This is a genomic window from Comamonas sp. 14P8.1.4 (assembly GCF_057799285.1).
In genome coordinates, this window is sequence record NZ_JBYOKN010000011.1 from 1 (window position 1) to 56,958 (window position 56,958).

Below are 56,958 nucleotides of genomic sequence, written 5' to 3' on the forward strand. Positions count from 1 at the left end.
GGTCGCTGTCCGCTGCACACCTGAAACCCGTCATTGGGCTGTCCCTCGCGTCAATGCTCGGATGGCCGGTATGGGACGGTGACCGTTAGGCCGCGTTGCGGCTACGAGCAGCCGCAACCGCTGCAAAGCAGAAGTAGCTCGGCGAAAGCAGTTGGAGCCCAGCCACCGCCCATCCGCACGAAGACACCCAACACACCGCACACTCTGACGGAGACCCGGCTGCGCACCAGCTTCGCCGCTGTCCCATAAAATTGACGCAGTTGCCACCTGCGCAGGTCTGCCGTGCACTGGGGATGGGGCGCTTTCTCCATCCTGCAGACAGGGTGCCTGCGGTGGCGGGTTTCCATTGCCAGTGGTCTGCCGTTTCTGCTGCACCGGGTGTGCTGGAGCGCACGTTCGGCGCCCCCTCGTGTGTTCACACACCGCGCGCGCAGACGGCCTGTACACCCTGGAAGGGCGGGCAAGCCACCCGCATCCATCGATATCTAGATTGACACCGTGTCCGATATTCTCAATATTTCCTGCTACAAGTTCACGCCCCTGCCGGATGCTGATGCGCTGCGCGTCACCTTGGCGGAGCGTGCCAATGCGCTGGCCCTCAAGGGCACGGTGCTGCTGGCCGAAGAAGGCATCAACTTCTTTTTAGCCGGCCCCGCTGCCGCTGTGCATGCTTTTGTCGATGCCTTGCGTGAAGACCCCCGCTTTGCCGATCTGGCGCCCAAGGAAAGCTGGTCCGACACCGTGCCGTTTCGCAAGATGCTGGTCAAGGTCAAGCGCGAAATCATTCGCATGGACCACCCCACGATTCGCCCTGCGGCAGGGCGTGCGCCGTCGGTGGCGCCCGCTACCTTGCGCCGTTGGCTGGAGCAAGGCCACGACGATGACGGCCGCGAAGTGATCACGCTGGACACCCGCAACGACTACGAAGTGGATGAGGGCACCTTCCGCAATACCGTGGATTGGCGCTTGACAAAGTTCACCGAATTTCCTCCTGCCCTGCGTGCCCACAAGGGCAGCTTGGCCGACAAGACGGTGGTGAGCTTTTGCACCGGCGGCATCCGCTGCGAAAAAGCCGCCATCCTGATGCGCGATGAGGGGCTGGAACATGTCTACCAGCTGGAAGGCGGCATCCTCAAGTACTTTGAAGAAACCGATGGCGCTTTCTACGACGGTGGTTGCTTTGTGTTTGACGAGCGACGCGCTGTGGGGGCCGACCTGGCCATCACGCCGCTGCAGGCCGATGGCGGTGACACGCCGGAGCAAGCGGTCTGAATGCTGAGTGGCAAGGTGCGGTTGCAGTATCCAATTGGCATCTAGCCCTTATGCAGCCTACGCAGGCAGCTAGCAAAATAAAAAAGGCTTCCAGTTGGAAGCCTTTTTTGATGCTGCAGGAGAAATCACTCCCCCAGATAGGCTGCACGCACTTTGGGGTCGTGCAGCAGGGCGTGGCCGGGGCCTTGCAGCGTCAGCTCGCCGGACTCCAGCACATAGCCGCGCTGGCTCACTTCCAGCGCCAGGCGGGCGTTTTGCTCAATCAGCAAGATGGTGACGCCTTGCCGGGAGATGTCTTCGATCACCTCGAAGATTTTGTCCACCATGATGGGTGCCAGGCCCATGGTGGGCTCATCGAGCAGCAGCAGCTTGGGTTTGGAGAGGATGGCACGGCCCATGGCCAGCATTTGCTGCTCGCCGCCCGAGAGCGTGCCCGCGGTTTGCTTGCGCCGCTCGGCCAGGCGCGGAAAGCGCTGGTAGACCTGTTCCTCTTCTTGCGCAAGAGTGGCCCTGTCGCTGCGGCTGTAGGCGCCCATGTGCAGGTTTTCTTCAATGGTCAGCTGCGGGAAGATGCCGCGCCCTTCGGGCACCATCACCAGGCCTTGGCGCACCATGGCATGTACGGGCTGGCCTGCCAGATTCTGGCCCTGGTAGTGAATGCTGCCGGCCGCCAGCGGCACCAGACCGCAGATGGCACGCAGCGTGGTGCTTTTGCCAGCACCGTTGGCACCGATCAGGGCCACCAGTTCACCGGGGTTGACGTGCAGGTCCAGCTGGCGCACGGCACGGATGCCGCCATAGGCAACATCCACACCACGCAGATCGAGCAGGGGGGTAGAAGCGTTCGCGGCTTCAGTCATGGCGAGGCTCCTCCGGGTTGGGGGTGGCAAGTTCAGGGTGCAGGTGCGGGTCTTGGGCGGCGCCTTTGCCCAGATAGGCTTCGATGACGCGCGGATCGCGCTGCACTTCGTGCGGCAGGCCATAGGACAGCACCTGGCCGTATTCCAGCACCAGCACGCGGTCACACATGTTCATGACCAGCTTCATGTCGTGCTCGATCAGCAGCACGGTGATGCCGTCGTTGCGGATTTTCTCGATCAGTGCGCGCAGCACCACGGTCTCGGACGGGTTCATGCCTGCGGCAGGTTCGTCCAGGGCCAGCAGCGCGGGGCCGGTGGCCAGAGCGCGGGCAATTTCCAGGCGGCGCTGGTCGCCGTAAGACAGCGAAGACGCGACTTCATTGGCAACGTGGCCAATGCCGACGTAGTCCAGCAACTCCAGCGCCCGCGCTTCGGTGCGGGCTTCTTCCTCGCGTGTGGCCTTGTTGCGCACCACGGCGCCCCACAGCCCGGCCTTGGTGCGCAGGTGCTGGCCGATCATCACGTTTTCTAGCGCGGTGAGCGAGGCAAACAAGCGAATGTTCTGGAAGGTGCGTGCCAGGCCTTGTTCGGCGATCTGGTGCGGTTTGAGCCGAGTCAGCTCCACCCCCTGGAAGTTGCAGCTGCCCGACTCCGGGATGTACAGCGCGGTCATCACGTTGAACAGCGTGGTTTTGCCGGCGCCGTTGGGGCCAATCAGGCCAAAGATCTCGCCTTTGCGGATTTCAAAGTTCACGTCTTTGAGGGCCTGCAGGCCGCCAAAGCGCTTGCTCAGGCCTTGTGCAACCAGCAAGGGCTCGCGGACTGGCGTGGGGGATGTGGTGGGCGGCACGGCGTTCATGCTTGCGTCTCCTTGCCACGGTTGAGTTCACGTTTGCGCACGCTGGATGGCCACAGCCCTTCGGGGCGGAAGATCATCACGGCCACCAGCGCCACACCAAACAGCAGCATGCGGATAGCGTCTGGATCGACCAGCACATCCCCAAACAGGGTTTGCTGAATGGGCACCACCACGTTGCGCAGCACTTCCGGGAAGATGGATAGCAGCAGCGCACCCGCCACCACGCCGGGCACATGGCCCATGCCGCCCAGCACCACCATGCACAAGATGGCAATGGACTCGCTCAGGCCAAAGCTCTCGGGGCTGACAAAGCCCTGCATGGAGGCAAACAGGCAACCGGCCACACCGCCAAAGCTGGCACCCATGCCAAAGGCCATGAGCTTGATGTTGCGGGTGTTGATGCCCATGGCCTTGGCGGCCACTTCGTCTTCGCGCACGGCTTCCCAGGCACGGCCTACGCGCGAGTTCTGCAGGCGGATACAGATGAAGATGATGAGGATGACCAGCGCCATCAACAGGTAGTAGTACTTTTCTGGCCCGGTGATGCGAAAGCCCAGAATGTTTTCGGGGCGGCCCAGCGCCCAGTCACCAATCTTGAAGGTGTCGATGCGGTTGATGCCTTGCGGGCCGTTGGTGATGTTCACCGGCGCATCCAGGTTGTTCATGAAGATGCGGATGATTTCGCCAAAGCCCAGCGTCACGATGGCCAGGTAGTCACCGCGCAGCTTCAGCACCGGAAAGCCCAGTGCTATGCCCGCCATAGCAGCCAGCGCAACACCAATGGGTAGTACCACCCAAAAAGGCAGATGCAGATCAAAGTGCGGTGAGGCCAGCAATGCCCAGGCATAGGCCCCGACGGCATAGAAGGCGATGTAGCCCAGGTCGAGCAGACCGGCAAAGCCCACCACGATGTTCAGGCCTAGCGCCAGCATCACATACAGCAGGGCAAAGTTGAGAATGCGGATCCAGCCCTGGCCGGTGGTGGCGTTGAGCAGGAAAGGCAGCGCCAGCAGCACGGCACCGATGGCAAATGCACCCAGCCACACTTTGGCGGGCGTGCGGACTTTGGAGGGGGTGAGTGTCTGGCTCATGCGCGGTCTCCCGAACGTTCGCCCAGCAGGCCGGAGGGGCGGAAGATCAGCACAACCACCAGCACGATGAAGCTGAACACATCTTGGTAGTGGCTGCCGAAGACGCCGTTGGTCAGGCTGCCCACGTAGCCGGAGCCCAGTGCCTCGATCAGGCCCAGCAGCAGGCCGCCGAGCATGGCGCCGCCGAGGTTGCCAATGCCGCCCAGCACCGCAGCGGTAAAGGCCTTGAGGCCCAGCATGAAGCCCATGGTGTACTGGGCCACGCCGTAGTAGCTGGTGATCATCACGCCCGCTATCGCGGCCAGGGCCGAACCAATCAGGAAGGCTGCAGAGATGACGGTGTTGATGTTCACCCCCATCAGACCGGCCACTTCGCGGTTCTGGGCGGTGGCGCGCATGGCCATGCCCAGGCGGGTTTTGTGCACCAGCAGCAGCAGGGCCACCATGATCAGGGCGGAGCCCAGCATGATGGCAATTTGCAGCATGCTCAGGCGCGCGTCACCCAGCTGGAACACGGTGGGTTCGATGATGTGCGGGAAATTCAGGTAGTTGCGGCCCCAGACCATCATCGCCACGTTCTGGATGATGATAGACACGCCAATGGCCGTAATCAGTGCGGCCAGGCGCGGGGCGCGGCGCAGCGGGCGGTAAGCAATGCGCTCGGCCGTCCAGCCCAGCGCCATGCACACGGGAATGGACACGAGCAGGGCAGCCCCAAGCGCGACGAAAACGGACACATCACCGTAGTGACCGACCAGGGCCAGCACGATGCTGGTGGCCGTCATGGCACCTACCATGACCACATCGCCGTGGGCGAAGTTGATCAGGCCGATGATGCCGTAGACCATGGTGTAGCCCAGTGCTACCAGCGCATACACGCTGCCAGCGGTCAGGCCGTTGATGATTTGTTGCAGAAAAATATCCATGACGGGCGCACCTGGCGGTGTGGGCAGTCGGAGAAAAATGGACCTGTGAAGGAACAAGTCCGAGAGAGGGCGGTGGCGTGCAGCCACCGCACACGGCCGCTGGGAGCAGCCGTCACGCCCGCAGAGCGTTCAGCGGGCGTGACTGGGGCATGGCCTTACTTGCCAGAGTCCACAATGGTTTTCACTTCTTCCCACTTGCCGCCCTTGACGTTGTAGATCGTCACGGCCACTTCGCTCAGGTCGCCCTTGCTGTCATAGGCAATGTTGGCGCTGGTGGCGCCGCTGCGCTTCAGAGCGGCCAGCTTGGACAGGTACTTGTCGGCCTTGGCCGAGCCCGCTTGTTCCATGGCGGTGATCATGTTCCATGCGCCGTCATAGGCGTAGGGGGCGTAGACGCCGGGTTCAGCCTTGAAGCGGGCCTTGTAGGCAGCGGCAAACTTTTCGCCCTGGGCCATGGTCTTCAGGGGCACGCCTGCCAAGGAGGCATAGGTGCCGTTGGCGGCGTCGCCTGCCAGCTTCAGGAAGGTGTCGCTGCGGGTCATTTCACCGGAAACCAGTGGCTGGGTGATGCCCAGTGTCTGCATCTGACGGCGCATGGGGCCGGATTGCGCATCCAGGCCGCCGAAGAAGATGGCATCAGCGCCCTTGGCCTTGATGCTGGTCAGGATGGCGGTGAAGTCGCTGGCCTTGTCGGTGGTGTATTCGCGGGCCACCACAGTGCCGCCCGCACGCTTGACGGCGGCGATCACCTGGTCAGCCAGGCCTTGGCCGTAGGCGGTACGGTCGTCAATGACGGCGACTTTCTTGGCCTTCAAATCTTTCACGATGAAGACGCCCACGGCAGCACCTTGCTGGGTGTCGCTGGTCATCATGCGGAAGGTGTTGTCATAGCCTTGCTGGGTGTACTCGGGCGAGGTGGCCATGGCAATTTGTGGAATGCCAGCATCGTTGTACACGCGGGATGCAGGAATGGTGGTGCCGGAGTTGAAGTGACCCAGCATGCCGTTGACCTTGGCGTCCACAATCTGTTGTGCCACTTGCACGCCAGTACGGGGGTCAGCCTGGTCGTCCTTGGACACCAGCACAAACTTGGCCTTGTCACCGTCGAGCTTGATGCCCTTGGCATTGGCCTCTTCCAGCGCCATGGTCAAACCGTTGCGCATGTCTTCGCCGTAGTGGGCCTGGGGGCCGGTCAGCGGGGCGGCAAAGCCCAGGCGTACAGTGGTTTCAGCGTGGGCGGCGCTCATCAGGCCGCCGAAGGCGCAGGCCAGTGCCAGGGTGCTGGTCACGGTCTTGAAGGATGGAGTGGTAGGCATGTGACGTTGCTCCTTAGTGGTGAAGAAAAAAGGACTGTAGAAAGGCTGGCTTCAGAAGGGAATGGGACTAACCCACCATCATCAGACTGGCATTGCCGCCTGCGGCGGTGGTGTTGGTGCTGATGCTGATTTCACGCAATAAACGTTCCTGGCGGTAGCTTTCGCCGCTGTGAATTTCATCGCTGGTCAGCCCTTGCACCAGCAGCAGTGGGCCGGGGCGGGCACTGAGCTGCTGCTGCAGCTGCAGCAGGGCATCGGTATCGCTCTCGGCCAGCGCCGCTTGCAAGGGCAGTTGTGCCAGTTCGGCATCGCTGGCCCATTGCAAAGCAGTGCCCGGGGCATCGGGGTTGTGCTGCTGCCACTGTGCTGCCAGCGCCCGCACGCGCGGGCTGTCTTGCAGCAGCAAGGTGTTGCCGGTGGCGTGGCAGGCCTGCCATTGGGCCTGCAGGCCAGCCACGGACTGGGGCAAGCCCCAGACCAGGCCGCGGGGTTGCAGGCCGTACTGGTCGGTTTCGCCGGTGGGACTGTCCAGTGCCACTTGCGCGCCAGCGGCAATGTCCAGTGTGTGGGTGCCACGTGCGGTGATGACGGGCACTTGCTGCAGCGCAGGCGCTTGGGCCAGCAGGCGGAACAGGTAAAGCGGGCCACCAGCCTTGGGGCCGGTGCCCGACAGGCCCTCGCCGCCAAAAGGCTGCACGCCCACCACCGCACCGACGATGTTGCGGTTCACATAAATATTGCCGGCATGAATGCGCTCGCACACATGGGCCACGGTTTCATCCAGGCGGGTGTGCACGCCAAAGGTCAGACCAAAGCCCAGCTGGTTGATGGCTTGCAGCAAGGCATCCATGTCTTTGCGCGCATAGCGCAGCACATGCAGCACGGGGCCAAAGACTTCGCGGCTCAGGTCTTGGACGCGGTTGACTTCAATCAGGGTGGGGGCCACAAAGTGGCCGTGGCGGCATTCAGCAGGCAGATCCAGGCGCGTGACGGCGTGGCCCTGGCTGCGCATGCTGTCGATATAGCTTTCGATATCGGCCTTGGCCTGGGCGTCAATGACGGGGCCGACATCGGTGGCCAGCTGGTCGGGTTTGCCCACGCGCAGCTCTTGCATGGCGCCGCGCAGCATATGCAGCACATGGTCAGCGCTGTCTTCTTGCAGGCACAGCAGGCGCAAGGCCGAGCAGCGCTGGCCAGCGGAGTCGTAGGCTGACATCAACACATCGCCCACCACTTGCTCGGACAGGGCCGAGGAGTCCACCACCATGGCGTTGATACCACCGGTTTCGGCGATCAGCGGCACGGGCTTGCCGTGTTGCCCCAGGCGTTGCGACAGGCGGCGGTGAATGTGCTGGGCTACCGGGTGCGAACCCGTGAACACCACGGCATCGGTGGCTGGGTGGGCGACCAGGGCTTCGCCCACGGTTTCACCATCGCCAGGCAGCATTTGCAGCGCGTGCTCGGGAATGCCTGCCTGGTGCAGCAGGGCCACTGCTTGGGCGGCGATCAGGTTGGTTTGTTCCGCTGGTTTGGCAATCACCACATTGCCCGCCGCCAAGGCGGCTGCAATCTGGCCGCAGAAGATGGCCAACGGAAAGTTCCAGGGGCTGATGCAGACCACCACGCCCAGTGGGCGGTGGCTGTCGTTGTTCAGGTGCTGGGTGGCTTGCTGGGCGTAGTAGCGCAGGAAGTCGATGGCTTCGCGCACTTCGGAGATGGCGTTGGGCAATGTCTTGCCGGCTTCGCGGCACAGCAGACCCATCAACGGTTGCAGCTGTGCCTGCAGCAAATCGGCGGCGCGTTGCAGGGCTTCGGCACGGGCGTTGACCGGGGTGGCTTGCCAGATGGGCGCTGCATGCTGCGCTTGTGCCAGGGCTTGTGCGACTTCGGCAGGGCCTGCCATGCGCACCTCGCCCAGCACATCGTGGGCGTGGGACGGGTTGTGCACGGCCTGCGCAACCAAGTGGCTGGCGTGCGCGGGCTGGGCGGTGACAAGGGCTACGCTGCTGAGCAGGGCCGCGGACAGCGAGGCCAGGCGTTGCTCATTGCTCAAATCCAGGCCGGCCGAATTGCCCCGTTCCTGCGCGGCGTACAGCGCGGCCGGGGTGGGAATGCGGTCATGCGGGCGACCCAGCGGGTGCAGGGCCTGGGCGGCGAGCACGGGATCGGCCACCAGTTGGGCAATATCGATGCTTTCATCGCCAATCTGGTGCACAAAAGAGCTGTTGGCGCCGTTTTCCAACAGACGGCGCACCAGGTAGGCCAGCAGGGTTTCATGGGTGCCCACCGGTGCATAAATGCGGCAGGGGCGCGCCAGCTTGCCGTGTGCGGCATCGCCCACCACCTCTTCGTACAGCCCTTCGCCCATGCCATGCAGGCACTGGAATTCATACTGGCCTCGGTAGTAGTTGTTGCCCGCCATGTGGTAGATGCTGGCCAGCGTGTGGGCGTTGTGCGTGGCAAATTGGGGGAAGATGGCTTGCGGTGCATCCAGCAGCTTGCGCGCGCAGGCCAAGTAGGACACATCGGTGTGTAGCTTGCGCGTGTAGACGGGATAGTCTTCCAGCCCATCGACTTGGGCGCGCTTGATTTCGCTGTCCCAGTAAGCGCCTTTGACCAGGCGCACCATCAGTCGGTGCTTGCTGCGCTGGGCCAGATCGATGATCCAGTCCAGCACAAAGAAGGCGCGGCGCTGGTAGGCCTGCACCACAAAGCCGATGCCGTTCCAGCCGGCCAGGGTGGAGGCAAAGCACAGTTGTTCGAGCAGATCGAGCGAAATTTCCAGGCGGTCGGCCTCTTCGGCATCGATGTTCAGGCCAATGTCGTATTGGCGGGCCAGCTCGGCCAGTTTGAGCAGGCGCGGGTACAGCTCGGTCATCACGCGCTCGCGCTGGGCGCGGCTGTAGCGCGGGTGCAGGGCCGATAGCTTGATGGAAATGCCCGGCCCTTCATAAATGCCGCGCCCTTGCGAGGCCTGGCCTATGGCGTGGATGGCCTGCTCGTACGACTGCAGGTAGCGCAGTGCATCGGCTTCGGTGGTCGCGGCCTCGCCCAGCATATCGTAGGAGTAGCGAAAGCCTTTGTCTTCGAGCTTGCGGCTGTTGGCCAGCGCAGCGCCAATCGTCTGGCCGGTCACGAACTGCTCGCCCATCATTCGCATGGCGGTGTTCACGCCCTGGCGGATCAGCGGCTCACCGCCCTTGGCGATGATGCGGGTGAGGGCAGAGCCGAGCTTTTGCTCGCTGTGCACGCTGACCAGCTTGCCCGTGATCATCAGGCCCCAAGTGGCGGCATTGACAAACAGCGAGGGTGAATCGGTGTGCGATTTCCAGTCGCCCTTGCTGACCTTGTCGCGGATCAGTGCATCGCGCGTGGCGCGGTCTGGAATGCGCAGCAGCGCTTCGGCCAGGCACATCAGGGCCACGCCTTCCTGGCTGGACAGCGAATATTCCTGCACCAGCGCTTCCACGCCCGATGTCTTTTTGTGGCGTTTGTCGCGCAGGGCTTGCACCAAGCGTGTGGCCAGGGCTTGCACACCTTGTGGCTGGGGACTGCTGGCATGTGCAATCAGCAGTGGCAGGCATTCGGTTTCCGGGCGGCGGTAGGCGGCGGTGATGGCCGCGCGCAGCACGCTTTGCGACTGCACATCTTGCGCCAAGGCGTAAAACGGGGCGTAGGGTGCAGCGGCATCACCCAGCGCTTCGGGTTCACCCGTGTCGCCGGCATGGGTTGTACCCAGGTACTGCAGCTCGGGCAGCGGTTTGCCTTGTTCGATGGCTTCCAGATAGCTGTGCAGCGCCTGCTTGTGCAGCCAGTGGGGCGTGCAGCCCAGTTGCTGCGCTGCAGCTTTGAGCCTGTCACGCATCAACTCATCTACCTTGATGCCGATCGTTGTGGTCACCATACCCGCCGAGCTCCCTGAAGAAGAACCTGTGCACATTGCAGAAGTGGGGCGATTCTAAAAAGGTGCAACCTCGATAGGTATTGGGGTTTACCTGCTGCAATTCAGGTGCAACCCATTGAGGGGGTGGCGGTTAACTTTTTGGCCGTAAGCGGCATTGGTTCGCGTGCAACTTCAAAAATAGAAGCGCTTACCGCTTGTTGTTTCTGGTTTTTCGGTGGTTTTGATGCAGATGTGTAGTCAAACGGCGCGCAAGCTGCTCTTGTTTTTGCATTTCTTGGCGCAGGTACAGGTAAGAAAAAAGGCTTCCCGAAGGAAGCCTTTGTGGTGCAGGTGTGGTGCAGCAGGGCTGCGGCCCCGCCTTACACGCGCTTGCGGTATTCGCCAGTGCGGGTGTCGATTTCGATCTTGTCTTCTTGCGACACGAACAAAGGCACAGCCACTTCGAAGCCGGTAGCGATCTTGGCAGGCTTGAGCACCTTGCCCGATGTGTCGCCCTTGACAGCAGGTTCTGTCCAGGTGATTTCGCGCACGATGGTGGTGGGCAGTTCGCAGGAGATAGCCTTGCCGTCGTAGAACACCACTTCAGCGACCATGCCGTCTTCCAGGTAGTTCAGCGCGTCAGCCATGTTTTCGGCTTCGACTTCGTACTGGTTGAATTCGGTGTCCATCCACACGTACATGGGGTCGGCGAAGTAGGAGTAGGTGCACTCCTTCTTGTCCAGGATCACGTTGTCGATCTTGTCGTCGGCCTTGAACACGTTTTCTGTGCCGAAGTTGCCAATCAGGCTCTTGAGCTTCATGCGCACGGTGGCAGCGCCACGGCCGCCACGGGCGTATTCGGTCTTCAGGACGATCATGGGGTCCTTACCGAACATGATCACGTTGCCGGCGCGGATTTCTTGAGCGATTTTCATAGCTTGCTTAGCTGGTTGGGTAAAGCCGCTCAACACGGCAGGCAAGCATGTCGCTATGGGTAAGCGGTGGGCCTGCCGCATGTTCCGCGGCGGGAGCCGCTCAGGTCACACCCGCGCGCTGCGCGCAGGGCCTTCAAAGCGGCAAAGGTGGGATTTTAGCTTTTTTCAGCCACAAACGGTTGTAGCTGTGCGATCAGATCGCTGTGATGGCATAAATTTTCCCGTGCCTGCAGGGCGCAAGCGTGCCATTCCTGCAGCAGGGCTGGGGTTATGGCGGGCAGCGTCTGGGGGGCGGTCATGCCGTTCCAGGCGTGGTGAAAAGCACGCAAACTGGCGGGTGCTTGCAGCCAGTCCAGAAAGGCGTTGAGCTTGGTGTGGTGGGCGTTGTCGTGCTGCGGATAGATATGCCAGACCAGCGGCTGGCCCGCCCACAGTGCGCGCACCAGCGAGTCTTCGCCGCGCACCAAATTCACATCGCAGCCCCAGAGCATTTCATCAAACGCCTGTTGCGTGCGTGGCGGCAGATAAACCGGGTGGAGTGCCGCGGCCGTGTCCAGCGCCTGCACGGCGGCCGTGGCACGCCCTGGGGTGACCAGCAGGCGTGGGTGCCAGCCTGGTGTGGGTGTGTTGAGCTGCTGCAGCAAGGTGGGCAGCGCCGCAGGCTCATAACAAAACAGGGAGATGGCGCATTCACCGGGTTGAATGCCTTGTGCCTGGCGCCAGGCGTCGCGGTCGAAGGTGGCCTGGCGCTGGGGCAGCGATTGCTCACGCAGCAAACCACCGGTGCGCGCGGTAAAGCCGGGGTAGAAAAACCAGCGTGTCATGCCTGCAGCGGGGCCGCTCATGATGCGCGACGGCAGGCGGTGGCAGCGCTCCACATAGTCTTCGGCCGACAGGTATTCCAGGTTAACCAGCACGGGCAAGGGCTGGCCCGCTTGCTGGCGCTGGGTGTGGTGCTGGGCTAGTGCCTGCAGATAGGTGGAAGGCGCTTCACAACCAAAGGCTTCAATCACCACGTCCGGGTGGGGTGCGTAGGCAGCATCGTAGGGAACTACGCAGACGCCGGGCGCGCCTTGCGGGGCCATCCATTGCAGGGCGCTGGCGTCATCGATGTGCAGTGTCACCCGCAAGCCGCGCGCACCCAGTTCTGCAGCTAGGCGCCAGCACACCCCGATATCGCCAAAGTTGTCGATCACTTGGCAAAAAATATCCCAGCGTGGTGCGTGGTGGGGTGTGGAAGCGGTATCAAACATGGCTTTGGTGCCTGTCCAAGCAGGGCGGGCAAAGGGTGCGGGAGAGAGGCAAGGGGCAGGCGGGCGATGGTAGCGCAGTGCGGCGCGGGCTGCCTGCGGTGCGTGATTGTGAAAGCAAGAGTGAAATTGGCTGCTAGCCCTTATTAATTCAGCGCAGGCAGCTATTTGTTTTGAAAAGTTGCGGGCCTTGCTAGGCGGGGCATGTGCAAAACGCCACAATGCAGCCATGTCGTTTGAAGCGCACTCTCCAGAAATCTTGGCCCAGGTGGCGGCACTGCCTTCGCTGCCCGGTGTTTACCGCTACTTTGATGCGGCAGACCAACTGCTGTACGTGGGCAAGGCACGCAACCTCAAGCGCCGCGTGAGCAGCTATTTCCAGAAAGACCATGGCGGCACGCGCATCGGCCATATGGTGGGGAAAATCGCCAAGCTGGAGACCACGGTGGTGCGCTCCGAGGCGGAGGCACTGCTGCTGGAAAACAACCTCATCAAGACCCAGCACCCTAAGTACAACATTCTGTTCAGGGACGATAAGAGCTATCCCTACCTCAAGCTCACAGGCACGGCAGCGCACGATGGCGATATCCGCAGTCCTGCCAGCCAGTGCTTTGCGCGTGTGGCGTACTACCGCGGCAGCACCGACAAAAAACACCGCTACTTTGGCCCCTATCCCAGCGCATGGGCGGTCAAGGAAAGCATTCAGCTGCTGCAGAAAGTGTTCAGGCTGCGCACCTGCGAAGACACGGTGTTTGCCAACCGCTCGCGCCCGTGCCTGCTGTTTCAGATCAAGCGCTGCTCGGCCCCTTGTGTGGATCACATCAGCCCGCAGGACTACGCCGCCGATGTGCGCAATGCCGAGGCCATGTTGCGCGGCGAGACGCAGGCGCTGCTGTTGCAGATGGAGCAGCGCATGATGGCCCACGCGGACAAGATGGAGTACGAGAAAGCCGCAGAAATCCGCAATCAGATGAGTGCGCTGAGCACGGTGCTGCACCAGCAGGCGATTGAGACCACGGATGACAAGGATGTCGACATACTGGCCGTGAAGGTGCAAGGTGGGCGTGCCTGTGTGAATCTGGCCATGGTGCGTGGTGGGCGGCATCTGGGGGATCGGGCTTACTTTCCCTCGCAGCTCGATGACGCCATGGGTGTGTACCAGAGCGATGAAGAGGTGGCCGCGCAGTCCGTGGAAGAGCGGTTGCTGGAGGCCTTTTTGGCGCAGCACTACATCGACGTGCCGATACCGCCCATTCTGGTGGTGAGTGAGGGCGTGGATGTGGCGCTGATGCAGGCGCTGTCGGCGCAGGCGGGCTGTAAGGTGACGGCCGTGCAGCAGCCGCGTGAGCAGCGGCGTATCTGGCTGGAAATGGCGGTTCAGAACGCGGCCATTCAGCTGGCGCGCTTGCTGGCGGAAGAAGGCTCGCAACAGGCGCGCACGCGTGCGCTGGCGGAGGCGCTGGATCTACCACAGGATCGCCTGGATGAGTTGTCGATCGAGTGCTTTGACATCTCGCACACGGCGGGCGAAAGCACGCAGGCATCGTGCGTGGTGTTTCACCACCACAAAATGCAAAACAGCGAATACCGGCGCTTCAACATCACGGGCATTACCCCGGGCGACGATTACGCGGCGATGCGCCAGGTACTGACCCGCCGCTACAAACCCGTGGCCGATGCCTTACAAGCTGCGGGCGGTGCGGAGCTGGATGCCGGTGCGCCGCGCCTGCCAGATTTGGTGCTGGTAGATGGCGGTAAAGGGCAGGTGAGCATGGCGCGTGAAGTGTTTGTGCAGCTACAGCTTGATGTCTCGCGCATCGTCGGCGTGGAAAAAGGCGAGGGGCGCAAGGTCGGGCTTGAAGAGCTGGTGTTTGCCGACGGCCGCCCCAAGGTCTATTTGGGGCACGACTCGGCGGCTTTGATGCTGGTGGCGCAGATTCGCGATGAAGCCCATCGTTTTGCCATCACCGGCATGCGGGCGCAGCGCGCCAAGGTGCGCACGGGGCAAAGTAGTCTGGAAGATATCCCCGGTGTGGGGCCCAAGCGGCGTGCCCGTTTGCTGCAGCGCTTTGGTGGCGTGCGTGGTGTGGGCAATGCCAGCGTTGAAGATTTGATGACGGTGGAGGGTATTTCCGCCAGTCTGGCCGACGATATTTACCGTGCGTTGCATTGATGCGTGGCGACAGCGGATGACCGCTGCGCGCACGCTTGCTTCCAAAGTGCGCCAGCCGTGACACAATCGCCACCATGTTCTTCACCATTCCCACCCTGATGACCTGGACGCGCATTATTGCGATCCCGCTGATCGTCGGAGTGTTCTATGCGCCATTTGCGCCAGAAGCCCGCAATTTGATTGCGGCGTTGATGTTCATCGTGTTTGCTGCTACCGACTGGCTGGATGGCTTTCTGGCACGGCGCTTGAACCAGACTTCCTCGTTCGGCGCGTTCCTGGATCCGGTGGCCGACAAGTTCTTGGTGTGCGCTTCCTTGCTGGTGCTGGTGCACCTGCAGCGTGCGGATGTGTTTGTGGCGCTGATCATCATTGGTCGCGAAATCGCGATTTCTGCGCTGCGCGAATGGATGGCCCAGATTGGAGCCAGCAAGAGCGTGGCGGTGCACATGATTGGCAAGGTCAAAACGACGGTGCAGATGGTGGCCATCCCGTTCTTGCTGTTTGATGGTTTGCTCTTTGGTGTGATCGACACTCACCTTTGGGGGCAAATCCTGATTTGGGCTGCCGCGGTACTGACTGTCTGGTCCATGGTGTATTACCTGCAAAAGGCGATCCCGGAGATTCGCAGCCGCGTCAAGCACTAGCACCCGTGCCACATTGGCTGCACGTGGTGTACATTCAGCGCTGAGGGAACACCCTCAGCGCTTTTTTATTGCTCGAATGCGCAGAGCCGTGTAAAAAAGTGATCGTTCGCTCAGGTGTGATGGCGCGGGCATTCGGCAATGCGATGAGTTAGCTCATGCAAAAGCGCGAAAAAAACGTGTTTTTAACCAAAACGCCTGAGAAACCTGACTAGAATCTCGCTAACGCTGACAGGCACCATCTGGTGTCGATTCTTTTTCTTGAAGAATCAGTCACAAAAGCGCTCCAACAACCATTTCCCGAGAGGCATCTTGTGAATAAGACTGAACTGATTGAGCACATTGCTAACAACGCCGATATCTCCAAGGCTGCCGCAGCGCGCGCACTGGAGTCGACTATCGATGCAGTGAAGAAGACCTTGAAAAAGGGCGGTACAGTTTCCCTGGTAGGTTTTGGTACTTTTGCCGTTGGTAAGCGCGCTGCTCGTACAGGTCGCAACCCACGTACGGGCGACACCATCAAGATCAAAGCGGCCAAGGTGCCTAAGTTCCGTCCAGGCAAGGCCCTGAAGGACGCTTTGAACTAATCCAAGTTTTACAGTGGGGTGCTTAGCTCAGTTGGTAGAGCGGCGCCCTTACAAGGCGTAGGTCAGCGGTTCGACCCCGTTAGCACCCACCACTTCCCACTGTCAAAAAAGCATATAGAGCAATCTAGATGCTTTTTTTATTGCACAGCGGGTGCTTAGCTCAGTTGGTAGAGCGGCGCCCTTACAAGGCGTAGGTCAGCGGTTCGACCCCGTTAGCACCCACCATTCGTTGTGCGGCATTTCCTCCATCTGGATGCCAATTTTTTAGATTGCAGTGGGTGCTTAGCTCAGTTGGTAGAGCGGCGCCCTTACAAGGCGTAGGTCAGCGGTTCGACCCCGTTAGCACCCACCACTTCAATCACACATCAAGCACCTTGCGCGTATGCCCAGGTGCTTTTTTGTTGTCTGTGTGTGGTCAGCATGCTGGCAAGTGTTGTCATGCAGGCATCTGTGGATGTGCTATGGGGCTGAACAGGTAGAATCTTTGGGTTTCCTTATTCGGTTCCTGCGCTGCGCACGTATGGCGGCAGTGCAATTTTCATTGAAAAAGGCGAGCGAGCGGCTTCGCCTTTTTTTATGCATCCTCAGAAAGATTGACTATGCTCGAATCAATCCGCAAGCATTCCAAGTTCGTCATGATCTTGTTGTTCTTGCTGATCATTCCCTCATTCATTTTTGTCGGTATCGACCAGAGCTACTTTTCGGGTTCGAGCCCGACAGTCGCGCGGGTGGCCGGGCAAGACATTACCCAGAATGATTGGGACAACGCACACCGCCACGAAAGCGATCGACTGCGTGCAGAAAACCCCAACATGGATGCCAAGTTGCTGGATACGCCGCAAGCGCGCTATGCCAGCTTGGAGCGCATGGTGCGTGACCGTGTGTTCCAGGTCGCAGCACAAAAAATGCATCTGGTCACCAGCGATGCAGCCTTGGCACGCACGCTGCAGAAAATCCCCGCCATTGCCAGCCTGCGCAAGCCGGACGGCAGCTTGGATGCTGACGGCTACCGTGCTTTGCTGGCAGCTCAGGGCATGACGCCTGAAGGGTATGAAGCCTCGCTGCGCCGCGATATGTCCCTGGGCCAGGTCGTGGGTAATGTGATGAATACGGCGGTGGCTACACCTGCGGTGGCCAATGCTGCGATGGATGCTTTCTTGCAGCGCCGTGAAATTCAGGTCGCGCAGTTCATGGCCAAGGATTTCACCGCACAGGTGCCTGTCAAGGATGACGCGCTGAAGGCGTATTACCAAGCCAATGTGGCCAAGTTCCAGCAAGCGGAGCAGGCCAAGGTGGAATACGTGCTGCTGGATCTGAAGTCTGTGCGCGATGGCATTGAACTCAATGAAGCCGATCTGCAAACCTACTACAAGGAAAACGCAGCGCGTTTGGCCGGTGGTCAGGAAGAGCGCCGTGCGAGCCATATTCTGATCAATGCCCCCAAGAGCATGCCCGCCGCTGAGCGCGAAGCAGCCAAGGTCAAGGCGCAAGCGATTGACGAACAGGTCAAAGCCAACCCTGCCAGCTTTGCTGCGGTGGCCAAGGAGCAGTCGCAGGACACAGGCTCTGCAGCTTCCGGCGGTGACCTCGGTTTTTTTGCGCGCGGTGCCATGGTGCCTGAGTTTGAGCAGGCAGCATTTGCCATGCACAAGGGGGACATCAGCGGGGTGGTGGAGTCGGAGTTTGGTTTCCACATCATTCAGTTGAATGACGTGAAAATGCCCGAGATCCCTAGCTTTGCCTCGGTACGCGAAAAGATCGTGAACGACCTTAAGGACCAGCAGGCGCAGCGCAAGTTTGCCGAAGTGGCGGAGCTGTTTGCCAATACGGTCTATGAGCAGGCAGAAAGCTTGCAGCCCGTGGTGGATAAGCTGGGCCTGAAGCTGCAGACCGCTGAGGGCATCAACCGTGAGCCCAAGGCCGGTGTGGAAGGCGTTTTTGCGCATGAGAAATTCGTGGAAGCCTTGTTTGCGGCGGACAGCATTGAGAACAAGCGCAACACCGATGCGATCGACATTGGCTCCAACCAAATGGTGGCGGGTCGTGTGGTGAGCTACCAGCCGGCCAAGCAACTGGCTTTCGAAGAAGTGACCGAGCGCGTCAAGATTTTGTATGTGGCCCAGCAGGCAGCTGTGCTGGCACGCGAAGCGGGTGAAGCCAAGCTGCAGGCGTGGAAGGCTGATGCGTCGAAGGCGCAAGGCCTGCTGCCTGCAGTGGTGGTGGCACGTGACAATCCTGTGGGCATGCCCCGCCAGGTGCTGGATGCTGCCTTGCAAGCGAAAACCGATGCTTTGCCCGCTTGGGAGGGGGTGAACCTGGGTGACGATGGCTATGCCATCGTCAAGGTTAACAAAGTGCTGCCTCAAACTGAACGAGGTGAGGATTTTGCCCGCCAGGCCTCGCTGCAGTATGTACAATTGATGAGCACTGCAGAAGGCGCTGCCTATTACGAATTGCTCAAGAAGAAGTTCGACGTTCAATTCAAGGTGGTACGTCCCTGAAGTGAAGAATTCATAGCTGATTTTCTTGGAAGGCCAATAATTCAGCTATAATTCAAATCTCTGCTGGTGGCTGTAGCTCAGTTGGTAGAGTCCCGGATTGTGATTCCGGTTGTCGTGGGTTCGAGCCCCATCAGCCACCCCAAAATTTAGTTTTAAGTCATACTTAAAACAGCCAGTTACGGCGGTCATAGCTCAGTTGGTAGAGCCCCGGATTGTGATTCCGGTTGTCGTGGGTTCGAGCCCCATTGATCGCCCCATATAAAAGCCCACCTTGCTTGCAAGGTGGGCTTTTTTTGTGGTTTTGTCGTTGTGGCATGTGCCGCGCCCATGCATTGCCATGAATGGCTGACAGCACACAGCGGGTGCCGGTTTGATCAAACCCCAGGGCTGTGCCTATGATGCAGCCATGCGCTCCCAAGCAAGCTCTTTATCCCTGCGCATCTGGCAGGCGGCACGCGATACGGCGGTGGCGTGGGCGCGCATTTTTTACTTGGGTGCTATGGTGGGGGTGCTGCTGCTTTCACCCTCAACCTACTATGGCGCATCGCTGCGCCCGATCTTGCAGCGCATGTACCGCGATACGGCGCCCATCTTGCTGGGCTTTACCGTGCTGGCGGCGCTGATTTGCCTGGTGATCACGCGCATTATGGTGGTGACGGCGGTCAGCTACGGGCTGTCGCGCTACGCCCTGGAGATGGTCATCCGCGTGCTGGTGCTGGAGCTGATTCCGTTGACTGCCAGCTTGTTTGTGGCCATGCGCTGCACGATTCCTTACGGGACAGAGCTGGCCGTGCTGCGCTATTCCCAGGAGTGGCAGGCCCACAAACCCCATGGTGCGCGCTGGATGCGGCAAGAGGTGCTGCCGCGTGTGGTCTCTGGTCTGTATGCCAGTGTGACGCTGGCCGCACTGTCGTGCATGGTGGCGTTGGTGATGGCGTATGTGGGGGTCTATGGTTTTACGCTGGCGGGCTTGCAGGGCTACACCCGCATGTTTGGCCATGTGTTCAATCCTTCGGTGACCTTGCTGTTTGTGCTCAAGACCTTGTTGTCGAGCTTGGCGGTGGCCATTATTCCCGTCTCCAACGGCTTGTATGCCAAGCCGCTGCAGTCGGTGGCACGGCCCGGTGATGAACTCAATGGCCTGGTGCGCATGTTTGCCGTGCTGCTGCTCATTGAGCTGGCTTCCCTGATGGGTAACTATTACTGAATAAGAAGGGCGCGTACACCTTGGCAGACTCCCACAAGCAATCTTCATCGAGTCCTGCGGATACCGCGTTGCAGGCTGGGCTGCGCCCTGTGGCGCATCTGGAGCGCAAGGCCGCAGCACTGCTGCTGCTGACCATGGCCTTGATCGTGGGCGCTGCCGTGTACCTGCTGTACGCCCGCGGGGCTTTTGAGCCGACGCAGACCTTGGTGCTGACCTCGGACGACTCCGAAGGCGTCACCGTAGGGATGGATATGACGTTCTCGGGCTTTCCGATTGGTCGGGTGAGCAAGCTGGAGCTGGCCCCTGACGGCAATGTACGCATTCTGGTGGCCGTACCCAGCAAGGATGCGCACTGGCTGCGCGAATCCAGTGTGTTCACGCTGGTCAAAGGCATTGTCGGGGGCACCACCATCAAGGCCTATAGCGGCATGCTGCAAGACCCCCCGCTGCCGGATGGGGCTGAGCGCCCGGTGTTGCGCGGGGATGCCACGGCAGAGATTCCGCAGATTGTTGCCATGGCCAAAGACTTGCTGAACAACCTCAGCCAGATGACGGCGCAGGATTCGGCACTGGGCAAGTCCATGGACCAGATTCGCCAGCTTGGTGAAAAGCTCAATGGCGAAAGTGGCGCCATGGAAGTGCTGCTGGGCACGCCCGAGAATGCGCGCAAGACGGTGGAGATGCTGGACCGTGCCAACCAATTGTTGGCGCGCATGGACCGTGTGGTGCAACGTGCGGACCAGCAGGTGTTTGATGCCAATGGTGTGATGCCGCAAGTACGTGCCACGGTGCAAACGCTCAACCAGTTACTGCAAGACACGCGCGGCAGCCTGAAAAAGCTCGATGCCGTGCTGGTGAACGCTGAATCCATCAGCAGCAATGTGAACGACGCCAGCGCCGATATCGGGCAGCTGCGCAACGAGGTTGAGAGCAATTTGCGCAAGATCGAAGACATGCTGACGGATTTGCAGCGCAAATGGCCGTTTGCCAAAGAAGCCGAGGTGAAACTGCCATGACCGCTGTGCGCTTTCCATCCCTTGTACTGGTCTTGACTGGGGCACTGTTGACGGCCTGCAGCAGCCAGCTCCCCCCGCCCGGCTGGCAGCTGGAGGCGCATTCGGCCTCGCAGCGGGCCGTCAAAGCGTACTTGCAGGGCCGCGCCCGGGTGGCAGAGACCGAGTGGAGCAAGGCGCTGGACGAAGTGGCCGCCACTGGTCAGCCGCAAGCCATGGCGCGCATGGCTCTGCTGCAATGTGCGGCGCAAACGGCGGCACTGGAGTTGACCGAGTGCCCACGCTACCAGCGCTATGCCGCCGGTGCGGCAGCGGCTGAACAGGCTTATGCGCGCTATTTGCAGGCGGCGCATACGGCGGCCGATGTGTCTCTGTTGCCGCCTGCGCAGCAGGCCGTGGCCACGCAACTGCTGGCCGGGCAGGCGGTGGCTACGGTTGGTGATGCGACCGACCCGGTGTCGCCGTTGACGGCGGCTGGCGTGGCTTTGCGTGCGGGTGCCATCACCCGCGCGGGCGTGGAGCAGGCTGCACAGCGGGCCTCTGAGCAAGGCTGGCGCAGAGCGGCGATGGCCTGGCTGCTGGTGGCACAGCGCCTGGCGCAGGAAGCGGGGGATACCGCGCAAGTGCAAGCGCTGGGGCTGCGTTTGCAGGTGTTGCAAGAAAGCGCTGCGGCCAATACTTCGAAAAAGTGAGCTGCTAGCGCTGATTTATCCAGGGTTTTAAAGAGGTTTTTATTGAAGATGGTTGCTGGATAAGCGCTACTAGCTATGAAAAGTAGGTGATGCCCATAAAAAAAGCCCCAGTGACGGGGCTTTTTTTACTGGGGCAGTGCTGCGCTTAGAAGCGGTGGCGGATACCCACGGCCACGCTGGTGCCGGATTCGCTGGTTGCTTCTTTCAGCTTGTCGTACATCACCGCCGAGTACACATCGGTGCGCTTGGACAAGTAGTGGTCGTAGCCCACGGTGAAAGTGGTGCGCTTGGGATCCACGGCCGCGCCTTCGTCAGACTTGGTGTGGGCCACGGCGGCCTTCAGCGTACCCGCCTTGGTGACTGGAACGTCCACGCCCAGAGAGAAGGTTTTGTTCTCTTGGGTTTTCACGAAAGCAGTTTCTTTTTCGCTTTGGCCGTAGGTGGCATACAGCTTGGCTGCACCGAAGTCGTAGCTGCCGCCCAGCATCCAGTTGTCATTGGATTTGCCAGCGTTGTAGACGGGGCTGGGGTTGTTCAGCATGTCTGCGGTTTCGTAGACAGCGGTCAGTGCCAGAGGGCCACCGAAATACAGCACATTCACGCCCACGTTGTTGGCGCTGCTCTTGTCTGCTTGTTCACCGAACTGGTAGTGCACATTGGCAGTCAGGCCACCGAAGGACGGTGTGGTGTAAGTGATCTGGTTGCTCCAGCCGGTGTCAGAAACGTTGTTGCCCAGCGCGTGCAGCACCAGTGGGGATACGGTGAACGAATCGCCAAAGGGGTTGAACAAGATGGTGGGCAGGAAGTTGGGGGCCATGGAGCGGCCGAACTTCACGGTACCGAAGCCACCGGACAGCGACACATTGGCATCACGGGCGAAGAATGCATCACCTGGGAAACGGCCAGCAGCGCCGTTATCTGCGGTAAAGAACGCACCCAGTGCAAAGCCAGCCTTCAGACCATTGCCCAGGTCTTCGGTGCCGTTCATGCCCCACCAAGAGGTGGTCATACCGCCAGAGCCAACTTCGCTGGTGCGCTTGTCACCGGCCATCTTCATCGAGCCGGCATACATGTCCACCAGGCCGGACAGTTGCACATTGCTTTGTGCCTGAGCAGCACCCATACATGCCAAAGCGGCACCAAAAGCGATCAGAGTTTTTTTCACGGGGAGGTCCCTTAAAGGTCAGTTAATCAAGTTGCGCAAGCGTGCATGCCCACTCCAGGTGCATGCATGCGGCCTGGGTGCTGCTTTTGTATACAAAGCATAAGTTGTGCCAAGTTGTATCGGCATTGTGGGAACTACGCGGTGTTGCGCCGTCGCACAGCGTTTAGGACGTCGCTTGCATGCAGGCCAGCAAATGTGCGGCTGCCGCTTCTGGCGCGTTGACCAGGGCGCGCACCACGGCGATGGAGCCCACGCCGGTGGCCAGAATTTGCGGGAATTGCTCGGCTGCAATGCCGCCAATCGCGACCAACGGGTATTGCTGCATCAGGCGCACATAGGCTTGCAGGCGGGCCAGGCCTTGCGGCGCAGTGGCCATGCGCTTGAGCGTGGTGGGGAACACGGCGCCTAGCGCGATATAGCTGGGTTGCACGGCGTGGGCGCGCACCATTTCGGCGTAGCCGTGGGTGCTGACGCCCAGGCGCAGGCCGCTGGCGTGGATGGCATCCAGCTGCGCGCCTTCCAACGCATCCAAATCTTCCTGGCCCACGTGGATGCCGTAGGCGCCCGCATCGATGGCGGCTTGCCAGTGGTCGTTGATAAACAGACGAGCCTGGGTGTCTTGCACGGCTTTCACAGCCGCTTGCACTTCGGCGCGGACTGCGGCGGCATCATCACTTTTAAAGCGCAGCTGCACCGTGGGCACGCCGGCGCGGGCCATGCGGCCGACGCATTCGGCTGTGGGTAGCACGCCATACAGACCCAGCTGGCGCGGGCAGGACGGGAAGGCTTTGGTGGGATCGGCACCGGCCAGACCGAAGTCCTGCGGGGCATCCGGCCAGTGCGTCACATCGAACTGGTTGCTGCGCTCGGTCTGGCGCTGCCAGGCTTGGGCCAGGCATTCGGCATCCACGGCAATAAAGCCCAGGCGGCTGCAGGCTTGCAGCGCAGCCAGGTAGGCGGGCTCGGGGCGCAAGGCGGGCGGCACGGGCTGGGGCACCAGCTCGACCGAATTCGCATCGTGGTGCAGCTGGGCGCCAAACGCAGCGCTGTGGTGGTGGACGATGGCGTCGGCCAGGGCTTGGATCTCTGCAGCTTGCACGGCGTGTTCCTTGGTGCGTGGAGTGGCGTGGGCGTGATCGCTTACGCGTTGTGCCAGAAGGGCGTGCCCAGCACGGGGGTGCTGGGCTGGGCGGCGGTTTGTTCGGCCATGGCGCCGGCCAGGTAGCCATCGCGGCCAGCCTGGGTCGCGTCGGCAAAGGCACCGGCCATGCGCACGGGGTCTTCGGACAGGGCCACGGCGGTGTTCAGCAGCACGCCATCAAAGCCCCATTCCATGACCTGGCAGGCGTGGCTGGGGCGGCCCAGTCCCGCATCAACGATGAGCGGCACGTTCAGGCGCTCGCGCAGCGTCTGCATGGCGTAGGGGTTGGCGGGGCCACGGCCCGTGCCAATGGGCGCAGCCCAGGGCATGACGGCTTGGCAGCCCACATCCACCAAACGCTGGCACAGCACCAAGTCTTCGGTGCAGTAGGGCAGTACCTGGAAGCCGTCTTTGATCAGGATGGACGCAGCTTCCACCAGGTTGAGCGTGTCGGGCTGCAGCGTGTAGTCGTCGCCAATCAGCTCCAGCTTGATCCACGGCGTATCAAACACTTCACGCGCCATCTGGGCGGTGGTGACGGCTTCCTGGATGGTCATGCAGCCGGCGGTGTTGGGCAGCACGGGTACGTTCAGCTTGCGCAGCAACTCCCAGAAACTGGCGCCGGTTTCGGCCACTTCGGCGGCATTGCTGCCCTGGCGGCGCAGCGAGGCAGTCACCATTGCCGGCTTAGCGCGGGCCACGGCGGCCTCCAGCACGGCGGGCGAGGGGTAGCGCGAGGTGCCCAGCAGCAGGCGGCTTTGGAAGGTTTGGCCGTACAGCACCAGGCTGTCGGTGGAAGCGGTGGATGGGTTCATAACGCTGATTTTGTGAGCTACTAGCGCATGTGCAGCAAGCGCTAGAGGCTGATTTGATGGTAAATGCGGTGTGCTGGGCTTAGCCACCGGTGACCGGGGCAATCACTTCCATGCGGTCGCCTTCGGCCAGGGTGTGGGCGGCATAGCGCGACTTGGGCACGAATTCGGTGTTGACGGCCACCGCAAACGGGGGCTTGGCTTGCCAGTGCGCCACAGCGTCTGCCACGGTGGCGGAGGCAGGCAGTTCCACAGGGTGTTGGTTGATGGTGATGTTCATGGGCACAGGCCGGGGCCAAGGGCCCCAGGCAGTCAAAAATTAAGCGTCGGCGGTGGTGTGCACGGCCACGTCAAACGTGGCAGCCAGCTCGGTGCTGCCCGTGCGCAGGATCTGCAGTGTCACATCCAGCATGGCGGGCGAGATCATGTAGCCGTGGCGGTACAGGCCATTGACCTGCAGCGTGCGGTCATTGAGCCAGCGCACCGCGGGTAGATTGTCGGGCAAGGTGGGGCGGCACTGGGTGGCAATTTCCAGAATGCGTGCTTCGGCAAAGCCCGAATGCACGGTGTAGAGGGCGCTGAGCAACTCCATCACCGAGCGCAGGCTGGCCGGGCCCATGTCGTCGGACTCGATCTCGGTGGCGCCAATCACAAACAGGTGGTTCTCTTTGGGGGCGATGTACAGCGGGTAGCGTGGGTGCACCAGGCGGGTGGGGCGCTGCAGCGTCACTTCGGGGGCGTGTACCCGCACCACCTCACCGCGAATGCCGCGAAGGTCTTTCCATTCGCTGCGTGCGCCCAGACCGCGGCAGTCAATCACCAGATCGGGTTGGCCTACCGTGCCGGGGGTGAAGTCGGTGGTCTCGCGTGGGGTGTGCCAGTGGAATTGCACGCCCAGGCGGCTTAAGGTTTTCTCCAGTGCGGCCAGCAGTTGGCGGTTGTCCAGCTGGCCTTCGTTGGGCAGATAGACGGCTTGGTTAAAGCGCCCTTGCAAAGCGGGTTCTACCTGCGCGAGCTGTTCGGCACTGACAGCTTCCAGTGCGGGCAAGCTGGGGTTGATGCGGCGGTTTTTCTCAAACAGCCCGCACAGGCGGTTGGCATCGGCGGCATCCTGGCGGTGCCAGACCACCAAGGTGCCGTTTTGCTGGAAGAACACGTGATCGTCCAGGTGGGCAATCAGCTCGGGCCAACGGGTCAGGCCGTACTGGCCCATGCGCACCACGCCGGGCTCGGTGATCGCCGATTCGGCCAAGGGCGCCAGCATGGCGGCCGCCACGCGAGCGGCGGCGCCGTCGGCTTCGGGGCCTTTGGCTTCAAACACTTCCACGCGGTGGCCGTCGCGGGCCAGCTCCAGGGCCAATAAGCGGCCCATCAGGCCGGCGCCCAAAATGGCGATGTGGGAAGGTGCGGTCAGAGCGATCATGGTGCGTATTTCGTCCGAGGGAAGGTGTCGCCGAAGGACAAAACGGGCGTTGCAGCTGTTGGGGTGCTGCCGCTCTGGTGAAACTCCCCACGCCAGCATGATCTGGATCGGGTCTCGGGGCGCACAGTGTGCCTGGCCCCAGGGTTTTTCTCAGCCGCGCACCGTCCAAGCTATGGGCATGAAAGGTGGGACACCCCTGTTTCGTCCGCAAGCCGCAATTACAGCATAGCGGGGGCAACTGCACTGCCAGCATGTGAACAAGCCTTGGCTTGGGTCATAATTTTTCGCATGACTACGCAACAACTGCCGCACGGCAGTGCTCCCTCTTCACAGCCGCGCTATGCGCGGGTGCTCTCCATTGCCGGCTCGGACAGCGGCGGTGGCGCAGGCATTCAGGCAGACCTGAAAACCTTCAGCGCCCTTGGCTGCTACGGCATGACGGCGATCACCGCCATTACGGCGCAAAACACCCTGGGGGTGCGTGGCATCCACGGCGTGCCGGCCGAAATGCTGCAGGCACAGATCGATGCGGTGGTGCAGGACATCGGCGTGGATGCCCTGAAGATCGGCATGCTGCATGCGCCCGAGGTGGTGCAGGTGGTGGCCGATGCCATTCGCCGCTATGGCATCACCCAGGTGGTGCTGGATCCGGTGATGGTAGCTACCAGCGGTGACAAGCTGATTCAAGACGCCACGGTCGATGCACTGGTGCAGGAGCTGTTTCCGCTGGCCACCTTGGTGACGCCCAATCTGGATGAGGCCAGCTGGCTGATTGGCCGCCCCATTGCCGGCCATGCGGACATGGCGCAGGCCGCGCAAGCCCTGCTGGACATGGGCGCGCCGCATGTGCTGCTCAAAGGCGGGCATTTGCCCGGTGACTGGGTGGTGGATTTGCTGGCTGGGCGCGATGGCTTGCGCAAGGAGCTGGGCTCGCAGCGCATTCACACCCACAACGGCCATGGCACGGGCTGCACGCTGTCGTCAGCCATTGCTGCGCACATGGCACTGGGTCTGGATCTGGTGCCTGCGGTTGAAAGCGCGCGCACTTACATCGTGGGGGCGATTGCCGCTGGTGCACAGGTGCACACCGGCCAGGGGCAGGGGCCGCTGAACCATGGGTTTGCACCTCTGCCGCAGATGATTTTTCGCAGCTAGCCCGCATCCAGGCTGCGCAAACAGCTATCCATAAAAAAGGCACCCGAGGGTGCCTTTTTGGTGGGCAGGCGCAGCAGCCGCTCCGCTGTGCTTACCAGCCCCAGCCAAACTTCTCCAGCATCCAGCCTTCTTGGCCATCTGCGGTTTTGACCTTGGCCCATGCGTCACGCTTTTCCAGCGTCTTGACGATGTCGTACTTGCTCAGCTTGGTGACTACGCTGTGGCTGGTGCCTGGGCCGGCACGCAGATTGACCGCATCGGTTTTCACCAGGAAATGGGGCTCGGAAGCGGTCAAGGGCAGGTGTACCCAGCCCAGCGGTCCTTCAAAGTCTTTGACTTTGACCCAGTCGTCTTGCTTGGCAATCACTTCCATAGGGTAGCCGTTGATCAGCTCCCAGGCAATGTCGGACTTGGTTGTGGGTTTGGCGCGGATGTTGACCGTATTGCCCTTGATGCTCAGAAACTCCTGGGCTTGCGCCCCGGTGGAGGCAGCGGTGAGCACGCCCGTCATCAACAGAGCAGCAAAGCCAGCGCGGCGCAGGCGGCGAGTGAGGTGAAGGGCGGATGAAAGCAGCACGCGGCGGAACTCCTGTGAATCAATGATGAGGCACGCAAAAACGAACGCGGTACCAGCGAAAGCGGCATCATGCCGGGTGCTGTGTGCAGAAGCGGGAAAATCTCCGACACAACCAAGAGCAAAACCCGGGCATCACAGCGCTTCGCGGCATATTAACTGGCGAAACGTTTAGACACAACTCAAGTGCGCCGCATCTTGATCTGACTGCGGGCGTTTTCACGCCCGCAAGGTCCTTTCACCACCTTGCCCGATGGCTTACCGGGCGCTGGGGCGTGGCAGACAACGTGCCAGCACAAAGCACAGCAGCAAAGTGGGCAGCGCGCTGCCAGCCTGCGGCGCCACAAAAGGAATACCGTGGTAGAAGGCCACGCCCACCAGCCACAAGGCCACCGCAGGTCCGTGGGCCTGGCGGGCTTGGGCCAGCCATTGCGGGGCCTGGGCCAAGCGCTGTGCCGCAGGCTGCCAGGCCAGGTGGCCGAGGATCACACCGAACAACGGTACAAACACGGAGCTGAGCATCAGCAAAAACGGCTCGATGCTGTGCATGGGCAGCACCAGGGCCAGCAGCACGCACACCACGGTCAGCAGCAAGCCCCAGCGGCGCAAGCTCCAGCGCGGTGCCATGCTGTGTGCGGCCATGGCGCCCGAGTAGGTGTCCCCATAGGCGTTGTCCACTTCGTCGATCAGGATCAGCGTCAGCGCAATCAGGCCACCTTGGGCCAGCAGTAGCGCAGTGACCAGGTCCTGGCTGGGCAGCGTCAGCGTGACCAGCACGCCCAGGCCGTAGCACCACATATTGGCTACGGCATAGCCCAGCCAGGTCCCCCGCATTGCGCTGCGGCCGTCTTTACCGTGGCGTGCGTAGTCCGCCACCAGCGGTAGCCAGGAGATGGGCATGGCAATCACCAGATCCATGGCGGGCAGCCAGGCCATGCCGCCCGTGCCAGGGCGCTGCCACAGGCTGTGCCAACCCTGGGTGATGGCCAGGTCAACAAAATGCCAAGTCAGCCACAGCAGCGACAGCACCACCAAGGGCAAGGCAATACGGGCGATCAGTTTGCGCACCAGCTGCAGCATGGAGCCGCTGATGAGCAGGGCAATCACAGCACCCCACAGCAGGGTCATCAGCACGGGCCAGAACGTGGCGGTCATCGCCCCTGCCTGGCGGGCAATGGCGACGCTGGCGTCGCGCATGACCACCAGCTCAAATGTGCCCCAGCCCACCAGTTGCACCAGGTTAAGCAAGATGGGCAGTTTGGCAAACTGGCTGCCGTAGACATGCGTCATCAGCGCGGCGCTGGACAGGCCTGTGTCGCAGGCGATCTTGGCCATCCAGCCCAGCAGCCCCGCCCCCAGCAGCGAGCCGCAGACAATCGCCAGCACAGCTTGCTGGGTAGACAGTGCAGGCAGCAAATATGCACCGACCTGCATGACCAGCAGGCCAACGCCCAGGCTGAACCACAGGGCTGCGTGATCGCGCAGCGCAAAGACACGCTCTGCCGGTGAGGTGGGTAACAATGCCTGGTTGGAAGGCGTGGAAGAAGAGGAATTCATGAAATGCTCCGTATGCCTACGAAGCAGGGGCCGTGACAGCGCGCAGCCACATGCAGCGCAAGGTGCGTGCAGCTACCGATAATCAACAACAGCTTCCCTGCGCGAGGATGATCTCAATCAGGTTCAAAGGGACTCTCTCAGCCCACTGCCTGACGGCAGGGGCACCCCTAGCGAGTTGCCACGAATGTGGCGGGCGGATTGTGCCTCGTGTACGTAAAAAATGCTAGCGTCTGGGGCTGTGCAGTGAGGCGCTAGTACTTGGGTTAGTACTTGGTATTGCGCACGGAGACGGAAGCATGGCTGGCCCGAAAGGGCTGTGGTCACTTCAGCCGAAGACGAGGTAGCAGCAAAGCCTTCGTGGTGGTTCGCGGAGCCGAGTGGGGATCACTTTGCAGACGGCAGTGGCTGCAGCAGCTGCCGTCTGCTTGGGGCGCAAGGCGCAGCCCTGGTGTGGCAGGTATAGGGCAGTTGCCGTGCCCTATACCGTGCCCGTACGGGGTTCAACGTTCGGCTTACAGCTTGTCAATCCAGGCCATCACGCCGGTGTTCACGGCCTTGGGCTGGTCTTGCATGATCCAGTGTCCGGCTTGGCCCACAGCACTGACCTGCGACTTGGGATGCTTGAACCAGGGGCGCATGCGTGTGACCGTGTTGGGGTCTGTGGTCAGGTGCAGCACCGGCACGGTCAAGCTTTCGCAGAACTTGCGGCTGGCGGCGCCATCGCCCACCTGGCCTTCGCCAAAGAACAGCGGGGGAAATGCTTCGCGCACCACATGCGCGGGTGTGCCTTGCAGGCGGCGTGCATGCCACACCTTCAAGGCAGGATCGCCATTGGGCACATACACACCGCCGAGCATGGCAATGCCTTCTGCGGCAGGGTTGTTGCTGGCCTTCATGGCGGCAGAGCCTTGGCGGAAGTGCTCCACGGCCGCGCCTTCCCAGCCCAAAGCCCCATCAATGGAAACCACACCATCAACCAAATCCGGACGTTTGGCGGCGACACGTGCCGCAATCTGCCCGCCCATGGAATGGCCGACCAGAACAAACTTGCCACCATGGGCTTTGCTGAGCATCAGCGCTTCTATATCGGCCACAAAGTCACCGGGCATGTAGGTGCCAGAGGGCGTCACCTCAGAACGGCCATGCCCTCGCAGATCGGGGGTGATGGTGCGGTACGCCTTTTCAAAAGCGGGTTGCTGCCAGATCCAGTCATTGCCATCACAACCCCAGCCATGCAAGAACAAAACATTGCGGCCTTTGCCAGATTCGGTGCAAAAGAGTTTGGCCGTACGGGTGTTGTTGGTGGTGGTGGCTGCGGAACTGCTGGCACACCCCGTCACGGCCACTGTGGAGCCAGCAATGGCTGCCGCACCGGCCCAGCGGAACAGGCCGCGGCGTGAAATCTCGGGAGTGCTTGTAACTTGTGTGGATGGCGATGGTGTCATTGGCATAAGTTCAATTCCTCGGTGGTTGAGCTTGTGCATTCTGAAAGTCGATCCTGCGTGTTCGATATCGTTCGTCCCGCCGTTCAAGGTGTCCTACATGGTGTGTGGTGAGGGTTTTCGCTGGTCCAAGTGGAGCCCAAAACGCCGTTGATCACTGTGGGCTGGGCTATGGGCAGGGGGATGCATACCCGCAGGCGGCATGACGTTGATCAACGCCATGTACCGCGTGTGCGAATGGCCAAGGAGGAGGTTGGTGTGGTGCGTAACACGGCTGGCGCAGGTGTTGGCGCAAAGCCTCTACACTGCGCGCATGCCAAACATCTATGACGCTTTGATCGCCATCGTGCGCGAACACTGGAAGACCCACGACAACGCCTACCCGCAGCGCATTGAGCTGAGCGCCAGCGATCTGCAGACCTTGAAAGATGAGCGCGTGCTGGTCAACGAGACCATGAATTTCCAGCTCAACCCAGGCTGGGAGCAAAGCTTTCACGGCACGCCCGTACAGCTGGCCGATGTCAGCTGTGTGGTGGATCTGCATGGCCAGCGCATTCCGGTGTCACTGGCGACGGTGGATGCACCCCAGTAATTTTTGAATAAAAACAGCCTCTAGCCTTGATGTAGAAAGCGCTGGTAGCTATCAAACTAGAACGGTATTGCCGGTCTGCATGCAGGCCACCATGGCAGTACCGTTTTTTTGTGCGCAGTGCAGCGGTCCTGCATCGCTGCGGATGGGGTTGTGTGTTCTGCAGTGCGGAAATATCGACGTAAAAAACCGACACTTGGGTTGGAATGGCAGGCGCTATGGTCTTGAAATAAGTTATTTGCGATCAATAACTTAAGGGTAAACCCTTGTATTTTTGTATTTGTAAAGGGTGACTTGTCACTTTCTGGACAATTTGGATGTCTGGTTGCCGTCGGAGCGCGAAATGCGCCGGTCTCTGACGCGACAATGGTTCGGTTTTCAGTCACAGAAACGACAGGCTATGGACGACCCGATTCTTACTATCGAAGAACGTGAAGCGATCAACTCAGGTCGCTGGTTTTCATCCCTTTCACCTTCGCTCAGACACGACATCCTGCGATGCGCCTACGTCAAACGATTCAAAGATGGAGCTTTGCTTTGCGCACGCGGCGAAGTGCCGGAGGAATGGTTTGCCTGCGCCAAGGGGGCGGTGCGGGTGAGCTCCACCTCCATCACGGGCAAGCAGATCACGCTGACCTATGTGGAGCCGGGGTTGTGGTTTGGGGATACCTCGATTTTCGATGGAGACCGGCGCACGCACGACGCGTATGCGCACGGCGCCACCACGCTGCTGTGTGTGGCCAAGGCAGATTTCAAGCGCATCTTGGCCACGCACACCGAGTTTTACGAAGCCATGCTGTGGCTGGCGGCACGCCGTATTCGCCAGCTTTACGGTTTGGTCGAGGACTTGAACACCTTGCCGCTGCGTGCACGCCTGGCCAAGCAGTTGCTGCACCTGGCGCGCAGCTACGGTATTCCCAGCCTTGCCAATGGCGAGGAGATTCGCATCGGCCTGCAACTGGCGCAGGAAGAGTTGGCCCAGCTGCTCGGGGCATCACGCCAGCGCGTGAACCAGGAGCTCAAGGGTATGGAGCGCGAGAACATCATCCGGATCGAGCCGGGCGGATTGGTGGTGCGCGACCGCGATGGGCTGCTGCGCATCGTGGAAACTGACCTTTAAAGACGTATGAGCAATTTTGACCATTTTGTAGGTACCAAACCCGTCTCTGACACCCACGCCTTTGATGTGCAGGCCCTGAGCCAGTGGATGGCACAGCACGTTGCAGGCTTTGAAGGGCCTGTGACGGTGGAGATGTTCAAGGGCGGGCAATCCAACCCCACCTACAAACTGGTCACGCCGGGGCGCAGCTACGTCATGCGCTCCAAACCCGGCCCGGTAGCCAAGCTGCTGCCTTCGGCACATGCGATTGAGCGTGAGTTCAAGGTCATGAGTGGCCTGGCGGGCACCGATGTACCGGTGCCGCACATGTATGCGCTGTGTGAGGATGAATCCATCATCGGCCGTGCGTTCTACATCATGGAGTTCAAGGACGGCCGCGTGCTCTGGGACCAGTCCCTGCCTGGCATGAGCCAGGGCCAGCGCGGCGAGATTTACGATGCCATGAACCGCGTGATTGCCGCGCTGCATACGGTGGATGTGGTCAAGCAGGGTCTGGCGGACTATGGCAAGCCCGGTAACTACTTCGAGCGCCAGATTGGTCGCTGGAGCAAGCAGTACGTGGCATCGGTGACGCAGCCCATCGACGAGATGGACCAGCTGATGGCTTGGTTGCCCGCCAACCTGCCGGACAGTGCCAAAGATGAGAGCAAGGTTTCCATCGTGCACGGGGACTACCGCCTGGATAACGTCATGTTTGCGCAGGATACGGCGCAAGTGATTGCCGTGCTGGACTGGGAGCTGTCCACCCTGGGCCACCCCCTGGCTGACTTCAGCTACCACTGCATGGCCTGGCACATTCCCGCCAGCATTGGGCGCGGTATTGGTGGATTGGATATTGCAGCGCTGGGCATTCCCAGCGAAGCCGAATACATGCGCCGCTACTGCGAGCGCACAGGGCTGGCCACGCTGGAACAGCTCAACGCGGACTGGAACTTTTATCTGGCCTACAACATGTTCCGCATTGCGGCCATCTTGCAGGGCATTGCCAAACGTGTGGAGGCAGGTACCGCCTCCAGCGCGCAGGCCAAGGCAGCGGGTGACACGGCACGGCCGATGGCGCAGCTGGCTTGGAGCTATGCGCAAAAACACAGCGCCCAGGCGCGCTGAACCACCGGTTTCCCCCTTCGTGTGTAAGACGGCCTGCAGCTGCCGGGGGGCAGTGCACGCCCATGTTGGCTAGTTAATGACAAAAGGAGCGCTCCATGGATTTCGATTACTCCCCCAAGACCAAGGAATTGCAGGCCCGTTTGCTGCATTTCATGGACGAGCACATCTATCCCAACGAGGAGGCGTTTCACCATGAGCTGGAGGCCAATACCCAGGCCGGCAAGCGCTGGACACCGCTGCAGGTGATCGAGGGGCTCAAGGAAAAGGCCAAGGCGCAGGATCTGTGGAATCTGTTCCTGCCGCAAGACACGGCAGACATTGCTGGCGTGAAGGGCGCAGGCCTGACCAACCAGGAGTACGCACCGCTGGCGGAGATCATGGGCCGTGTGGGCTGGGCTTCGGAAGTGTTCAACTGCTCGGCACCCGACACCGGCAACATGGAAACCATTGCGCGCTACGGCACGGCCGAGCACCGTGAAAAGTGGCTCAAACCGCTGCTCGACGGCAAGATTCGCTCGGCCTTTGCCATGACCGAGCCGGAAGTCGCCTCGTCGGATGCCACCAACATTTGCACGCGCATTGAGCGCCAGGGCGACGAATACGTCATCAACGGCCACAAATGGTGGATTTCGGGTGCGGGCGACCCTCGCTGCTCCATCTACATCACCATGGGCAAGACCGACCCTGAGGCCGCCAAGCACTCGCAGCAAAGCATGGTGCTGGTCCCTGCAGACGCCCCTGGCGTGCGTGTGGTGCGCCCCTTGAGCGTGCTGGGCTACGACGATGCACCGCACGGGCACATGGAGATGTATTTTGAGAATGTGCGCGTACCCGTCAGCAATGTGCTGCTGGGTGAGGGGCGTGGCTTTGAGATTGCCCAAGGCCGCTTGGGTCCTGGCCGCATTCACCATTGCATGCGGCTGATTGGTCAGGCCGAGCGTGCGCTGGAATTGATGTGCAAGCGTGCCTCCAGCCGCGTGGCGTTTGGCAAAACCATCGCCCAGCAAACCGTGACGCAAGAGCGCATTGCCGAAGCGCGTTGCCGCATCGACATGGCCCGCCTGCTGACGCTGAAAGCGGCATGGATGATGGACACCGTGGGCAACAAGGTGGCGCGCAGCGAGATCGCGATGATCAAGGTGGTGGCGCCCAAGCTGGCTTGCGATGTGATCGACTGGGCCATGCAGGTGCATGGCGGTGGCGGCATGAGCCAGGACTTCCCGCTGGCCCATGCGTATGCCAACTCGCGCACCTTGCGCTTCGCTGATGGCCCGGACGAAGTCCACCGCAATGCCATTGCCAAGTGGGAGCTGGGCAAGTACGGCAGCTATGGCCGTGATGCACAGGTACCCATCACGCGCGGCGCATAAACACGCGCCAGCCCACTGATTTGCCCGCACCCACCTGTGTGCTGGCAGATTGGAGGAGCAGAAAAAAAGCGACCGGTTAAGGTCGCTTTTTTTGTGGAGGCAAGTGCCGTGGGCTTATTGCACTTTGGCCTTGGCACGCAGCTGTTCTTGGAACTGCATGACTTTTTGCTGCTCCAGCTGTTCAGCGATCTGGGGCTTGACTTCGTCCAGCGCAGGCATTTGGGCCTCACGCAGGTCATCAACGCGGATGACGTGCCAGCCAAACTGGCTCTTCACGGGTGTGTCGGTCAGGCCTCCCTTGGCCAGCTTGACCATGGCTTCGGTGAACTCTGGCACATAGTTGGCAGGGCTGGCCCAGCCCAGATCACCGCCTTGGGCTCCCGATCCGGGATCCTTCGATTCCTTCTTGGCGATGTCTTCAAACTTCTTGCCAGCCTTCACTTCTGCAATGATGGCCTTGGCGCGGTCTTCCGACTCCACCAGGATGTGGCTGGCGCGGTATTCCTTGCCGGCGTTGGCTGCGACGAACTTGTCGTATTCGGCCTTGATTTCGGCATCGGTAACGGGGTTCTTCTTCTGGAAGTCGGCAAACAGCTCGCGGATCAGGATGGTCTCGCGGGCCAGCTGCATTTGCTGCTTGAACTCTGCAGATGCATCCAGGCCGCGCTTGGCAGCTTCTTGCATAAAGATTTCACGTGCAATGATTTCTTCCTTGATCTGCGCGTCCATCTCGGCGGGCACTTGGCGGCCGGAGCGCTCAATCTGCTGCTTCAGCGCGGTCACGCGCTCCAGAGGAACGGGCTTGCCGTTGACGATGGCCAAGTTTTGCGCAGAAGCCGAAAGGGCGGCTGTGCCCAACACGGCGACAGCCAGGAGGCTGGGCAAAAGCTGTTTTTTCATGCGGAAATCCAAGAAAAAGTAAGAGGTTGGTGCCCGCCAACGACCGCTGGCGAGTCTTGCAAACTGCAATCGTATGCTTAGAGCACTTCAATCGCCAGAGCATGCAGCCCTTGGTCGATAAAGTGTTGCAGAGCATCATACACAACGCGGTGGCGTGCGATACGGCTCTTACCTTCAAAAACAGGAGCGGCAATGCGTACCCGAAAGTGGGTGCCAAAGCCGCTGCCGTTGGCGCCTGCGTGGCCAGCGTGGGCCGCGCTCTCGTCGATCACCTGCAGCTGCGTGGGCGCCAGCTGCGTGCGCAGCACCTGCTCGATGGCGGCGGCGGTGATGGCTTCACTCATGACCGGGCTCCTTGGCCTCGGCGGTGGATTCGGGCTCTTTGAGGTAGCGGCCCAGGTACAGCGCCTGGCCCACCACAAACACCAGCATCAAGCCCATGCCGCCGAACATCTTGAAGTTGACCCAGGTGTCGGTATCAAAGTTGAAGGCAATCCACAGGTTCAGCACGCCCATGACGGCAAAGAAAGCGGTCCAGGCCCAGTTCAGCGTGTTCCACACGGGATTGGGCAACTCCATCTTGGCGCCCATCAGGCTGCGGATGAGGTTTTTCTTGAACAGCAACTGCCCAATCAGCAAGGCCGCACCCATCAGCCAGTACAGCACGGTGGGCTTCCACTTGATGAAGTTCTCATCGTGGGCCAGTAGTGTGGCACCCCCAAACAGCACGATCACCCCCAGGCTGACCCACTGCATGGTCTCGACCTTGCCGTGCTTGAAGCGCAGGTAGGCGATTTGCACGATGGTGGCGACGATGGCCACCGCCGTGGCCGCGTAAATGCCCCAGATCTTGAAGGCAGCAAAAAACAAAATGATGGGGAAAAAGTCGATCAGCAGTTTCATGAAAGGCATTGGGGCGTGGTGGCGCCCCGGGTCATGCGAAAAGATGGCAAGCATGCCATAGCTGTAGCGCCAGGCAGGCAGACAAATCCGCGCTGTTGCAAGGTTTCAGGGGGTGGGTAGGGGCGGGATCAGTCGCCGTCGCCTGCATCGTCCTGCGGCGAAGCCGTGCCAGCGGCGCTGGCGTCATCTGTCGTGGGCGGTGCAAAGTCCAGTGAGGCTGAATTCATGCAGTAGCGCAGACCGGTGGGCAACGGGCCGTCTTCGAACACATGGCCCAGGTGGGCGCCGCACTGGCTGCACACGGTTTCGGTGCGCACCATGTGGTGGCTGTGGTCCACGATCTCAGTGATGGCGCCGGGCACGGCCCGGTAAAAGCTGGGCCAGCCGCAGCCCGCATCAAACTTGGTGCTGGCATCAAACAGCTTGGTGCCGCAGCAGATGCAGTGGTAGCTGCCATCGGCCCAGAATTGCTCGTACTTGCCCGTGAAAGGGCGCTCTGTGGCAGCGTGGCGCGTGACTTGGTAGGCCACCGGCTCTGCGTCCTTGGCTTGCAGCGTTGCTTGCCAGGCGGCATCGGTTTTCTGGATAGGGTAGGTCATGAGGAGCAACTGATCGCAATGGAGGATGCCCAGTCGGGCGGAAAGTCGGCCCAGGCGCTGTGCGCGGGGTGGTCGGCAAACGGTTGGCGCAGCACCTCATGCAATGATTGCACCACGCTGAAATCCCCGGCCTGGGCTGCGCGAATGGCCAATTCGCCCACGTGGTTGCGCAGCACAAAGCCCGGATTGGTGTTGAGCATCAAATTGGCATCTGGCCCTTGTTGTGCCTGCGCTGATAGCTCTTGATAGGTGAGCATCCAGCGGTCAAAGCCTTCGGTGTCCAGGAACAGCTCACGGGTGCGCTCGGTCTCGCCATCCTGCACGGACAGCGACAGACGCCGCCAGAAGATGGTGTGGTCGATGCGGTTGTCGGCCAGGATTTGCAGCAGCTGCCCGATCACGGCCGTGGCCGCGCTGGTCTGTGCATCGGCGGCAGCAGGCAGGCCCAGCTTGCGGCACATTTGCTGCAAAAAGGCCTGGCTGAAGGTGGGGCGGTAGGCCTCCAGGGCGGCCACGGTCACATCTTGGTCTTCAATCAGTGGCAGCAGAGCCTGGCCCAGGCAGAACAGGTTCCAGTAGGCCACCTGCGGTTGCTTGTTGAAAGCGTAGCGGCCCTGGTGGTCGCTGTGGTTGCAGATGTGGCCCGGGTCAAACGCATCCAGAAACTGGAAGGGGCCGTAGTCAATGGTCAGGCCCAGAATGCTCATGTTGTCGGTGTTCATCACGCCGTGGCAAAAGCCCACGGCCTGCCACTGCGCAATCATCTGAGCGGTACGCTGGCCCACTTCATACAGCAGGGCGGCATACGCATTGCCTGCTACGTTTTGGCCTTCGCTGTCCACGCCCTGCCAGCCATTGCGACATGCGGGGTAGTAGCGCTCGATCACGTAATCGGCCAGCTGGCGCAGCTCGGGCAGCATGTCGCGGGCGGCAAAGTGCTCGAAATGCCCAAAGCGCACCAGGCTGGGTGCGGCGCGGGTGACCACGGCGGCGGTTTCCACTTCTTCGCGGTAGACGGGGGCGTCAGAAGCCGTCAGGCACAGCGCGCGCGTGGTGGGAATGCCCAGCGCGTGCATGGCTTCGCTGCACAAAAACTCGCGAATGCTTGAGCGCAGCACGGCACGGCCATCACCACCGCGCGAATACGGGGTGCGGCCCGCGCCTTTGAGCTGCAGCTCCCAGCCCGCAGCGGTTTCGCCCAAAGTGATGGCGCGGCCATCGCCCAGCTGCCCCGCCCACACGCCAAATTGGTGGCCGCTGTAGACGCTGGCGTAGGGCTGGCTGCCGGGCAGCACGGCATTGCCGGTGAAAGCTTGCAGGGCGGCGTCGGTGTCCAGCCAGTCGGGGGGCAGGCCCACCAGTGCGGCCACCTCAGGGCTGCGTGCCACCCATTGCGCATGCGGCAGTGGTGTGGGCTGCAAGTGGGTGAGGAAGGCGCTGCCCAGGCGGGCAAAACCGGGCTGCCAGGTGATGGCGTGGGATGCGTCAGGTGCTTGCATCCAGCCATTGTGGCCAAGCGCTGAAGCCCTTGCGGTTTTAGGCAATCTGCCGGTGAAAAGCCGCCCAACTGGCGCATGGGCGACACATGCCTACAGGAAAGCCCGTGGTTCGCAGCGCCGAAGCTGCGCTTAGGATGTTTGGCGAAAGTGCCGCCAGCTTGCACGCGTGACGTGCGCGCCGCGCGACACACCACAACAATATCCAAGGAGCACCTCCATGCAAGGTTTGATGCAGAACCAGCCGTTGCTGATTTCGTCGTTGATTGAGTTTGCTGCGCGCCACCACCGGGATTCGGAAATCGTCTCGCGCCGGGTGGAAGGTGATATCCACCGCTACACCTATGCAGATCTGGCAGGGCGTGCCAAGCAGCTGGCCAACGCGCTGGATGGCTTGAAGCTGGCGCACGGTGAGCGTGTGGCTTCGATTGCCTGGAACGGCTATCGCCACATGGAGATGTATTTCGGCGTGAGCGGCTCGGGCCGCGTGTTGCACACCATCAATCCGCGCTTGCATCCGGAGCAGGTGGCCTGGATCATCAACCACGCCGAAGACCAGGTGCTGTGCTTTGACATGACATTCCTGCCACTGGTGCAGGCCGTGCACGCCAAGTGCCCCACGGTGCGCCAGTGGGTGGCGCTGTGCGATGCCCAGCAACTGCCCGCCGACAGCGGCATTCCCGGCCTGATCAGCTACGAGGACTGGATTGGCGGCCAAAGCAAGAATTACCGCTGGCCGCAGCTGGATGAAAACACCGCCTCCAGCATGTGCTACACCAGTGGCACCACAGGCAACCCGAAGGCGGCGCTGTACAGCCACCGCTCCACCGTGCTGCATGCCTATGGCGCGGCGTTGCCAGATGTGATGAATATGTCGGCCCGTGATGCGGTGCTGCCCGTGGTGCCCATGTTCCACGTCAATGCCTGGGGCATTCCGTATTCGGCGGCGCTGACGGGGGCCAAGGTGGTGTTACCGGGCCCAGCGCTGGATGGCAAGTCGCTGTACGAGCTGATCGAAGCCGAGCGCGTAACCTTTGCGGCCGGTGTGCCGACGGTGTGGCAGATGCTGCTCAACCACGTGCAAAGCGTGGGCGGCAAGTTTGCAGCGCTCAACCGCACGGTGATTGGCGGCTCGGCCTGCCCGCCCGCCATGATCGATGCGTTCGAACAAGGTTACGGCGTGAAGGTGCTGCACGCCTGGGGCATGACCGAGATGAGCCCGCTGGGTACGCTGTGCACCCTCAAGAACAAGCACTTGGCGCTGAGCAAAGAGGCGCAAACGCGCATCAGCCAAAAGCAAGGGCGTGCCATCTTTGGTGTGGACATGAAGATTGTGGATGCGCAGGGCAAGGAGCAGCCGTGGGATGGCAAAACCTATGGCGACCTGATGGTGCGCGGCCCGTGGATTTTGGATCGCTACTACAAGGGCGACAGCCCGCTGGTGACCGATGAGCAAGGTTTGGGCTGGTTTCCCACGGGTGACGTGGCCACCATCGATGCCGATGGCTTCATGCAGATCACGGACCGCACCAAGGACGTGATCAAGTCGGGGGGCGAATGGATCAGCTCGATCGACATTGAAAACATTGCCATGGGCCACCCAGCCGTGGCCATGGCTGCGTGCATCGGCATGCCGCACCCCAAGTGGGATGAGCGCCCGATTGTGGCTGTGGCTAAAAAGCCGGGTGCAGAGGTCTCGCGCGAAGAGCTGCTGGCCTTTTTTGAAGGCAAAACGGCCAAGTGGCAGATCCCGGATGACGTGGTGTTCATGGACGCCATTCCGCTGGGCGCCACGGGCAAGATGCTCAAGACCAAGCTGCGTGAGCAACTCAAGGATTACAAGCTGCCTTCGCTGGTGGCGTAAACGTCCGCGGGCGGTTTTAAAACCATAGCGCCTGGCGCTTGTCTTTCTTGGGGTTTAAGCCTTTGTGGCTTGAAAACCCAGGAGGGGTAAGTGCCAGGCGCTCTTTTTTTATGCGCGTTCTCACTAAGGGGGATAGTCCCGAGAGTGAAACCACCATGCGGTTTTTTCCTGTGGCTGACTACGCTTGTCGGGTGTTTCGGTGAGTTCCAACCAACCCCATTCCTACGCAGGAGACAAGCATGCAGTTTGTGTTGAAGACCGTAGCCGCGTCCGTAGTCCTCAGCTGTGCCGGTGCCGCCATGGCCCAGCAGGGCGAAACCGTCAAGATCGCATGGCTGGATCCGCTGTCCGGCCTGATGGCCGCCCTGGGCACTAACCAGATGAAAAGCTGGCAATACCTGGCCGAAGAATTCAGCAAGAACAACGCCGCGGGGGTGAAGTTTGAAATCATCCCTATCGACAACAAACTCAGCCCGCAGGAAACCACCAGCGCACTGCGCTCGGCCATGGACCAGGGCGTGCGCTATGTCGTGCAGGGCAATGGCTCGGGCCCAGCGCTGGCCATCATGGATGCGCTGGAAAAGCACAACGCCCGCAACAAGGGCAAGGAAGTGCTGTATCTGAACTACGCGGCCGTGGATCCGGACCTCACCAACAGCAAGTGCAGCTACTGGCACTTCCGTCTGGATGCCGACACCTCCATGAAGATGGAAGCGCTGACCACCTACATGAAAGACCTGCCCGAGGTAAAGAAGGTCTATCTGATCAACCAGAACTACGCACACGGCCACCAGGTGAGCAAGTACGCCAAGGAAATGCTCAAGCGCAAGCGCCCCGATGTCGAGATCGTGGGCGACGACATGGCGCCGCTGGCTCAGGTGCGTGACTTTGCCCCCTACATTGCCAAGATCAAGCAATCCGGCGCGGACAGCGTGATTACCGGCAACTGGGGGTCTGACCTGTCGCTGCTGATCAAGGCCGCCAACGATGCGGGTTTGAACAACGTCAAGTTCTACACCTACTACGCCGTGGCCACGGGCTCACCGACCGCCATGGGCGCAGCGGCGGCAGGGCGCGTGTACTCCGTGGGCTATTCGTACACGAACATGCCTGGCCCGATCAACGGTGTCGTCAAGGGCTTCAAGGCCAAGATGAATGACGATATGTACACCGGCGCCGTCTACCACGGCTTTGCCATGCTGACCGAGGCCTTCCAGCGTGCCAAGAGCACCGATCCGGTGAAGGTGGCTGCAGTGATGGAAGGCATGAAGTTCAAGAGCTTCAACGGAGAGGTGGAAATGCGCAAGAAAGACCACCAACTGCAGCAAGGCCTGTACATCAGCCGCTGGGAAAAGACGGACGCGGAGAACCCGCTGGACCAGGAAAACACGGGCTACACCTTCAAGAAGGTGAAGTACTTTGAGCCCTATGTGGCCAGCACGCCCACCTCGTGCGAGATGAAACGCCCCAGCTAAAGGTGCGCCCGGCGGGTTGCTTGCACTATGCAGGCAACCCGCTTTTTGACGCCGTGGCACCCCGCCTGGCAGAGGCGGCCACACCTTGTTTTCTTCGCGCTGGCAGGGTCTGATGAATCTTGAATTTTTTGTGATCTCCATGCTCAACGGCATCAGCTACGGGCTGCTGCTGTTCATGTTGAGCTCGGGCCTGACGCTGATCTTCAGCATGATGGGCGTGCTCAATTTCGCCCACACCAGCTTTTACATGCTGGGCGCCTACTTCGGTTACATGCTCTCGGGCGTGGTGGGCTTCTGGCCTGCGCTGCTCATTGCCCCGCTGCTGGTCGGCGCCTTGGGCGCGGTGTTTGAGCGCTACAGCCTGCGCAAGGTGCACAAATACGGCCATGTGCCGGAGTTGCTGGTCACCTTTGGCCTGTCCTATCTGATTTTGGAAGTGGTGCAGCTGGTCTGGGGGCGCAGCGCCGTGCCGTATGGCCTGCCTGCTGCGCTGCAGGGGCCGCTGTTCACGCTCTACGGTACGCAGTTCCCGAAGTCCCGCTCGTTCATCATGCTCATGGCGCTGCTGATGCTGCTGGCCGTGTGGCTGCTGCTCACACGCACGCGCATCGGCTTGGTCATTCAGGCGGCGCTGCAAAAGCCGGAGATGGTGGAAGCGCTGGGCCACAACGTGCCGCGTGTCTTCATGCTGGTCTTTGGGGGCGGCTGCGCGCTGGCCGGTCTGGCGGGCGTGATTGGCGGCAACACCTATATGACCGAGCCTTCCATGGCCATGTCGGTGGGCTCCATCATCTTCGTGGTGGTGGTGGTCGGAGGGCTGGGGTCGCTGGCCGGGGCATTTCTGGCATCGCTGCTGATCGGCATTGTCCAGACGTTTGCTGTGGCGCTGGATTATTCCTGGGCCTCGCTGTTCAACCAGGTGGGGATGCAGATCACGCCCGAGAGCTTTGGTTGGCCTGTGCTGAGTCTGACGATCTCGCAGATGGCACCCATCCTGCCGTATTTGTTCCTGGTCTTGATGCTCATCTTCCGCCCCAAGGGCCTGATGGGTACGCGGGAGGATTAAGCCATGTCCGCAATTTTGCTTCCGCAGATGCACGAAGACACCTTGGCGCAGCAGGCTGCGTCTGCGGGTGCTGTGCCGCGTTACTACCGGTTCAAGCCCTGGAATGTGGGGCGGGTGGTGGTCTGGGGCGTGTTTGCCCTGCTGCTCATCATCGCGCCGCTGGTGTTTACCAGCTCGCTGGCGCTGACCATGCTCAGCCAGATGGGCTACGCCATCATCATTTGCCTGTCGTACAACATCCTGCTGGGGCAGGGCGGCATGCTGAGCTTTGGCCATGCGGTGTACACCGGGCTGGGCTCGTTCATTGCGATTCACGCCATGAACCGCGCAGCAGGCGGCGGTGTGCCGATTCCTGTGTGGCTGATACCCATTGTGGGCGGCTTGGCCGGCATGTGCTTTGCCGCGCTGCTGGGCTGGGTGACGACCAAGAAGTCGGGCACCACTTTTGCCATGATTACGCTGGGCGTGGGCGAGCTGGTGGCGGCCATGTCGCTGATGTTTCCCGGATTTTTTGGTGGAGAGGGCGGCATCACCACAGACCGTGTGTACGGTGCCAAGTTCCTGGGCTTTGATTTTGGCCCCGGCATTCAGGTGTACTACCTGATCGCGTTTTACTGCTTTGTCTGCACGGCGCTGATGTTTGCCTTCACGGCCACCCCGCTGGGGCGCATGCTCAACGCTGTGCGCGACAACCCGGAGCGCGTGGCTTTTGTGGGCTACAACACCCAGCGTGTGCGCTACATGGGCTTCATCATTGCCGGTTTTTTTGCCGGTGTGGGCGGGGGGCTGGCGGCGATCAACTTCGAGATCGTCACCGCCATGGACAGCGTGAGCATCATCCGCTCGGGCACCTATTTGCTGTTCACCTTTCTGGGCGGGGCAACCTTCTTTTTTGGCCCCATCATCGGCGGGGTGCTGATGGTGATTGCCACGGTGCTGTTGTCTGAGATGACCAAGGCCTGGATGCTGTATCTGGGGCTGATTTTCCTGTTCATGGTGATGTATGCCCCGGGCGGCATCGCCAGCCTGATCATGATGAATCTGCGCCTGGCCAAATACGGCAAGCTGGGGCGTATTTTCGGCGCCTACCTGGCGCTGGCAGGTACGGGCCTGGCGATGGTCGTGGGCCTGGCTGCGCTGGTGGAAATGCTTTATCACCTGCAGCTCAACAGCGCACTGAGCAGTGAGCTGCGCTTTTTGGGCACCACACTCAATGTTCACCGTGTGGACAGCTGGCTGGGCGCGGGGTTGATTTTTCTGACGGGCCTGGGCCTGTTTGAGCTGGTGCGCCGCCAGTACGTGCGCCAGTGGGGCGAGATTCAAGAAGACATTGAGCACGACATCCAGCGTGCGGAGGGTATCTGATGAGTGCAGCCACACCTTTCGCGCTGGAGCTGCGCGACCTGCGCAAAAGCTTCGGCAAGACGGAAATCATTCGCGGTGCCAATTTGGCCGTGCAAGCCGGGGAGCGCGTGGGCATCATCGGCCCCAATGGCGCCGGCAAATCCACCTTGTTCAATCTGATCAGTGGCCGCTTTGCGCCCAGCAGTGGCGAGGTGCTGCTGCATGGCCAGCGCATCGATGGCAAAGCGCCTTATGCGATCAACCGCGCCGGCTTGTCGCGCAGCTTCCAGATCACCAATATCTTTCCCAAGCTCAGCGTGTTTGAGAACCTGCGCTGCGGTGTGCTGTGGAGCATGGGTTACCGCTACACCTTCTTGAAGTTCTTGTCGCGCATGGATGCGGTCAATGAACGCGCCAAGCAGTTGATGGAGCAAATCGGCCTGCAGAAAAAACGCGATGAACTGGCTGTGAACCTGACCTATGCCGAGCAGCGCGCGCTGGAGATTGGCATCACCATCGCCGGGGGCGCTGATGTGATCTTGCTGGACGAACCCACGGCTGGCATGAGCAACAGTGAAACCGGGCGCTTTATCAACCTCATTCGCGAAGTGACCGTGGGCAAAACCTTGCTGACGGTCGAGCACGACATGGGCGTGGTGTTTGGCCTGGCCGACAAAATTGCCGTGGTCGTCTATGGCGAGGTGATTGCCTTTGACACGCCAGAGAACGTGCGGGCCAATGCGCGTGTGCAAGAGGCGTATCTGGGCTCTGCGGTGGCCGATGAGCAAGCCGCTTTGCATTGAGAGGGACGTGCCATGCTGAACATCAATAATTTGCACGCCTACTACGCCAAGAGCCATGTGCTGCACGGGGTGGATTTTTCGGTGCAACCGGGTGAGATCGTGGCGCTGCTGGGGCGCAATGGCTCGGGCCGCTCGACCACGGCCAAAGCCATCATGGGGCTGGTGGACTGGGAGGGCGATATCGCCTGGAAAAACCAGCGCCTGGACGGTAAAAAAGCCTTTGAAATTGCGCACCTGGGCCTGGGTTATGTGCCGGAAAGCCGTGACGTCTTTCCCAGCCTGACGGTGCACCAGAACCTGCTGCTGGGCCAAAAAGGCAAGGGCAAGGGCAGCCGCTGGAGCTTTGACGACATGTACGCCATGTTCCCGCGCCTCAAAGAGCGCCAGCACACCGAGGCGGGTGTGATGTCGGGCGGTGAGCAGCAGATGCTGACGCTGTGCCGCACGCTGATGGGCGACCCCGATCTCATCATCATCGACGAGCCCACCGAAGGCTTGGCCCCCAAGATTGTGGAGCTGGTGGGCGAGTACCTGAAGACGATCAAGGAGCGCGGCGTGTCCGTGCTGCTGATTGAGCAAAAGCTCACCATTGCCATGCGCATCTCGGACCGGGCCCTGGTCATGGGGCACGGGGCGATTGTGTTTGACGGCACCCCCACATCGCTCAACGCCAACCAGCGCATTCGCAAGGAATGGCTGGAGGTTTAAAAAAGTGAGCTGCTAGCGCTTGATGCATAAGCGCTGCAGCCAATTTTTATGCATGCAATAAAAAAGGCACCTTGCGGTGCCTTTTTGCTGGGCGGTGTGAATTATTTCACCTGGGTTTTCTTGCCGGTTTTGTCCAGCTCAAACACCACGAACTCGAAGTCCTTCAAGTCGCCCTTGGCATCAAAGGCCACCTTGCCGATGACGGTGTCAAAGGTGTTGGCGTGCATGTAGTCGGCCACTTTTTTGGCATCTGCACCCACGGCCTTGATGGACTTGTCCAGTACTTGCAGGGCAGCGTAGGCCGGCATTTGGTAAGCGCCGTTGGCGGAGCGGTTGGCCTTCTTGAAGGCATCGACCACGGCCTTGTTTTCGGGGCGCTGGCTGAAGTCCGCAGGGAAGGTGAACATCATGCCTTCGACGGCAGGGCCGGCGATTTCGATCAGGCCTTGGTTGAACGCACCTTCTGCACCTACAAAGCGGGTCTTCAGGCCTTGCTCTTTGGCCTGGCGCAGCAGCAAGCCCATTTCTGGGTGGTAGCCGCCGAAGAACACCACATCGATCTTGGCGGTCTTGAGCTTGGTGATGATGGCCGAGTAGTCGCTGTCACCGGCGTTGATGCCGTCATACATCACCAGCGGGGCCTTCAGGCTTTCCAGCGTGTTTTTCACGTGCTGGGCCACACCTGCGCCGTAGGTTTGCTTGTCGTGCAGCACCGCAATCGATTTGGGCTTGAGCTTTTCGGCGATGAACTTGGCGGCAAAGGGGCCTTGCTGGTCGTCGCGGCCAATGGTGCGGAAGAAGTAGTGGCCCTTCAAACCATCGGTCACCTGGGGCGCTGTGGCGCCAGGGGTGATGGCCACAATGCCTTCTTCTTCATAAATCTTGGATGCGGGCACGGTCACGCCCGAGCACACGTGGGTCACCGCGAACTTGGCGCCCGAGTTGAGCACGCGGTTGGCCGCTGGCACGGCTTGCTTGGGCTCGCAGGCATCGTCCACGAAGACGGGCTTGTACTCGCGGCCATTCATGCCACCGGCAGCGTTGAAGGTTTCCACGGCCGTCAGCAAGCCTGCTTTCACTTCATCGCCGTACTGGGTGTTGGGCCCCGTCATGGGGATGGGCACCCCGATGAGAAGGGGGTCGGCAGCATGGGCGCTCAGGGAGGCTGCGCCCATCAGAGCGGCAGCTGCCAAGGAGGTGCTCAGGCGAATGAATGTTGTGCGTTGCATATAGGAGTGAGCCTTCCGAAAATTGGGATGAATTGCGCGCTTGCAGAACACGCTGTGCACATTGTTGGGGCGGTGCTCCGACGCATGGTTATGGCTTTCCCCAGCGTTTTATTGCAACCACACTTGGCAAGTGCGCTCTGTGTTTGGGCGATGCAAGCGAGCATTCGCAAGAACTGCGCCACGCTGGCCGGTGTTGCTGACCGTCTGTCGGATGCCTGGCAGTGCCCTGCAGCGACGGGCGGTAGGGCTTGCGACACGGGGTGTGGGCGGGCACCGCGGTGCTTGTGCGGCACTCAAATTCCGCATCTCGGAACTTGCCCAGAAACCCATGTCCCAATCGAGACAATCCAAGGGCAAAACGCCATAGCTTTCAGGGCCATCCCTTCCTAGAATGAATTGCAGAACGCCCGTTCTTTTTTCATAGAACTGAAGGAGACAAGCCATGTCGGCTGAATACAAAGTGCACGGTGCCGTAGCCGTGATCACACTCAACAACCCCCCGGTCAACGGCTTGGGTTTGTCCACCCGCCGTGCCGTGATTGAAGGCCTGAACCAGGCCAATGCCGAGGCGGCGGTGCAAGCCATCGTGATCACGGGTGCGGGCAAGGCGTTCTCGGGCGGTGCTGACATCAAGGAGTTCGGCAAGGAAGCTGCGCTGCAAGAGCCCAATTTGCACACCGTGATTGCCCAGGTGGAGCAGTCGAGCAAGCCGGTGGTGGCGGCCATTCACAGCGTGTGCATGGGCGGTGGTCTGGAGCTGGCACTGGGCTGCCACTACCGCATTGCCGCGCCTGGCACCGTGGTGGCGCTGCCGGAAGTCAAGCTGGGCCTGCTGCCCGGTGCCGGTGGTACGCAGCGCCTGCCGCGCGCGATTGGTGTGGAGCCTGCGCTGAACATGATCGTCAGCGGTGAATCGATCAAGAGCGAGATGCTGGCGCAAATCCCGGGCCAGCAGCTGTTTAACAAGCTGGCGGTCAGCCCCGAAGCGCTGGCTGCTGAGGCACTGGCCTTTGCCCAGGACGTGGGCGAGCGCCATGTCTCCGGCAATGAAGCGCTGCCGCTGGTGCGTGACCTCAAGTGCAAGCACCCCAAGGGCGATGCCTACTTTGGCTTTGTGCGCAACATGGTCAAGGGCATGTCCAAGAACTACCCCGCACCATTGAAGTGCGTGGATGCCGTGGAAGCCGCCACCAAGCGCAAGTTCCAAGATGGCCTGCACTTTGAGCGTGAGCTGTTCGTCAACCTGATGTGGACGCCAGAGTCGCGTGCGCTGCGCCACCTGTTCATGGCCGAGCGCGCTACCACCAAGATTGCCGACATTCCTTCGGACACCCCCACCCGCGAGATCAAGAAGGTGGGCGTGATTGGTGCAGGCACCATGGGTGGCGGCATCAGCATGAACTTCCTGAATGCCGGCATTCCTGTGACCATTTTGGAGACCAAGCAAGAAGCGCTGGAGCGCGGCCTGGGCATCATCCAAAAGAACTACGAAGCGCAGGTCAAGAAAGGCAAGCTCAAGGAAGACAAGTACGCCCAGCGCATGGCGCTGCTCTCCACCACGCTGAGCTACGACGATCTGAAAGATTGCGATCTGATCATCGAAGCGGTGTTTGAAGAGTTGGGCGTGAAAGAAACCGTGTTCAAGCAGCTGGATGCCGTGGCCAAGCCCGGTGCCATCCTGGCTTCCAACACTTCCACGCTGGACGTGGACAAGATTGCCGCGTTTACCCAGCGTCCGCAAGACGTGGTGGGCATGCACTTCTTCAGCCCTGCCAACGTGATGAAGCTGCTGGAAGTGGTGCGCGGCAAAGCCACGGCCAAGGATGTGATGGCCACGGTGATGGGCGTTGCCAAGAAGATCAAGAAGACGGCGGTGGTCTCCGGCGTGTGCGATGGCTTCATCGGCAACCGCATGATCGAGCAGTACAGCCGCCAGGCCGGTTTCCTGCTGGACGAAGGTGCGTCGCCCGAGCAGGTGGACAAGGCCATGGAGAAGTTTGGCATGGCCATGGGCCCGTTCCGCATGGGTGATCTGGCGGGTAACGATATCGGCTGGGCGATCCGCAAGCGCCGCGCTGTCGAGCGCGCCAGCATGAAGTACAGCGCCAGCGCAGACCGCCTGTGCGAGCTGGGCCGTTTTGGCCAGAAGACCGGTGCGGGCTGGTACGACTACCAACCCGGCAAGCGCGATGCCATCCCTTCGCCCGTAGTGGCCGAGATGATTGACGCACACCGCAAGGCGATTGGCATCACGCCGCGCAAGATTTCGGACGAAGAGATCGTGCAGCGCTTGGTGTATGCGCTGGTCAATGAAGGTGCGCAGATTCTGGAAGACGGTATTGCGGGCAAGTCCGGCGACATCGACATGGTGTATCTGACGGGCTATGGCTTCCCGATTTACCGCGGTGGCCCCATGCACTACGCCAGCGAGCAAGGCCTGATCAATGTGGTGCAAGCCATGCAGCGTTTTGCCCAGAACCCCAATGACGATGCCTCGTTCTGGAAGCCTGCACCCCTGCTGGCCCGTCTGGCGGCCGAAGGCAAGAGCTTTTCCTGAGCGGTGTGCGCCGCTTGAAGACCCAGAATTGAAAGGATTGAAGTTATGACATCCGCAGTGATTGTTTCTACCGCGCGCACCCCGCTGGCCAAGAGCTGGAAGGGTTCGTTCAATATGACTTATGGCCCCACCTTGGGCGCCCATGCCGTGCAGCACGCCGTGCAGCGTGCTGGCATTGACGGTGCGGAGGTGGAGGACGTGATCATGGGCATGTCGCTGCCCGAAGGCACGCAAGGCGGTAACGTGGCACGCCTGATTGCCATGCGCGCAGGCCTGCCGGTGACCACCTCGGGCCTGACCATCAACCGCTTTTGCTCGTCCGGCCTGCAGTCGATTGCACTGGCTGCGCAGCGCATCATCGCCGGTGAAAACGACGTGCTGGTGGCCGGTGGCCTGGAGTCGATCTCCTGCGTGCAGCTGGAAGTGAACCAGCACATGCTGCATGACCCGGACCTCATGAAGATGAAGCCCGAGATCTACTGGAGCATGCTGCAAACCGCTGAGCAAGTGGCCCAGCGCTACCACATCAGCCGCGACGCCATGGACGAATACGGCGCCGCCAGCCAGCAAAAAGCCTGCGCCGCGCAAGCCGCTGGTTTGTTTGATGCGGAAATTGCCCCCATCACCGTGACCATGGGCGTGGCCGACAAGGTCATGGGCCTGACCACCAAGCAAGTGACCGTCTCCAAAGACGAGGGCACGCGCGAAGGCACGACCAAGGAAGGCATCTCCGGCCTGCGCAGCGCACTGCCCGGTGGGGTGGTGACGGCGGGCAATGCCAGCCAGTTCTCCGACGGTGCTGGTGCTTGCTTGCTGGTCAACGAGGACTACGCCAGCAAGAAGGGCTTGCAGCCGCTGGGCCGCTTCCTGGGCTTTGCCGTGGCCGGTTGCGAGCCCGACGAAATGGGCATTGGCCCCGTGTTTGCCATCCCCAAGGTGCTCAAAAAACTGGGCCTGAAGGTGGATGACATTGACCTGTGGGAGCTGAACGAAGCGTTTGCCGTGCAGGTCATCTACTGCCGCGACAAGCTGGGCATTCCGGCCGAGCGCCTGAACGTCAACGGCGGTGCGATTGCGCTGGGCCATCCCTATGGCGTATCGGGCCAGCGCCTGACCGGCCACGCGCTGATCGAAGGTAAGCGCCGCGGCGCCAAGCGCGTGTGCGTGACCATGTGCATTGGCGGCGGCATGGGCGCGGCGGGTGTTTTTGAAGTGCTGTAACGGCCCATCAAGCTGACCGACTGCCAAGCCGCCTTCCTTCATGCCGAGGGGTGGCGGCTTTTTTACTGCCTTGATTTTTTTAAAACCATAGCTGCTAGCGTAGTCTGCATAAGCGCTAGAGCCTGATTTGAAGATAAACCATGTCCCAGCTGCGATCTACCCTTGAATTTCTGGTCTACGACTGGCTGCAGGCCGAGCGCCTGACCGAGCGCGCGCACTACGCCGACCACAGCCGTGAAACGTTTGATGCGGTCATGGACACCTGCGAGCGCATTGCGCGCGAGAAGTACGCCCCGTTCAATCGCACGGTGGATACGCAGGAGCCCACGTTTGACGGGGAAAAAGTCATCCAGCCGCAGTGCACGCACGATGCGCGCAAAGCCTTTGCGGAAAGCGGCATGCTCAGCGCTGCGCAGCCGTATGACAAAGGCGGCATGCAACTGCCCTACGTGGTGGAAGCAGCGGCCAACAGCTTTTTTGGCTGCGCCAGTGTGAGCATTGGCTCCAACCTGCTGACCGTGGGCAATGCCAATTTGCTGCGTGTGCACGGCACACCCCTGCAGCAGCAGGTGTTTGCTGACAACGAATTCAACGGTCGCTGGGCGGGCACCATGGCGCTGTCGGAGCCGCAGGCCGGATCGAGCCTGAGCGACATTGCCACGCGGGCTGAGCCCGATGGCGCAGACTTTGACAGCGAGCCGCTGGGCGCCCGCTACCGCTTGAAGGGCAACAAAATGTGGATCAGCTCGGGCGACCATGAGCTGACCGAAAACATCGTGCACCTGGTGCTGGCGAAGATTCCGGGGCCAGACGGCAAGCTGATTCCGGGCGTGAAAGGCATCTCGCTGTTCATCGTGCCCAAGAAACTGGTGGACATCGAAGGCAATTTGACGGGCGAACGCAACGACGTGGCGCTGGCGGGCCTGAACCACAAACTGGGCTGGCGCGGCACCACCAATACGCTGCTGAACTTTGGCGAGGGCAAGTACCCGGTGCGCGGTGGCGCGGGTGCCATTGGCTACCTGGTAGGCAAGCCGCACGAAGGCCTCAAATGCATGTTCCACATGATGAACGAGGCGCGCATTGGCATTGGCATGGCGGCCACCATGCTGGGCCTGGCCGGTTACTACGCCAGCCTGGACTATGCCAAGAACCGCCCGCAAGGCCGCCCCATGACCGAGGGCGGCAAAGATGCGGCCAGCCCGCAAGTGGCCATCATTGAGCACACCGACGTCAAGCGCATGCTGCTGGCGCAAAAGTCGTACTGCGAAGGCGCACTGGCGCTGAATATGTACTGCGCAAAGCTGGTGGACGAGGGCCGCACCGGCAATGCGGAAGACGCCGCCCGCGCCAAGCTGCTGCTGGAAGTGCTCACGCCCATTGCCAAAAGCTGGCCCAGCGAAAACTGTCTGGAGGCCAACTCACTGGCTATTCAAATCCACGGTGGCTACGGCTACACGCGCGACTTCCCGGTGGAGCAGTACTGGCGCGACAACCGTCTGAACATGATCCACGAAGGCACGCACGGCATACAGGCTGCTGACTTGCTGGGCCGCAAGGTCATCATGCAAAACGGCGCAGGCCTGCAACTGCTGGCGCAGACCATGCAGACCACGATCGAGCAAGCACTGGCCCAGCCCGCACTGGCGCAGTACGCCAATGACTTGGCCACAGCCTTGCAAGCGGTGGGCGCGGCCACCAAGACCGCATGGGCCACGGGCCACCCGCAAGAGGCGCTGGCCAATGCCGTGCCGTATATGCAGGCTTTTGGGCACACGGTGCTGGCGTGGGTGTGGCTGGAAGTGGCGCTGCAGGTGCTGGCGCGTGATGCTGCACTATCTGTAGCTGCCAACGTAGGAAGGATGAGCGCTATACGTTATTTTTACCACTATGAACTGCCCAAGATCAGCGCTTGGCTGCAGGTGGTGAATGCGCGCGATATGACGTGTGCCCAGGTGCCGCTGGACGCATTTTAAATTCATTTACTTGCGCAAAATCCTGCTCGTTGGGGGCAGGCTTTTTTATGCCCGGCCTTTAATGCGCGAAGGTGCCGTGCAGATAATGCGTGCAGACAAAGAAAAACCGCCTCCGGTGAAAGAGGCGGTAAATAAACTACAAGCGTCAGAGCCGTGATTCACTACAGATCAGACAGCGCGAATTTTAGGGGAGGGCGCGCGTGCTGGTGGGGCTCGTAGCGGCGTGGAATTTCGTGGGATGAAATTCTTATTTTTCAGAGAATACTGAAAAATCTTGATTTGCAGTTTTATTGCAGCATATTCTTTTTCGATGAAATCCTGGTTTGATGCTGGGCGCAGATAAGCGTTTGTTGTGCAAAAAATGCATATGCAAAAAATTGTTTTCTGGTGATTATTTTTTCAACTCTTTTATAAGAGTTGATGTTTTTTAGCTATTTTCTTTCGCAGGCTCAGGCCCCCACGCGCACTGTTCGCGCCTGGTGCAGTTGCGCAGAGGTGCTGGCGCACCGCTTGCATGCTTTACCCGTGTCCGTAAGTCGGGCGTCAACAAGTGTCATTGCGCAGCGGTGGGCTTTGCACGAAAATACTTGGTATGCAAACTATCTCGAAAGAGGCAGATTCATCCGCGCTCGCGCCTGACCTTGCTCAGGCGCGTTGTCGTTTTGGGCAACTGATCGGCAGTGTGTTCCGTCAGTGGCGCAAGCGGGTGGATGAAAGCTTCAAAGACCACGGCCTGTCTGATGCCACGCGCATGCCCTTGCTGGTGCTGTACACGCAGGGCACCGCCATGCTGCAAAAAGACTTGGCGCAGGCGCTGTTGCTGGATTCTTCCTCTCTGGTGCGCGTGCTGGCACAGCTGCGTGACCTGCAATTGGTGCAGTGGGGCAGCGATCCTGCCGATCGCCGCACCAAATGCATTGCGCTGACGCCGCAGGGTGAAGCGATTGCGGCGCAGATTCTGCATAAAAGCCTGGAGATTGAGCAAACCATTCTGGCGGGACTGACGCAGCAGGAGATGAATATCACCCGCGCCACGCTGCACAAGATTGCGCGCAATTTTGGGCGCCTGGATGGCACAGATGGTGCACCGCGGTCCACGTCGGCCCCAAACAGCAGATAACAACGGTTTTCGAAAATGAAATTGAAAGTGTCACCCTTTGTCTGGGTGAGTTTCTCCATGATTGTGGGGGTGATGGGAACGGCCCTCATCAGCCCTTTGTACGCCTTGTACAAAGAGACATGGCAGCTGCAGGCCAGTGATGTCTCGCTGATCTATGTGATCTATATGGGCGGTGCGCTGTGCAGCTTGCTGTTTCTGGGGCGCTTGCCGGATCGGGCCGGGTTTCGCCGTGTCATGCAGGCGGGCCTGGTGCTGGCTTTGCTGGGCACGGTGATCAGCATGCTGGCCTGGAGCATGACCAGCCTGATTGTGGGACGGGTGTTTGTGGGCGTGGCCTCCAGCATGCTCACCACCAGCGCCACCCTGGGCCTGGCGCAGCTGTCGCGCCCTGGGCAGATGCAGCGCGTGGCCATGGTGACGGGCTTTTTGCTGGCCTTTGGCTTTGGCCTGGGGCCCTTGGTGGGCGGCATCATGGGCCAGTGGGCGCCGTACCCGCTGGTGACCACCTACCTGCCCACGCTGGTGCTGGGCTGTGTGGGCCTGTATGCACTGGCACGCCTGGAACTGCCAGAAGCCGCGCAACCGCGCCACACACAAGCCCTGCAATGGCGTGATGCGCTGCCCAAGCTGACCTGGCCTGGCTCGGCCGATTCCATGGCCTTTGTGCTGACCAGCGCCTTGCCGTTTCTGGCGTTTGGTGTGTTCGGCTTGTATGCCTCCATGTCACCGCTGTTTCTGGACAAGCTGGTGCCCTGGCACGGCCCCGTGGTCAGCGGCACAGCGATCGCGGTGATTTTGCTGGCCTCTGCCTGCGTGCAGATTCTGGCGGGTCGTCTGCCCACACACTGGTGCGGCACAGGCGGGCTGCTGGGCCTGGCATTGAGCAACGCCTTGCTGATGCTGAACCTGTGGGCCGGCTCGGCCATTTTGTTTGCGCTGGGTGTGGCGCTGACGGCCGTGGGCCACGGCATGAGCATGCTGGCAGGCATGAGCATGATCAACCGCATTGCGACGCCGCACAACCGCTCGGGCCTGCTGTCGACCTATCTGGTGATTGGCTATATCGGCAGCATGGTGCCCATGATGGCCATTGGCTGGATTGCCGACCACCTGGGCATGAACGTGGCAGTCAGCAGCTTTTGCTGCTTTGTGGTGCTGCTGGCCAGCGGCGTGGCGGCGCTGTTCTTCCGGCATCCGCGCATGCGCAGTTCGGTGCAGTAAGCCATGTCCAAGATGTTGACGAATGCCTCGGCGCTGCGTGTGCCGATGTGGCTGTTGGTGCTGGTGACCCTCAGCGGCACCATGGCGATGCACATTTTTGTGCCTGCACTGCCTGTGGCAGGGGCGGCCCTTGGTGCGGCGCCTTCGGGCATGCAGCAAACCATTACCTTGTATGTGCTGGGGCTGGCACTGGGGCAGCTGGTGTATGGCCCGCTGTCCGATACGCTGGGCCGGCGCCCCACCTTGCTGGTTGGGCTGGCGCTGTATCTGGTGGGCAGTGTGCTGGCTCTGTGCGCACCCACGCTGGAATGGCTGGTTGGTGCGCGCCTGTTGCAGGCACTGGGCGGTGCGGCAGGCATTACGCTGGGGCGCGCCATTGTGCGCGACACCGCCGCGCCAGACCGCGTGACCGCCGATTTGGCCTTGCTCAATCTGCTCACCTTGGTGGGGCCGGGCCTGGGGCCGATTGTCGGTGCCTATCTGGCCGAGCACCTGGGCTGGCGCTCCATCTACCTGTTCCTGGTGCTGATGGCCTGCGCGATGCTGGTGTGCGCCTGGCGGTTGCTGCCGGAAACCAACACCCAGCGCAAACCACTGGCGCTGGGCGGTGTGGCCGGTGACTACCGCAGCCTGCTGACCAATTCACGCTATGCGGCATTCATGCTGGGGGGGGCGTGCTCCACCACGGCCTTGTATCCGTACCTGTCCACGGCACCTTACATCGTGCATGAGCAGCTGGGCCTGCCCATCAGCAGTGTGGGCTGGTTTGCGGCCAGCACCATCATTGGTGCCAGCCTGGGCACCATGACGGCGCGCCGACTGGCGGGCAAGGTATCGCTGGATCGCATGCTGTACACCGGCGCCATCATTGGTCTGAGCATGTCCACGCTGTTCCTGGTGGTGCAACTGATGGGTTGGCTGACCGGCCCGCTGTTGCTGGCGCTGACCATCACCATGACGTTTGGTGCGGGCTTGGCCAGCCCTGCCGCCTTGTCGCGCGCGCTGTCTTCGGCGCCTGCGCTGGCGGGGGCCGCCGCAGGGTTTTACGGCTTTGGCCAAATGGCCATGGGGGCACTGGGTAGCCAGATGGTGGGTTTTGGGGAGGTTCCAGCCGTCGCCTGTGCCATCAGCCAGATGGCCATCACGGCGGTGGCATTGGCCAGCTACCGGTTTGCCGCAGCGCGCCCGGTTCCGGTTGCGCGCTAGGCGGCGGGCTGGGCCCGTCGCTCAGGCGGCGCTGGCCGGCGTGGGGGTTTCAGGGCGGCGCAGCGTCCATGCCACGGCGCTGGCCAAGCCCAGCAGCACGGCCGCAGCGCCAAAGGCCACCCAGTGGGTGTGGTGGGTTTCATAGCCCCAGCCCCCCATCCAGGCGCTGATCATGGCGCCCACCTGGTGGCCCAGATAGGCCCAGCCATACAGCACACCGACTTTTTTCACGCCATACACATCGGCCAGAATGGCCGATGACAGCGCAATGCTGCCCGCCCAGACCACGCCGCCCACAGCGGCCACGCCGTACAGCTGCCAGGCACTGCCCACCACCAGCAGGCCGATGAAGCCCAGGCCGCGCACGCCGTAAATCACGCTCAGCAGCTTGCGCCGCTCCACCTGGTCGGCTATGCGGCCCAACATCATGGTGCTGGGAATGGCCACCAGACCGATCAAGCCAATGCCCAAAGCGCTGGTCGTGGCATCAAAGCCATGGTCTTGCAGCATGGGCATGCAGTGCGTGCCCATCAGATTCATGCTTAAGCCGCAGGCAAACAGACCAAAGGTGACTTTGAGGAATGAGGGTGTGCGCATGGCCTGCCACAC

At 61.1% G+C, this 56,958-nt stretch carries 48 protein-coding genes, 5 tRNA genes and 1 riboswitch (1 of these 54 only partly in view); of the genes, 30 read left to right on the forward strand and 23 right to left on the reverse strand.

Features of this window, described 5'->3' with window-relative positions:
* Positions 1-498: 498 nt before the first annotated feature.
* Positions 499-1,272, forward strand: coding sequence for a sulfurtransferase (locus AC27VO_RS13815; protein ID WP_488667300.1), 774 nt, complete (start codon positions 499-501; stop codon positions 1,270-1,272).
* A gap of 125 nt (positions 1,273-1,397) precedes the next feature.
* Here the strand turns inward: AC27VO_RS13815 and AC27VO_RS13820 are convergent, their stop codons facing one another.
* From AC27VO_RS13820 to earP, 8 genes are all read right to left on the reverse strand, one after another.
* Positions 1,398-2,132: an ABC transporter ATP-binding protein gene (locus AC27VO_RS13820; RefSeq protein ID WP_488667301.1), complete on the reverse strand. Its 735-nt coding sequence runs from the start codon at positions 2,130-2,132 to the stop codon at positions 1,398-1,400.
* Positions 2,125-2,991 (reverse strand): ABC transporter ATP-binding protein, encoded by an 867-nt coding sequence (locus AC27VO_RS13825; RefSeq protein ID WP_488667302.1) that lies wholly within the window; start codon positions 2,989-2,991, stop codon positions 2,125-2,127. Before AC27VO_RS13825 ends, AC27VO_RS13820 begins: the two co-directional genes overlap by 8 nt.
* Positions 2,988-4,082: an ABC transporter permease subunit gene (locus AC27VO_RS13830; protein WP_488667303.1), complete on the reverse strand. Its 1,095-nt coding sequence runs from the start codon at positions 4,080-4,082 to the stop codon at positions 2,988-2,990. Before AC27VO_RS13830 ends, AC27VO_RS13825 begins: the two co-directional genes overlap by 4 nt.
* The gene (locus AC27VO_RS13835) at positions 4,079-5,008 is read right to left on the reverse strand and encodes a branched-chain amino acid ABC transporter permease (RefSeq protein ID WP_488667304.1); all 930 of its coding nucleotides are present in this window, start codon (positions 5,006-5,008) and stop codon (positions 4,079-4,081) included. Before AC27VO_RS13835 ends, AC27VO_RS13830 begins: the two co-directional genes overlap by 4 nt.
* 155 nt (positions 5,009-5,163) lie before the next feature.
* Entirely contained in the window at positions 5,164-6,255 is a 1,092-nt protein-coding gene (locus AC27VO_RS13840; protein WP_488667375.1) for a branched-chain amino acid ABC transporter substrate-binding protein, read from the reverse strand.
* Between the two features lie 136 nt (positions 6,256-6,391).
* Positions 6,392-10,228: a trifunctional transcriptional regulator/proline dehydrogenase/L-glutamate gamma-semialdehyde dehydrogenase gene (putA, locus tag AC27VO_RS13845; RefSeq protein WP_488667305.1), complete on the reverse strand. Its 3,837-nt coding sequence runs from the start codon at positions 10,226-10,228 to the stop codon at positions 6,392-6,394.
* Between the two features lie 359 nt (positions 10,229-10,587).
* Positions 10,588-11,142 (reverse strand): elongation factor P, encoded by a 555-nt coding sequence (gene efp, locus AC27VO_RS13850; RefSeq protein WP_488667306.1) that lies wholly within the window; start codon positions 11,140-11,142, stop codon positions 10,588-10,590.
* A 155-nt stretch (positions 11,143-11,297) separates the two neighbouring features.
* Complete coding sequence (gene earP / locus AC27VO_RS13855; RefSeq protein WP_488667307.1) at positions 11,298-12,395, reverse strand: elongation factor P maturation arginine rhamnosyltransferase EarP; 1,098 nt, start codon at positions 12,393-12,395, stop codon at positions 11,298-11,300.
* Between the two features lie 226 nt (positions 12,396-12,621).
* Between earP and uvrC the strand changes: the two genes are divergently transcribed.
* From uvrC to AC27VO_RS13915, 12 genes are all read left to right on the forward strand, one after another.
* Entirely contained in the window at positions 12,622-14,565 is a 1,944-nt protein-coding gene (gene uvrC, locus AC27VO_RS13860; RefSeq protein ID WP_488667308.1) for an excinuclease ABC subunit UvrC, read from the forward strand.
* Positions 14,566-14,639: 74 nt separating this feature from the next.
* Complete coding sequence (gene pgsA / locus AC27VO_RS13865; protein WP_488667309.1) at positions 14,640-15,209, forward strand: CDP-diacylglycerol--glycerol-3-phosphate 3-phosphatidyltransferase; 570 nt, start codon at positions 14,640-14,642, stop codon at positions 15,207-15,209.
* Between the two features lie 311 nt (positions 15,210-15,520).
* Positions 15,521-15,793, forward strand: coding sequence for an HU family DNA-binding protein (locus AC27VO_RS13870; protein WP_043387285.1), 273 nt, complete (start codon positions 15,521-15,523; stop codon positions 15,791-15,793).
* 16 nt (positions 15,794-15,809) lie between these two features.
* Positions 15,810-15,885: transfer RNA gene (locus AC27VO_RS13875), tRNA-Val, on the forward strand.
* Positions 15,886-15,942: 57 nt separating this feature from the next.
* Positions 15,943-16,018 (forward strand) — tRNA-Val (locus tag AC27VO_RS13880).
* A gap of 51 nt (positions 16,019-16,069) precedes the next feature.
* Positions 16,070-16,145: transfer RNA gene (locus tag AC27VO_RS13885), tRNA-Val, on the forward strand.
* A gap of 247 nt (positions 16,146-16,392) precedes the next feature.
* Complete coding sequence (locus tag AC27VO_RS13890) at positions 16,393-18,294, forward strand: SurA N-terminal domain-containing protein (protein WP_488667310.1); 1,902 nt, start codon at positions 16,393-16,395, stop codon at positions 18,292-18,294.
* Positions 18,295-18,360: 66 nt separating this feature from the next.
* Positions 18,361-18,436: transfer RNA gene (locus tag AC27VO_RS13895), tRNA-His, on the forward strand.
* Positions 18,437-18,475: 39 nt separating this feature from the next.
* A tRNA-His gene (locus AC27VO_RS13900) sits at positions 18,476-18,551 on the forward strand.
* A gap of 149 nt (positions 18,552-18,700) precedes the next feature.
* Positions 18,701-19,501 (forward strand): MlaE family ABC transporter permease, encoded by an 801-nt coding sequence (locus AC27VO_RS13905; RefSeq protein ID WP_488667311.1) that lies wholly within the window; start codon positions 18,701-18,703, stop codon positions 19,499-19,501.
* 20 nt (positions 19,502-19,521) lie between these two features.
* Entirely contained in the window at positions 19,522-20,517 is a 996-nt protein-coding gene (locus tag AC27VO_RS13910) for an MlaD family protein (RefSeq protein ID WP_488667312.1), read from the forward strand.
* Complete coding sequence (locus tag AC27VO_RS13915; RefSeq protein ID WP_488667313.1) at positions 20,514-21,206, forward strand: hypothetical protein; 693 nt, start codon at positions 20,514-20,516, stop codon at positions 21,204-21,206. Before AC27VO_RS13910 ends, AC27VO_RS13915 begins: the two co-directional genes overlap by 4 nt.
* A gap of 145 nt (positions 21,207-21,351) precedes the next feature.
* Here AC27VO_RS13915 and AC27VO_RS13920 read toward each other — a convergent pair whose 3' ends face one another.
* The 5 genes from AC27VO_RS13920 to AC27VO_RS13940 all read right to left on the reverse strand — a co-directional run bounded on the left by AC27VO_RS13920 (position 21,352) and on the right by AC27VO_RS13940 (position 25,747).
* A complete protein-coding gene (locus AC27VO_RS13920; RefSeq protein WP_488667314.1) occupies positions 21,352-22,371 on the reverse strand; it encodes a porin in 1,020 nt (339 codons plus the stop codon).
* 163 nt (positions 22,372-22,534) lie between these two features.
* A complete protein-coding gene (locus AC27VO_RS13925) occupies positions 22,535-23,470 on the reverse strand; it encodes a thiamine phosphate synthase (protein ID WP_488667315.1) in 936 nt (311 codons plus the stop codon).
* A gap of 41 nt (positions 23,471-23,511) precedes the next feature.
* Positions 23,512-24,327, reverse strand: a complete 816-nt coding sequence (locus AC27VO_RS13930; protein ID WP_488667316.1) for a thiazole synthase — start codon at positions 24,325-24,327, stop codon at positions 23,512-23,514.
* A gap of 79 nt (positions 24,328-24,406) precedes the next feature.
* Positions 24,407-24,604, reverse strand: coding sequence for a sulfur carrier protein ThiS (thiS, locus tag AC27VO_RS13935; RefSeq protein ID WP_488667317.1), 198 nt, complete (start codon positions 24,602-24,604; stop codon positions 24,407-24,409).
* Between the two features lie 39 nt (positions 24,605-24,643).
* Positions 24,644-25,747, reverse strand: a complete 1,104-nt coding sequence (locus AC27VO_RS13940) for an FAD-dependent oxidoreductase (RefSeq protein WP_488667318.1) — start codon at positions 25,745-25,747, stop codon at positions 24,644-24,646.
* 288 nt (positions 25,748-26,035) lie between these two features.
* On the opposite strand from AC27VO_RS13940, the gene thiD reads away from it, so the two are divergent.
* Positions 26,036-26,902 carry a bifunctional hydroxymethylpyrimidine kinase/phosphomethylpyrimidine kinase gene (thiD, locus tag AC27VO_RS13945; protein ID WP_488667319.1) on the forward strand — a complete coding sequence of 289 codons (867 nt, stop codon included), beginning with the start codon at positions 26,036-26,038 and terminating at the stop codon, positions 26,900-26,902.
* Between the two features lie 91 nt (positions 26,903-26,993).
* On the opposite strand, the gene AC27VO_RS13950 is transcribed toward thiD, so the two are convergent.
* The 3 genes from AC27VO_RS13950 to AC27VO_RS13960 all read right to left on the reverse strand — a co-directional run bounded on the left by AC27VO_RS13950 (position 26,994) and on the right by AC27VO_RS13960 (position 30,484).
* A complete protein-coding gene (locus tag AC27VO_RS13950) occupies positions 26,994-27,479 on the reverse strand; it encodes an SH3 domain-containing protein (protein WP_488667320.1) in 486 nt (161 codons plus the stop codon).
* A gap of 255 nt (positions 27,480-27,734) precedes the next feature.
* Positions 27,735-29,033 (reverse strand): purine-cytosine permease family protein, encoded by a 1,299-nt coding sequence (locus tag AC27VO_RS13955; RefSeq protein WP_488667321.1) that lies wholly within the window; start codon positions 29,031-29,033, stop codon positions 27,735-27,737.
* A 77-nt stretch (positions 29,034-29,110) separates the two neighbouring features.
* A riboswitch (TPP riboswitch) is annotated at positions 29,111-29,212 on the reverse strand.
* A 333-nt stretch (positions 29,213-29,545) separates the two neighbouring features.
* A complete protein-coding gene (locus tag AC27VO_RS13960; RefSeq protein ID WP_488667322.1) occupies positions 29,546-30,484 on the reverse strand; it encodes an alpha/beta fold hydrolase in 939 nt (312 codons plus the stop codon).
* Positions 30,485-30,677: 193 nt separating this feature from the next.
* Here AC27VO_RS13960 and AC27VO_RS13965 point away from each other — a divergent pair, with 193 nt between their 5' ends.
* The 4 genes from AC27VO_RS13965 (at position 30,678) to AC27VO_RS13980 (ending at position 34,661) form a co-directional block, all read left to right on the forward strand.
* A complete protein-coding gene (locus tag AC27VO_RS13965) occupies positions 30,678-31,067 on the forward strand; it encodes a hypothetical protein (protein WP_488667323.1) in 390 nt (129 codons plus the stop codon).
* A 397-nt stretch (positions 31,068-31,464) separates the two neighbouring features.
* A complete protein-coding gene (locus AC27VO_RS13970; RefSeq protein ID WP_488667324.1) occupies positions 31,465-32,184 on the forward strand; it encodes a Crp/Fnr family transcriptional regulator in 720 nt (239 codons plus the stop codon).
* Positions 32,185-32,190: 6 nt separating this feature from the next.
* Entirely contained in the window at positions 32,191-33,291 is a 1,101-nt protein-coding gene (locus AC27VO_RS13975; RefSeq protein WP_488667325.1) for a phosphotransferase family protein, read from the forward strand.
* Between the two features lie 95 nt (positions 33,292-33,386).
* Positions 33,387-34,661, forward strand: coding sequence for an acyl-CoA dehydrogenase family protein (locus AC27VO_RS13980; RefSeq protein ID WP_488667326.1), 1,275 nt, complete (start codon positions 33,387-33,389; stop codon positions 34,659-34,661).
* A 114-nt stretch (positions 34,662-34,775) separates the two neighbouring features.
* Here the strand turns inward: AC27VO_RS13980 and AC27VO_RS13985 are convergent, their stop codons facing one another.
* The 5 genes from AC27VO_RS13985 to AC27VO_RS14005 form a co-directional block, all read right to left on the reverse strand.
* The gene (locus AC27VO_RS13985) at positions 34,776-35,561 is read right to left on the reverse strand and encodes a peptidylprolyl isomerase (protein ID WP_488667327.1); all 786 of its coding nucleotides are present in this window, start codon (positions 35,559-35,561) and stop codon (positions 34,776-34,778) included.
* Positions 35,562-35,638: 77 nt separating this feature from the next.
* Entirely contained in the window at positions 35,639-35,905 is a 267-nt protein-coding gene (locus AC27VO_RS13990) for a BolA family protein (protein WP_488667328.1), read from the reverse strand.
* A complete protein-coding gene (locus AC27VO_RS13995) occupies positions 35,898-36,464 on the reverse strand; it encodes a septation protein A (RefSeq protein WP_488667329.1) in 567 nt (188 codons plus the stop codon). Before AC27VO_RS13995 ends, AC27VO_RS13990 begins: the two co-directional genes overlap by 8 nt.
* 128 nt (positions 36,465-36,592) lie before the next feature.
* On the reverse strand, positions 36,593-37,063 hold the full coding sequence (msrB, locus tag AC27VO_RS14000; RefSeq protein ID WP_488667330.1) for a peptide-methionine (R)-S-oxide reductase MsrB: 471 nt from the start codon (positions 37,061-37,063) through the stop codon (positions 36,593-36,595).
* Positions 37,060-38,562: a protein adenylyltransferase SelO gene (locus AC27VO_RS14005; RefSeq protein ID WP_488667331.1), complete on the reverse strand. Its 1,503-nt coding sequence runs from the start codon at positions 38,560-38,562 to the stop codon at positions 37,060-37,062. Before AC27VO_RS14005 ends, msrB begins: the two co-directional genes overlap by 4 nt.
* Before the next feature lie 217 nt (positions 38,563-38,779).
* Between AC27VO_RS14005 and AC27VO_RS14010 the strand changes: the two genes are divergently transcribed.
* From AC27VO_RS14010 to AC27VO_RS14035, 6 genes are all read left to right on the forward strand, one after another.
* On the forward strand, positions 38,780-40,423 hold the full coding sequence (locus tag AC27VO_RS14010; protein WP_488667332.1) for a 3-(methylthio)propionyl-CoA ligase: 1,644 nt from the start codon (positions 38,780-38,782) through the stop codon (positions 40,421-40,423).
* A gap of 239 nt (positions 40,424-40,662) precedes the next feature.
* On the forward strand, positions 40,663-41,898 hold the full coding sequence (locus tag AC27VO_RS14015) for a branched-chain amino acid ABC transporter substrate-binding protein (protein ID WP_488667333.1): 1,236 nt from the start codon (positions 40,663-40,665) through the stop codon (positions 41,896-41,898).
* Positions 41,899-42,010: 112 nt separating this feature from the next.
* Positions 42,011-42,964 carry a branched-chain amino acid ABC transporter permease gene (locus tag AC27VO_RS14020; RefSeq protein ID WP_488667334.1) on the forward strand — a complete coding sequence of 318 codons (954 nt, stop codon included), beginning with the start codon at positions 42,011-42,013 and terminating at the stop codon, positions 42,962-42,964.
* A gap of 27 nt (positions 42,965-42,991) precedes the next feature.
* Complete coding sequence (locus AC27VO_RS14025) at positions 42,992-44,329, forward strand: branched-chain amino acid ABC transporter permease (protein ID WP_488667376.1); 1,338 nt, start codon at positions 42,992-42,994, stop codon at positions 44,327-44,329.
* Positions 44,329-45,111, forward strand: coding sequence for an ABC transporter ATP-binding protein (locus tag AC27VO_RS14030; RefSeq protein WP_488667335.1), 783 nt, complete (start codon positions 44,329-44,331; stop codon positions 45,109-45,111). The genes AC27VO_RS14025 and AC27VO_RS14030 overlap by 1 nt, the downstream gene beginning before the upstream one ends.
* Positions 45,112-45,123: 12 nt before the next feature.
* Positions 45,124-45,819, forward strand: coding sequence for an ABC transporter ATP-binding protein (locus AC27VO_RS14035; protein WP_488667336.1), 696 nt, complete (start codon positions 45,124-45,126; stop codon positions 45,817-45,819).
* Positions 45,820-45,920: 101 nt separating this feature from the next.
* Here the strand turns inward: AC27VO_RS14035 and AC27VO_RS14040 are convergent, their stop codons facing one another.
* Positions 45,921-47,048: a high-affinity branched-chain amino acid ABC transporter substrate-binding protein gene (locus tag AC27VO_RS14040; RefSeq protein ID WP_488667337.1), complete on the reverse strand. Its 1,128-nt coding sequence runs from the start codon at positions 47,046-47,048 to the stop codon at positions 45,921-45,923.
* A gap of 442 nt (positions 47,049-47,490) precedes the next feature.
* Here AC27VO_RS14040 and AC27VO_RS14045 point away from each other — a divergent pair, with 442 nt between their 5' ends.
* The 6 genes from AC27VO_RS14045 (at position 47,491) to AC27VO_RS14070 (ending at position 56,349) form a co-directional block, all read left to right on the forward strand.
* Positions 47,491-49,605 (forward strand): 3-hydroxyacyl-CoA dehydrogenase NAD-binding domain-containing protein, encoded by a 2,115-nt coding sequence (locus tag AC27VO_RS14045; protein WP_488667338.1) that lies wholly within the window; start codon positions 47,491-47,493, stop codon positions 49,603-49,605.
* Positions 49,606-49,650: 45 nt separating this feature from the next.
* A complete protein-coding gene (locus AC27VO_RS14050) occupies positions 49,651-50,826 on the forward strand; it encodes an acetyl-CoA C-acyltransferase (protein WP_488667339.1) in 1,176 nt (391 codons plus the stop codon).
* Between the two features lie 140 nt (positions 50,827-50,966).
* Positions 50,967-52,802 (forward strand): acyl-CoA dehydrogenase family protein, encoded by a 1,836-nt coding sequence (locus tag AC27VO_RS14055; RefSeq protein ID WP_488667340.1) that lies wholly within the window; start codon positions 50,967-50,969, stop codon positions 52,800-52,802.
* A gap of 592 nt (positions 52,803-53,394) precedes the next feature.
* Positions 53,395-53,922, forward strand: coding sequence for a MarR family winged helix-turn-helix transcriptional regulator (locus AC27VO_RS14060; protein ID WP_488667341.1), 528 nt, complete (start codon positions 53,395-53,397; stop codon positions 53,920-53,922).
* A gap of 15 nt (positions 53,923-53,937) precedes the next feature.
* Positions 53,938-55,143 (forward strand): MFS transporter, encoded by a 1,206-nt coding sequence (locus AC27VO_RS14065; RefSeq protein ID WP_488667342.1) that lies wholly within the window; start codon positions 53,938-53,940, stop codon positions 55,141-55,143.
* A 3-nt stretch (positions 55,144-55,146) separates the two neighbouring features.
* Positions 55,147-56,349 carry a multidrug effflux MFS transporter gene (locus AC27VO_RS14070; protein WP_488667343.1) on the forward strand — a complete coding sequence of 401 codons (1,203 nt, stop codon included), beginning with the start codon at positions 55,147-55,149 and terminating at the stop codon, positions 56,347-56,349.
* A gap of 21 nt (positions 56,350-56,370) precedes the next feature.
* On the opposite strand, the gene AC27VO_RS14075 is transcribed toward AC27VO_RS14070, so the two are convergent.
* Positions 56,371-56,958 carry the end of an MFS transporter gene (locus AC27VO_RS14075; protein ID WP_488667344.1) on the reverse strand. It continues 666 nt past the right edge of the window, so only the last 588 of its 1,254 coding nucleotides appear in the window; the start codon falls outside the window, past its right edge — the gene reads right to left on this strand; it ends in the stop codon at positions 56,371-56,373.

What these genes read in the sequence shown, in the direction of transcription:
- thiS (WP_488667317.1), bottom strand. Translation starts at nt 24,604, where the DNA reads ATGAACATCACCATCAACCAACACCCTGTGGAACTGCCTGCCTCCGCC.
- AC27VO_RS14030 (WP_488667335.1), top strand. Translation starts at nt 44,329, where the DNA reads ATGAGTGCAGCCACACCTTTCGCGCTGGAGCTGCGCGACCTGCGCAAA.
- AC27VO_RS13940 (WP_488667318.1), bottom strand. Translation starts at nt 25,747, where the DNA reads ATGATCGCTCTGACCGCACCTTCCCACATCGCCATTTTGGGCGCCGGC.
- AC27VO_RS14025 (WP_488667376.1), top strand. Translation starts at nt 42,992, where the DNA reads ATGCACGAAGACACCTTGGCGCAGCAGGCTGCGTCTGCGGGTGCTGTG.
- efp (WP_488667306.1), bottom strand. Translation starts at nt 11,142, where the DNA reads ATGAAAATCGCTCAAGAAATCCGCGCCGGCAACGTGATCATGTTCGGT.
- AC27VO_RS13960 (WP_488667322.1), bottom strand. Translation starts at nt 30,484, where the DNA reads ATGCCAATGACACCATCGCCATCCACACAAGTTACAAGCACTCCCGAG.
- AC27VO_RS14020 (WP_488667334.1), top strand. Translation starts at nt 42,011, where the DNA reads ATGAATCTTGAATTTTTTGTGATCTCCATGCTCAACGGCATCAGCTAC.
- AC27VO_RS13930 (WP_488667316.1), bottom strand. Translation starts at nt 24,327, where the DNA reads ATGAACCCATCCACCGCTTCCACCGACAGCCTGGTGCTGTACGGCCAA.
- AC27VO_RS13830 (WP_488667303.1), bottom strand. Translation starts at nt 4,082, where the DNA reads ATGAGCCAGACACTCACCCCCTCCAAAGTCCGCACGCCCGCCAAAGTG.
- AC27VO_RS13825 (WP_488667302.1), bottom strand. Translation starts at nt 2,991, where the DNA reads ATGAACGCCGTGCCGCCCACCACATCCCCCACGCCAGTCCGCGAGCCC.
- AC27VO_RS14065 (WP_488667342.1), top strand. Translation starts at nt 53,938, where the DNA reads ATGAAATTGAAAGTGTCACCCTTTGTCTGGGTGAGTTTCTCCATGATT.
- AC27VO_RS13970 (WP_488667324.1), top strand. Translation starts at nt 31,465, where the DNA reads ATGGACGACCCGATTCTTACTATCGAAGAACGTGAAGCGATCAACTCA.
- AC27VO_RS13915 (WP_488667313.1), top strand. Translation starts at nt 20,514, where the DNA reads ATGACCGCTGTGCGCTTTCCATCCCTTGTACTGGTCTTGACTGGGGCA.
- AC27VO_RS14060 (WP_488667341.1), top strand. Translation starts at nt 53,395, where the DNA reads ATGCAAACTATCTCGAAAGAGGCAGATTCATCCGCGCTCGCGCCTGAC.
- thiD (WP_488667319.1), top strand. Translation starts at nt 26,036, where the DNA reads ATGACTACGCAACAACTGCCGCACGGCAGTGCTCCCTCTTCACAGCCG.
- AC27VO_RS13820 (WP_488667301.1), bottom strand. Translation starts at nt 2,132, where the DNA reads ATGACTGAAGCCGCGAACGCTTCTACCCCCCTGCTCGATCTGCGTGGT.
- AC27VO_RS13995 (WP_488667329.1), bottom strand. Translation starts at nt 36,464, where the DNA reads ATGAAACTGCTGATCGACTTTTTCCCCATCATTTTGTTTTTTGCTGCC.
- uvrC (WP_488667308.1), top strand. Translation starts at nt 12,622, where the DNA reads ATGTCGTTTGAAGCGCACTCTCCAGAAATCTTGGCCCAGGTGGCGGCA.
- AC27VO_RS14050 (WP_488667339.1), top strand. Translation starts at nt 49,651, where the DNA reads ATGACATCCGCAGTGATTGTTTCTACCGCGCGCACCCCGCTGGCCAAG.
- AC27VO_RS14055 (WP_488667340.1), top strand. Translation starts at nt 50,967, where the DNA reads ATGTCCCAGCTGCGATCTACCCTTGAATTTCTGGTCTACGACTGGCTG.
- AC27VO_RS13965 (WP_488667323.1), top strand. Translation starts at nt 30,678, where the DNA reads ATGACGTTGATCAACGCCATGTACCGCGTGTGCGAATGGCCAAGGAGG.
- AC27VO_RS14045 (WP_488667338.1), top strand. Translation starts at nt 47,491, where the DNA reads ATGTCGGCTGAATACAAAGTGCACGGTGCCGTAGCCGTGATCACACTC.
- AC27VO_RS14015 (WP_488667333.1), top strand. Translation starts at nt 40,663, where the DNA reads ATGCAGTTTGTGTTGAAGACCGTAGCCGCGTCCGTAGTCCTCAGCTGT.
- pgsA (WP_488667309.1), top strand. Translation starts at nt 14,640, where the DNA reads ATGTTCTTCACCATTCCCACCCTGATGACCTGGACGCGCATTATTGCG.
- AC27VO_RS14005 (WP_488667331.1), bottom strand. Translation starts at nt 38,562, where the DNA reads ATGCAAGCACCTGACGCATCCCACGCCATCACCTGGCAGCCCGGTTTT.
- AC27VO_RS13985 (WP_488667327.1), bottom strand. Translation starts at nt 35,561, where the DNA reads ATGAAAAAACAGCTTTTGCCCAGCCTCCTGGCTGTCGCCGTGTTGGGC.
- AC27VO_RS13980 (WP_488667326.1), top strand. Translation starts at nt 33,387, where the DNA reads ATGGATTTCGATTACTCCCCCAAGACCAAGGAATTGCAGGCCCGTTTG.
- AC27VO_RS14040 (WP_488667337.1), bottom strand. Translation starts at nt 47,048, where the DNA reads ATGCAACGCACAACATTCATTCGCCTGAGCACCTCCTTGGCAGCTGCC.
- AC27VO_RS13835 (WP_488667304.1), bottom strand. Translation starts at nt 5,008, where the DNA reads ATGGATATTTTTCTGCAACAAATCATCAACGGCCTGACCGCTGGCAGC.
- AC27VO_RS13975 (WP_488667325.1), top strand. Translation starts at nt 32,191, where the DNA reads ATGAGCAATTTTGACCATTTTGTAGGTACCAAACCCGTCTCTGACACC.
- AC27VO_RS14035 (WP_488667336.1), top strand. Translation starts at nt 45,124, where the DNA reads ATGCTGAACATCAATAATTTGCACGCCTACTACGCCAAGAGCCATGTG.
- AC27VO_RS14010 (WP_488667332.1), top strand. Translation starts at nt 38,780, where the DNA reads ATGCAAGGTTTGATGCAGAACCAGCCGTTGCTGATTTCGTCGTTGATT.
- AC27VO_RS13840 (WP_488667375.1), bottom strand. Translation starts at nt 6,255, where the DNA reads ATGAGCGCCGCCCACGCTGAAACCACTGTACGCCTGGGCTTTGCCGCC.
- msrB (WP_488667330.1), bottom strand. Translation starts at nt 37,063, where the DNA reads ATGACCTACCCTATCCAGAAAACCGATGCCGCCTGGCAAGCAACGCTG.
- AC27VO_RS13890 (WP_488667310.1), top strand. Translation starts at nt 16,393, where the DNA reads ATGCTCGAATCAATCCGCAAGCATTCCAAGTTCGTCATGATCTTGTTG.
- AC27VO_RS13990 (WP_488667328.1), bottom strand. Translation starts at nt 35,905, where the DNA reads ATGAGTGAAGCCATCACCGCCGCCGCCATCGAGCAGGTGCTGCGCACG.
- earP (WP_488667307.1), bottom strand. Translation starts at nt 12,395, where the DNA reads ATGTTTGATACCGCTTCCACACCCCACCACGCACCACGCTGGGATATT.
- AC27VO_RS13955 (WP_488667321.1), bottom strand. Translation starts at nt 29,033, where the DNA reads ATGAATTCCTCTTCTTCCACGCCTTCCAACCAGGCATTGTTACCCACC.
- AC27VO_RS14070 (WP_488667343.1), top strand. Translation starts at nt 55,147, where the DNA reads ATGTCCAAGATGTTGACGAATGCCTCGGCGCTGCGTGTGCCGATGTGG.
- AC27VO_RS13905 (WP_488667311.1), top strand. Translation starts at nt 18,701, where the DNA reads ATGCGCTCCCAAGCAAGCTCTTTATCCCTGCGCATCTGGCAGGCGGCA.
- putA (WP_488667305.1), bottom strand. Translation starts at nt 10,228, where the DNA reads ATGGTGACCACAACGATCGGCATCAAGGTAGATGAGTTGATGCGTGAC.